The sequence below is a fragment of the Pseudolabrys sp. Root1462 genome (genome assembly GCF_001426945.1).
Taxonomy (GTDB): domain Bacteria; phylum Pseudomonadota; class Alphaproteobacteria; order Rhizobiales; family Xanthobacteraceae; genus Pseudolabrys.
In genome coordinates, this window is the sequence record NZ_LMFS01000001.1 from 1,933,408 (window position 1) to 1,974,532 (window position 41,125).

Consider the following 41,125-nt stretch of genomic DNA (forward strand, 5'->3'; position numbering starts at 1 on the left):
GCTGGGAATGCGAATTTGACAATGCGGCCGGCCCGGGGCCGACCAAACAATGCGGGCGATGACGCATGTCTGTCTCCTGCGTTTTGCCCTCCCTCTTGTGGGGAGGGCAAAGCAAGCGCGTCGCGACAGCCCGGGCGCACCACAATTGACAATGATCAATACCGGCCGATGCTCGCGCTCCATGCTGACACAAGTCCGGGAATGAAACGCCGTGCTGATTGCCTTCTTCGCCGACATCCATGCCAACCGGCAGGCTTTCGAGGCCTGCCTGGCGCATGCGCGCGACCAGGGCGCCGAGCGCACAGTGCTGCTCGGCGACTACGTCGGCTATGGCGCCGATCCCGACTGGGTGATGCAGCGGGTCATGGACCTGGCGGCGGACGGCGCTGCATTGGTACTCGGCAATCACGACGCCGCGGTCGGCGGCTCGACCAACGGCATGAACATCGAGGCCCGCGTCGCTATCGAATGGACGCGCACCGAACTCGGCAAGCCGGCCCGTGACTTCCTCGACGCTTTGCCGCTGTCACGGACCGACGGCGACCGCCTCTATGTGCATTCCGAGGCCAGCGATCCGAAGAAATGGATTTACGTGACCGGCACACTGGAGGCCGCCAACAGCCTGTCCGCGACGCCGGCACATCTCACCTTCTGCGGCCATGTGCACCGGCCGGCGCTGTACAGCCTGTCGGCCACTGCGAAGATGACGTCCTTCACGCCGACCGCCGGCGCGGCCGTGCCGTTGCTGCCGGGCCGGCGCTGGCTCGCCGTGTTGGGCGCCGTCGGCCAGCCGCGCGACGGCAATCCGGCGGCGGCCTATGCGCTGTATGACACCGGGCGGGGCGAACTGACCTATGTCCGCGTGCCGTACGACGTCGAGACCGCGGCCGCGCGCATCCGCAAACAGGGCCTGCCGGTCTGGCTCGCCGACCGTCTGTTCGTGGGGAAATAATGGTCAAGCCGCTGCACGAGACCGGCGTGGAGATTGACGGCTTCCGGCTCGAGGCGATGGTCCATCGCGGCGGCATGGCGATGCTCTGGCGCGTCAGCAAACCTGGGCTCGAGGGCCCGATGCTGATGAAGGTGCCGCGCATCGGCGAAGGCGCCGATCCGGCGGCGATCGTCGGCTTCGAGATGGAGCAGATGATCCTGCCGAAGCTCAACGGGCCGCATGTCCCGAAATTCATCGCCGCCGGCGATTTCGCGCGCCAACCCTATCTGGTCATGGAAGCGATCGACAGCCCGAGCCTGCTGAAGCGGCTGCCCCAGTTGCCTTTGCCCTATGACGAAGTGGCGCGTCTCGGTGTCCGCATCGCCGAGGCCCTCGACGATCTGCATCGCCAGCACGTCGTTCATCTCGACGTCAAACCGAGCAATATCCTGTTCCGCTCCGGCGGCGAGGCCGTGCTGATCGACTTCGGCCTGTCGCATCACGACCGCTTGCCCGACCTGATGCAGGAGGAATTCCGCGTGCCGTTCGGCACCGCGCCCTATATGTCGCCGGAGCAGTTGCGCGGCATTCGCAACGAACCGCGCAGCGACCTGTTTGCGCTCGGCGTGCTGCTTTATTTCTTCTCCACCGGCGTGCGGCCGTTCGGCGAAAGCGAAACCATGCGCGGCATGCGCCGCCGGCTGTGGCGCGATCCGATGCCGCCGCGTGCGCTGCGCCCCGATTATCCGCCCTGGCTGCAGGAGATCGTGCTGCGGTGCCTCGAGGTCGAGGCCGGGCGCCGCCATCCGACCGCGGCGCAACTCGCCTTCGATCTCAGCCATCCGGGCGAGGTCAAGCTGAGCTCGCGCTCCGAGAAACGCGAGCGCGACTCCTTCACCACGGTGATGCGCCGCCGCTTCAACACCGACCTCACCGCGCAGCGGCGCGCGCCGGTGACCGAGCAGCTCACCTCGGCGCCGATCGTTGCGGTCGCCGTCGATGTCGGCGCCGAAGCCGCGCCGGTCAACGCCGCGTTGCTCGACGTCACCGCGCGCATGCTGGCGACGCTGCCGGACGCCCGCCTCGCCTGCCTCAACGTGCTCAAGTCCAGCGCCATCGCCATCGACTCCACGCTCGACAAAGAAGGCCACAACAAGCAGATCGACCGCCTCGTCCGGCTGAAGGACTGGGCGGCGCCGCTCAAGCTCGACGAGCGCCGCCTCACCGCCCATGTGCTCGAGGGCACCGATCCGGCCGCCGCCATCCTCGATTTCGTCACCGCCAATCGCGTCGATCATGTGCTGATCGGGGCGCGCCGTGACTCGTTCCGCCGCCGCGTGCTCGGCAGCGTTTCCGCCAAAGTCGCCACCGAAGCGGCGTGCAGCGTCACCATCGTTCGGGCACCACGAGTTCCGCTCGGCGACGCGTGAGCTGAGTTCCCGCGGAACGCGCGGAACCTCGGCGCGTTGTACGAACTCATCAACCAAGGAGTTTCAACCATGCAGCGCGCGACCACCCTCGCCGCCACTTTGCTGGCGGCCACGTCGCTAACGATATTGTCGCTGCCGGCATCAGCCGCCGCTCTCGCCACGGCGACAACGTCATTGAACATCCGTACCGGCCCGGGCCCGCAATTCCCGGTCGTCGGCGCCATCCCCCAGCAAGGCAACGCTACGGTCACCGGCTGCATCCAGGGCAGCCTGTGGTGCCAGGTCACCTATAACGGCAAGCAGGGCTGGGCCTATTCGCAGTACATGATGGGCAACGTCGGCGGTCAGATGGTTGCGGTGACGCAGAACCGCGACGTGCCGGTCATCGTTTATGACGCGCCGCCGGCAACGGTCGGCACCGCGGTTGCGATGCCCGACATCAACGGCGAATTCATCGCTCCGGAGCCCAACGCCGCGCCGATACAGATCGCGCCGCCGCCGACAGTGCAGACCTATGTCGTGCAGCACCCGGTGAACCCGGTCTATCTCAACGGCGAAGTCGTCGAGGGCGCCGGCCTGCCGCAGGATGTCGTGCTGACGCCGGTACCGGACCAGGAGTACAGCTACGCCTATGTCAACGGCGTGCCGGTGCTGGTCGAGCCGACGACACGGCGCGTGCGATATATTTATCGATAGATCGCGACGATCCGTTCATTCCCGCGCAAGCGGGGATGAACGGGCGATCAGAGTTTCACCGTCTCAATGAACCGGATCAGCGCGGCGACCGCGAGTCCCATATCAACGGGGCTCGCATATTCCGCCGGGTTGTGACTGATGCCGCCCCGGCAGCGCACGAACAGCATCGCAATCGGACATAACCTGGCCATCGCCATGCCGTCATGGCCGGCGCCGGAGACGAGTTTGATCGCGTCGCCGCCGGTGGCGCGGATCGCGTCGGCAAGGCCCGCCTGCAGCGCCGGATCGCACGGCGTCGTCGGCACATTGCGGGTATCGGTCATGGTGACGCCGAGATGCCGGCGTTCGGCGAGCGCGCGGATTTCCGCCTTGAAGGCGCCGACGAACTTGTGCCGCGCCTCGTCTGAGCCGGAGCGGATGTCGACGATCAGCGCGACATTGCCGGGCACGACGTTTCCCGCAGCGTTCGGGATGCGCAGCACGCCGACGGTGGCAACGACCTCGCCTTGCGTATCCCGCGCCATCCTTTCGGCGAGCAACACGGTCTCGGCCGCACCGGCGAGCGCATCGCGCCGCAGCAGCATCGGCACGGTGCCGGCATGCCCGGCTTCCCCGAGGAATTCGACATTGACGTAGGTCTGCCCGGCAATCGCGGTGACGACACCGAGCGCCTGGTTGCGATGTTCGAGCACCGGTCCCTGCTCGATATGCACCTCGACATAGGCCGCGGCGACGTCGCGATCATAGGCCGCTGCCGGAATGTCATCGGCGTTCTTGCCATAAGCGGCGATGGCGTCGCGCAATGTCATGCCGTTCGCGTCGGCAAGGTCGAGGCGTTCCGCATCGAACGCACCGGCGACCGCCAGCGACGACGACAGGGTCTTGGAAAAGCGCGAGCCCTCCTCGTCACCGAAGGCGAGCACGTCGAGACCGAAGCCGAGCTTGCGCCCGGCCTTGGCGAAATGCTCGGCGGCGAGAATGCCGGCAATGACGCCGAGCGGGCCGTCGAACATGCCGGCCTCGATCACAGTGTCGATATGCGAGCCGATCAGCAGACGCTTCGGCCCGGTGCCCGGCCAGTGGCCGCGCACGGTGCCGAGCGCGTCCTCGCTGACCTGAAGCTTCGCCGCGCGCATCCACTGCCCGATCAGATCGGCAGCTGCACGGTGCTCGGGCGTCAGGAAGCCGCGGACCAGCCGGTTCGGCTCGGCCGAGATCGAGCCGAGCGCGCGGATCATCAGGTCGGCGCGCTGGCCGAGTGCGGCTGCGTCTGGTGCCGTCATTCAAAACGATCAGGGCAGCAGGATGATCGAGCCGGTGGTCTTGCGACCTTCGAGATCCATATGCGCCTGCTTGGCATCCTTCAGCGCATACTTATGGCTGACGGGAATCTTCACAGCGCCGGAGCCAACCGCCTTGAACAGATTGTTGGCGATCGAGACCAAATCCTCGCGCTTGGCGGCATAAGTGTTCAGCGTCGGCCGTGTGGCGAACAGCGAGCCCTTCTGCTGCAGGATGTTGATGTCGAACGCCTTGACCGGACCCGATGCTGAACCGAACGACACGAACATGCCGAGCGGACGAATGCAGTCCAGCGACTTCGGGAAGGTGTCGGCGCCGATGCCGTCATAGACGACGTCGCACAGCTTGCCGCCGGTGATTTCCTTCACCTTGGCAGCGAAGTCTTCGTCGCGATAGAGGATGGTGTGGTGCGCGCCATTGGCCTTCGCGATCTCGGCCTTGTCCTTGCTGCCGGCGGTGCCGATGACGGTCGCGCCGATGTGATTGGCCCATTGGCAAAGGATGCCGCCCATGCCGCCGGCGGCGGCGTGCACCAGAATGGTCGAGCCCTTCTCGACCTTGAAGGTACGGTGCAGCAGGTATTCGGCGGTCATGCCCTTGAGCATCATCGCCGCAGCCTGCTCGTAGCTGATGTTGTCCGGCATCTTCACCACGCGCTCGGCCGGCAGCAGGCGCTCCTGCGCGTAACCGCCAAGGGCGACAACGTAGGCGACGCGGTCGCCGACCTTGAGATCGCTGACGCCCGGGCCGACGGCGATGATTTCTCCGGCGCCTTCATTGCCCGCGACGAACGGCATGCCGGTCGGCGAAGGATAGAGACCGCTGCGGAAATAGGTGTCGATGAAGTTCACGCCGCAGGCGTGCTGCTTGATCTTGATCTGGCCCTGCCCCGGCGCCGGAATGTCGATATCCTCGAAGGTGAGAACCTCGGGACCGCCGGTTTTATGGACGCGGACTGCAGCAACCATCGTTTCACTCCCTGGGCAGAAAAAAGCTTGTTGTCGGAAGAACCTGTCGGGCGGGATCATAGGCGGCGCGGGGACGAGCGCAAGTTATGGCGGTCCGGCTCACAGCGTCGTGTTCAGCGGCCGCCGGAGATGCGCAGGTTAGAGCCGGTGACGTAGGACGCCTTGTCGGACAGCAGATACAGCACGCCGTCGGCAACCTCATCGGCGGAGCCGGCGCGGCCGATCGGCACGCCGCCCATGTGCTTCTCGATGCGGCCCGGCGGCTGGATATCGGTGTCGATCATGCCGGGGCTGACGCCGTTGACGCGGATGCCTTCACCCGCCAGTTCACGACCGGCGCCGATCACCATGGAGTCGACCGCGCCCTTGGCGGCGGCGTACCAGATGCATTCGGTGGCGCCGCCGATGACGGCCGCCATCGACGAGATCATCACGATCGAGCCGCCCTTGCCGCCGTGCCTGGTGGACATGCGCCGGATGCTGGCGCGCAGGCAGAGCAGCGCGCCGAAGGTATCGACATCGAGCGCGGCGCGGATGGTTTCGGTGGAGGCCTCGTCGAGCCGCGACATCGGGCCTATGATGCCGGACGAATGCACAAAATGCGTCAGCGTGCCGAACTTGTCGGTCTCGGCGAACACGCGTTCGATATCGGCTTCGCGGCCCATATCGCCCTGCAGCGCGATGGCGCGACCGCCGAATGCCTCGATGTCCTTGATGACGGCGGTGGCGGCGTTGGCGTTGGTGTGATAATTCACGGCGACGTCGTAGCCCGATTTGCCCGCAAGCTTCGCAACCGCGGCACCGATACCACGGCTGCCGCCGGCAACGAGAAGGACGGGTTTCGACATGCGCATCTCCCCAGAATTTCGTCTTTTTCAGCCGGCCCGGCGTAACAAACCAGCGGCCAGGAAGTAAAGCGCAATCACCGACAGCGCGGCAACGACAATGGGTCCGGGCTCGAGATTGGTGACGATCGCCAGCGCCGCCAGCAGGGCCCACAAGGCCATCAGAGCAATATTGAGGCCGCGCAGACGGCGCACGCGTAAGGGATGAACGAACATGATCGGCGCGAACGTCAGCGCGCAGAGCAGCACGATCACAATCAGTGCAATCCAAGGCCACTGCGGCAGAATGTAGAGATAGAAGGCGACAAGATTCCACACCGCCGGAAAACCGCGGAAGTAATTATCGTCGGCCTTCATTGTGCGGTCGGCAAAGTACAGCGCGCCGGTGATGACGATGAGTATGGCGGCCGGCACGCCGAAGCCTTCCGGCAAATATCCACTGGCGGCGATGGCGTAGGCCGGGACGAAGACATAGGTCGTGAAATCCACGACGAAATCGAGGCCGGCGCCGTCCCATCGCGGCAGCCGGTCCTTGACTTGGAAGATGCGCGCCAACGGACCGTCAATGCCGTCGACGATCAACGCCAGGCCGAGACAGAAGAACATCATCGCCCAGTGGCCGCCGGTCGCCAGGATCAGCGACAGCAGCGCGAAGCCCGCGCCGCTCGCAGTGAGGACGTGGATCGCGAAAGCGCCGCCGCGCCGGAAATCCATTATTTCTGATTGCCCCAGTCGAGCTTGACGATTTCGGCGGAGCGGCCGCCGAGGTTCCAGTTGCGACCGAAGCCGCGGAAACGCGACTTGTCGGACTTGGCCACCATCACGTCGGCGCCGATCCAATATTCGGAATTCCGGATCATGACGTTGTCATCGCGGTTGTTGCCGCGCACTGGAGTGATGGCGCCGCCGCCGTACTTGTCGAGGCTGACGACGCGGGTGTTGCCCTGCGTCTCGTAGCTGATCGGCACCTGATGGACGCCGAGGAACTGGCCGACCAGGATCGACAAGAGATGCGTGGTGCCGCCGACACGGCCGGTAAAGATGCGGGTCAGCCCCTTGACTGCCTGGATCGGCGCCTTGTCGTCGACAAACAGCGCCGCCGTCCAGTTGCCGCGCGCCATGATGCCCGGCAAGTCCATCATCAGGCCGACATTGATGCCCGACAGATCGACATTATCGAACTGGCCCTCGTCGATGCGCACGCCTGCCCAGGTCTGGCAGCGGCCTTCGGTCGGTGGATGTTCGCCCAGCGACAGCACGCAGGGACAGAAGACCGTGCAATTGCACGACAAGGTCATCTCGCCTTTGAGGGTCCAGGCTTCGGTCAAAGTTTCACTCCCCACGCTCTGCGTTTTTTATTGTTAGCTCAATTCGCGGTACCAGGTAAGTGCGCGAGGACCGCGAAGACGACGAAAGCCGATCCGGCGGCGATGGCGGCAACGCCGATGGCATAGGTCAGCCTGTTCGTCACCGTCATCTTCTCGATCGTCATGAGCACGCCAAGTGCCACCATCCACACCACGTTCATGATGCCTACGGCGAACATCACCAGCATCATGGCCCAGCAGCAGCCGAGGCAGAACAGCCCTTGCTTGATGCCGAGACGGAACACGCCGCGCGGCGTCGTCTGCCAGTTGGTGAAGAAGAACGGGAACGGCGAGCGGCACTGCCGCAGGCAGGCATGCTTGAGCGCCGAGAATTGGTAGACGCCGGCGACGAGGAACACCGCGCCGGAGAACAGACCGCTCGCCGACGCCATGCTCGGATTGAGCAGCGCGGCCCGTGTCAGCGCATATTGGGCCAGCGTCGCGGCGGCGGCGAAGCCGAACCAGACCGCGGCATAACCGGCGGTGAGCACGAAGGGCGATACCACCTTCTCGTGCTTCTGTGCCGCGGTGTCGGCAATCTCGGCGTAGGTGAAGATCATCGGTGCGGCGCTCGGCAGCATCATCGCCAGCGTCATCGCGCCCCACATCAACGCGACCAGTGCAAAGCCCGATGCACCCCACGCGCCTTCAGGCATCAGCGACACACCGAAAGTCGGGCTGCACAAGGCGGCCCATGCCCGCGGCAGATAATCGAGCACCGCCATACCGGGGCCGAAACCGCCAGCCGGCCCGCCCATTTCGCCGATCAGGAGACCGAGATACAGCCAGCCGAGCCCCGTGAGCAGAACGACGCAGATCACCGCCAACCGTTTCGGATGCGCGAAGACGGCGCCGAGCCGGCTCGCGGCGGGCGACAAATGGTCGAGGCGTTGGCGCGTGGCGTCTGTCATGGTCGAGCGGCTCCCTCAATAGCGCAACACCGGCATGGGCGATATACGGGCTGCCCCGCATGGTTTCCGGGCTATAGACGTGGTAATCCGCCGGAAATCGCAAAGAGGCGCATTGATGTCGGACAAAACCAAGACATCCGGGGCCCTGGTGGTCGGCGGCGGACCCGCCGCTTTAACGGCGGCGATCGCGCTGGCGCAGGCCGGTATGGCCACAGTGCTGGCCGGCAAACGGCCGCCGCGCGCCGACAACCGCACCACCGCCCTGCTCGCCGGTTCCATCGCCGCGCTTGAGAAGCTCGGCGTTTGGGAACTCTGCGTCGGCAAGGCCGCCCCGCTGGTGACCATGCGGCTCGTCGACGACACCGGCCGCCTGCTGCGCGCGCCGGAGGTCAAGTTCGAAGCACATGAGATCGACCTCGACGCCTTCGGCTACAACATCGAGAACCCGGTCCTCATCGACGCGCTGGAGGAGCGTGCCCGCGCGCTGCCAAACCTGCGGATGATTGACGACGTAGTCATCGCCGCCGAACCCGGCGTCGATGATGTGACCATCACGCTCAAGAGCGGCGCCCGCTTTGCAGCGCCTCTCACCATTGGCGCCGACGGCCGCAACTCGATGTGCCGGGCGGCGGCTGAGATCGAGAGCAGCGAACACCGCTACCATCAGGTCGCGCTCACGGTCTGCCTGAAGCACACGCGGCCGCATCACGATACTTCAACCGAGTTTCACACGACGACCGGACCCTTCACGTTGGTGCCGCTGCCGGGCAACCGCTCGAGCCTGGTCTGGGTGCTGCGGCCGCACGAGGCCGACGAACTCGCCGCTCTTGACGATGACGATCTTGCACTCGAGATCGAACGCGCCGCGCATTCGATCCTCGGCAAGATGACGCTTGAGCCGGGCCGCGCGCTGTTTCCACTCAGCACCCGGACGGCGGCGCGCTTCGGCGCGCATCGCATCGCCTTGGTCGGCGAAGCCGCGCATGTCATTCCGCCGATCGGCGCCCAGGGCCTCAATCTCGGCCTGCGCGATGCCGTCACCATCGCCGAGCTGGCCGGCCGCGCCCACGACGAAGGCCGCGACATCGGCGGCGACGACGTGCTGATCGGCTACGACCGGGCGCGGCGTGGCGATGTCGCCAGCCGCGGCCTCGTCATCGACATTGCCAACCGCACGCTGCTGTCGGACTTCCTGCCGCTGCAGGGCCTGCGCGGCCTCGGCCTCTATGCACTCGACAGGATTGGGCCGTTGCGCCGCGCCGTGATGCGCGAAGGCGTCGCGCCGCGCGCCAAACCGGAACTGAGGCGCGGCCGCGCCTAGGGCTTCCCGCGAAACTGCGGATCGATCGGCACCGGCAGCGCCATGATGTCCTTGCCGCCCGCCAGCGTCAGCCGGTGGTCAAACAGCCCGCGCGCGGCGAAATGCGGATCGCGCAATGCTTCCTCTAGCGGCGTGACAATCGTCACGCAGCAGTCGGCCTTGGCGAAAACCGGCGCCCATTCATCGCTGGTGCGCGTAGCGATGATCTTTGCCACCGCCTCGCGTGTCGCCTTCGGATCGCGCTTGTCGTCGACGAACTGTGGCGGCAGAGCGATCGCGAAGCAGAATGCCTCCCAGAATTTCTGCTCCAGCGCGCCGCAGGCGACCAACTTCCGGTCGCGTGTCGCGTAGAGGTGATAGCGCGGCAAGGCTCCGACTACCGACAGTTCGCCGGGCTTCGGAAAGCGCCCGGCGGCGGTGCCCAGCGCCAACGCATACCACCCGAACGTGAACATCGCATCGGTCATGGCGATGTCGATGAAGGCGCCCTCACCGCTTTGGTCGCGCGCGCGCAGCGCCAGCAGGATGTTGATCACCGCCGGAAACGTGCCTCCGGCAATGTCGGCGACCAGCGCTGGCGGCAGCACCGGCGCCTCCACCGGCCCGGGCTGCAGATCGAGCAGACCCGTGGCACCGATGTAATTGATGTCGTGTCCGGCCTCGTTGGCGCGCGGCCCGTTCTGGCCGTAGCCGGAGATCGCGCAGTAAATTATCCTGGGATTGATGGCGCACATGTCGTCATAGCCGAGCCCGAGCCGCGCCATCACACCGGGGCGGAATTGCTCGATGACGATGTCGGCCCGCGCAATCAGTGGCTTCAGCCTGTCGCGGTCAGCTTCGCTCTTGAGGTCGAGCGTCTGTTTCTCCTTGCCGCGGTTGAGCATGGCGTAGACCGCGCTCTCGCCGTCGACGATCGGCGGGAAGCGCGCCATGTCCTCGCCGCCGGGCCGCTCGATCTTGATCACCTCGGCGCCGGCTTCCGCCAGCATCAAGGCGGCAAGCGGCCCCGGCAGCAGCGTGGTGAAATCCAGAACCAGCAATCCCTTGAGCGGCTGCATGATGTATCCGCTTATCTGAACAACAGATGCGGCAGCGCGCCGCTCTTCACCATCCACATCACCGTGGTCAGCGTCACCACTGAGACGACGGTGCCGACCAGTACCGCGGTCGATGCCTGTTCGACCCAGGTGTCGTATTGCCGTGCGAACACGAAGACGTTGAGCGCCGGCGGCAGCGCCGCCATCAGCACCGCAGTATCGACCCACATCTGGTCGAACGGTCCGAACGCCGACAGCATCACGAACACCACGACCGGATGCATCACAAGCTTGACCGCGGTCAGGCCCGGCATCTCCCACGGAATCCGCTTCAACGGCCGCAGCGCCACCGTCACACCCAGAGTGAACAGCGCGCACGGCGCCGAGGCGTTCTTCAGAAACTCCATCAGCCGTCCGATCGCCATCGGCGGCTGGAAGTGGATGGCGGCCGAGGCGATGCCAAGGGCGCTCGCGATCACCAGCGGATTGGTGCCGATGCGCTTGGCCACCTCTAAGCCGATCGCGGCGATGCTGCGCTTCTGCGGACTCGCGATCGCCATCATGAACGGCACCAGCGAGAACAGCAGCAGCGTGTCGAAGCAGAAGATCAGCGCCACCGGCACCGCGGCCGAGGGCCCCAGCGTCGACAGCGCCAGCCCCGGACCCATATAGCCGATATTGCCGTAGCCACCGGCCAGCCCGGCAATGGTCGCCTGGTCGATGCGGCCCTTGTTGACGAAAATACCGATGGCGAAAGCGAGGGCGAACACCCAGAAGGTCGAGAGCGTCGTGGCGACAATGAAATCGACCTGCGCCAGTTGCTCGAGCGGCGTCTGCGCCAGGATTCGGTAAAACAGCGCCGGCAGCGACACGTAGACGATGAAGAAATTCATCCAGCCGAGCGCGGTATCCGGGATCTGCTTGATCTTGCCGCAGGCAAAACCAATGATGATCAGACCGAAAAAGGGCAGCGCAAGATTGAGGACGTCGATCATCGGCTCACTCCGGCGGCAGGCCCCGCCGCTTGGCGGCGGAGGCATAGCCCGGTTCGCTCCTCTTTCCAACTTGGCCTGGCCTTTGCTTTGCTCTAGACGGCAAAGTTCAAGACGGCACACCAGCTATTTGAAAGGGTCACTCCCGTGAAGCTGCCCCGCCAATTCTTCCAGCCTTTGGCCATCGGCGCTCCGAGCCCGCTGCGCGAACTCCCGGTGCGCCTCGAGCGCATGATCCACTTCGTGCCGCCGCACATGGAGAAAATGCGCGCCAAGGTACCGGAGCTGGCCAAGCAGGTCGACGTGGTACTCGGCAATCTCGAAGACGCGATTCCGGTCGAAGCCAAGGAAGCCGCGCGCCAGGGCTTCATCGACATGGGCAAGTCGGTCGATTTCGGTCCGACCGGTCTGTGGACCCGAATCAACGCGCTGAACTCGCCCTGGGCGCTCGACGACGTCATCGAAATCGTCGGCGCCATCGGCAACAAGCTCGACGTCATCATGCTGCCGAAGGTCGATGGGCCATGGGACATCCATTACCTCGACCAGCTGCTCGCGCAGCTCGAAGCCCGGCACAAGATCGGCAAACCGATCCTGATCCACGCAATTCTGGAAACTGCGCAGGGCGTCAACAATGTCGAGGCCATCGCCAGCGCCTCTCCGCGCATGCACGGCATGAGCCTCGGCCCCGCCGACCTTGCCGCATCCCGCGCGATGAAGACCACCCGGGTCGGCGGAGGTCATCCCGAATACAAGGTGCTCGCGGATGCGGCCGGTGATGCGCCGCGCGCGTCCTATCAACAGGATCTCTGGCACTATACCGTCGGCCGCATGGTCGATGCCTGCGCCGCTGCCGGCATCAAACCATTCTACGGACCGTTCGGTGATTTCTCCGATCCGGCGGCCTGCGAGACCCAGTTCCGCAACGCTTTCCTGATGGGCTGCCTGGGCGCCTGGTCGCTGCACCCCTCGCAAATTGCCATCGCCAAGATTGTATATTCGCCCGACCCCGGTGAGGTCGCCTTCGCCAAGAAGATCGTCGCGGCCATGCCGGACGGCGCCGGCGCCGTCATGATTGACGGCAAGATGCAGGACGACGCCACCTGGAAGCAGGCTAAAGTATTGATCGATCTGGCAAAACTGGTCGCTGCCAAAGACCCCGACATGGCGGCCGAATACGCCCTGTAACGACGAAACCGCGCGGATTTTGGGGCTAGCCAAGCCGGGCGCGAAGCACTAACTCGTCGATATGATGAAAATGCACGTTGCGAAATACAAGATCGGTCAGGTGGTCAAACACCGCCTGTTCCCGTTCCGTGGCGTGATCTTCGACATCGACCCCGAATTCAACAACACTGAGGAATGGTGGGAAGCGATCCCGGCCGACGTCCGGCCGCGCAAGGATCAACCATTCTATCACCTGTTCGCGGAGAACGCCGAGACTGAGTACATCGCTTATGTCTCGGAGCAGAATCTGCTGCCGGACACGTCCGGCGCGCCGATCCGCCACCCTCAGGTGGAAGAAGTGTTCGAATGGGACGATAACGGCAATTACAAGCCGCTCGACGACATGCTCAACTAACGCCGTCGCTGCGCGCAGCAAACGCATCCGACAACAAAAAAGGCGCGGCCGAGGCCGCGCCTTTTTATTTCCAATGTTCGCGCGAGCTTACTTCTTCGGCTGCGCCGCGGCCGCCGGTTGCTGCGCCTCGAGCTTCTTGCGCGCTTCCTCAGCCTTCTTCTGCATCTCTTCCTGGAGCTTGCGCTGCTGTTCTTCAACAACCTTCGGATCGGTCGCCGGACCGTCGTAAGCCTTGGCGAAATCGGCGAGTGAAACCGGGATGCTCAGCACCTGGCGGTTCATCAGGTAGGTCTGCACGACCAGTTGCTTGCCGGCTTTGAGTTTCTTCACCGTATCGGCGTTGATCTCGTAGTCCGACAGACAGCCGATCTGCGTGCAGACGACATACGGCGAGCTGCCCATATCCTGACCGTCAAGGACGAGATGCGTGCCTTCGGCCAGATGCACGATGATCGACATCGGCACGGTCACGCGCAGGCGCTCATTGGCACCCTCAACCTGAAGCAGTTCGGCCATGATGACCGGCATGCCGTTTTCCATGCGGCCGTCACGATGGACGACGCAGACTTTCTTGTTCTCGGTCTCCTGGCCCTGCTGGCACAGCTTGACCCACGACGAGTACATCAACGGCGGCAGTTGCGGCGCGCCCGCCTGCGGCGCGGCTGGCGCTGCCGGCGTCGCCGGAGCGGGAGCCGGTGTCTGCGCCTGCGCGGCCTTGGGCGCGGGCTTCTGCTGGGCGAAGGCTGGCTGGGCCACGACGCTCGCGCCGAGGAGGCCTGCGCCGATCGCCAAGGCCATCACGCGGGCCAGCGGCCGGGCAGGAGCAATCCGTTGATCCATTTGAAACTCGTCCCTTGTTATTCTGGCGGTCGATATTGGCCGGACGTCCGGCCGGCGCGTCCCGAACGCACCGCGCTGTCGCGAGCGGCTCTGTCGTTGCGAAATACGGCGGGAGCGTGACCTCCGACGCAGCCTGATAGCCGATATTGCCCTGACGATAAAGGCACCAATGGGCCCAAAATTGGCGGGCGGCGCATTCTTTGGCCCTGTGGTAAAAGGCCGCGAACCGTAGGACCCGAATCGCATCGCACATCGAGCGGACCAAGCCGTGAGACTGCCCCTCGCCGCCGGCATCCGCATGTCGCGGCGCGCCATGATGTTCGGCGCCCTTGCCGCCGGCGCGGGCCTTCCCCTTGGGCGAGTTCATGCGCAGGCAGCGCCGCAAACCACCGCCCACGCGCTGGCAATGCACGGGGCCCCTGCCTGGAGCGCCGACTTCGCCGCGCCGACCTACGCCGATCCGGCAGCACCAAAAGGCGGCCAGTTGACGCAGGGCGTGCTTGGCACCTTCGACAGCCTCAATCCGTTCATCGTCAAAGGCCTGCCGGCGGAGAAGATCCGCGGCTACGTCATCGAGAGCATGCTGGCGCGCGGTTACGACGAACCGTTCACGCTCTACGGACTGCTCGCCGACAGCATCACGACCGATGCGGCGCGCAGCTTCGTCACCTTCACCATCAACGACAAGGCCAAGTTCTCCGACGGCCACAAGGTTACCGCCGACGATGTCGTGTTCTCGTTCAACTTGTTGCGCGATCACGGCCGGCCGCTATTCGCCATCTATTATGGCAAGGTCGCAAAGGTCGAAGCGATCGACCAGCGTACCGTGCGTTTTGACCTCGCAGGCGCCGACGACCGCGAATTGCCGCTGATCATCGGCCTGATGCCGATCCTGGCAAAGCACAGCGTCGATCCCGCCAAGTTTGAGGACACGACGTTCGAGCCGCTGATCGGCAGCGGACCGTATCGCATCAGCGCGGTGCGCCCGGGCGACAGCGTCACCTTCACGCGCAACAAGGATTATTGGGGCCGCGAGCTGTCGATCAATCGCGGCCTGTGGAATTTCGACACCGTCAAATTCGACTATTTCCGCGACGGCAACACGCACTTCGAAGCGTTCAAGAAAGGCCTCTACGACCTGCGACTGGAAACCGATCCGGGCCGCTGGCAGACAGCCTACGACTTTCCCTCGTTGCGCGACGGCAATGTCGTCAAGGAGGACTTCTCCTACGGTCTGCCGAAAGGCATGGACGGCCTGGTGTTCAACACACGCCGCGGTATTTTCGCCGACATCCGGGTGCGTGAGGCATTGCTCACTCTCTTCGACTTCGAATGGATCAATCACACCTATTTCTTCGACCTGTACAAGCGCACGGCGTCGTATTTCGACGGCTGCGATCTGTCGGCGCACGGCGTTGCCGCCAATGCGCGAGAAAAGGAATTACTGGCGCCGTTTCCCGACGCGGTACGGCCCGACATCATGGCGGGCCAGTGGGCGCCGCCGGTCACCGATGGCTCCGGCCGCGACCGCACCGTCATGCGGCGCGCCCTGCAACTATTCGCCGAGGCCGGTTACGTCCTGCAGGGCGAGAAGCTTACCAACAAGGCGAGCGGCGCGCCGTTCGCCTTCGAGATCCTCTGCACCACGCGGGACCAGGAACGGCTCGCGCTCGCCTACAGCAACAGCCTCAAGCGCGTCGGTATCGCCGCGCTGGTGCGTACGGTGGACGCCACCCAGTTCGAGCGCCGGCGTATCGCCTTCGATTTCGATATGATGCAGTACCGCTGGGACCAATCGCTGTCGCCCGGCAACGAGCAGTTGTTCTACTGGAGCTCTGACGCGGCCGCGCAGAACGGCAGCCGCAACTACATGGGCGTGAAATCGAAGGCGGTCGACGCCATGATCGCCGCGATGCTGGCTGCGACCGAGCGCGACGACTTCGTCGCCGCGACCCGGGCGCTCGACCGGGTGCTGCTATCCGGCTTCTACGTGGTGCCGCTGTATTTCCCGCCGGTGCAATGGGTGGCGCGCTGGACCCGAATCGCGCATCCATCGCGGACCTCGTTGTACGGCTACCTGCCGGAGACCTGGTGGCACCGGGATGCCTCATAACGGACCCGGAAACCCATAGGGATTCCTGATGATCCTGCGCGGCACGCATTTGAGCGACATTGGCGGCTCGGAAGCGCTCGGGGTCGCCGCAGCGCCGTCGGGTCCGACGCTCGATGACCTGTTCCGCCGCGCCGCCGTGCACGATCCGTCGGCCATCGCGCTGTGCGATCCGCCGAACCGGACCGATTTTACCGACGGCACCCCGCGCCGCCTGAGCTATGCCGAAGCCGACCGCGCCATTTCGGTCCTGGCCGCGAGATTGTGCCGGGCCGGGCTGCAGGCCGACACGCTGGTCGCGATCCAGCTGCCGAACACGGTCGACGCCGTCATCACCCTGCTCGCGGTGTTGCGCGCGGGCATGATCGCGGTTCCGCTGCCGCTGCTTTGGCGGCGCAAGGAAATTGCCGGCGCATTGCGTCACCTGGGCGTGAAAGCGATCATCACCGCGTCGCGCGTCGGCGGCTGTGACCATGCCGAACTGGCGGCGGATGTCGGCGCCGAACTGTTTCCCGTTCGTCTGATCGGCGCCTTTGGCGACAAGCTGCCCGACGGCGTCGTGCCCCTCAGCGACGTCTATGACGTGACGACGCCGCCGACCGTGCCGCGCACCACGCGCGGCGGGCAGGCGTCCGAACATATCGCTGTCGTAACCTTTGATGTCGCAGCATCCGGCGTGACCCCGGTCGCGCGCAGCCACAGCGAACTGATCTCCGGTGGTCTGGCGCTGAGCTACGAGATCGGCGTCGGCCCGGACCTGTCGATCCTTGCAGCGATTCCGCCATCGTCTTTCACCGGGCTCGCCGTCACTTTGGTCCCGTGGCTGTTCGGCGGCGGCACGCTGTCGCTGCATCACGGCTTTGACGCCGCGACGTTCGCCCACCAGACCAGCAGCGGCATCAACACCGTTGTGTTGCCGGGCGCCGCCCTGACGCCGATCGCGAAGGCCGGGCATCTCGCCGACGTACGAACCGTCGCGGCGCTCTGGCGCTCGCCCGAGCAACTCGCGACATCACAGACCTGGACCCGCACGGCCAAGCTCGTCGACATCTCCGCTTTTGGCGAGCTCGGCGTCATTGTCGAAGCGCGGGCCGGCGATGGTGTTGCGGCGGGCTTGCCGCACGGTCATGTCGGCGCGCCGCATGATATCGAGACCGCTCGCGGCAAGTCCGGCACCCTGCTCGTACGCGGCGCCATGGTACCGCGAGCCGCGTTTCCGCCCGGTGCCGAACGCGGCCAGGCGCCCTATCTCGCCATCGATAAGGACGGCTTCGTCGACACCGGCTTTACCTGCAAGCTCGATGAAGCAACCAACCGCATCACGGTGACCGGCCCGCCGGGAAGCATCGCCGTCGTCGGCGGTTATCGCTTCCGCGTCAGCGACATGGAGGCGCAAGTCACGCAGGCCGATCCGACCGCGACTATCGTCGCCCTGCCCGGCGGCGTCCTGACGCAAAAGCTCGCCGGCAGCGCGCTGGACAACGCCACGGTCGCCGACCTCGTCAAACGTCAGGGCGGCAGCCCATTGGTAGCTGGCGCATTCCGGCCGTGCGGCGTCGCCGCCTGAATTTCTGAAATTTTGGTTCCGAGTGCCGGCCGCCTCAGCGGCGGGGGCGTTTGTTTATTTGTTTCTAATCGCTCTTCGTCGTTGACGCGGCGTTAACGGCCCGCGACTTAGTTTGCGAAGTGCCAACCGTGCGGCGAGCCGCCCGGATCCGTTTTGCGTAACCAGTAAACGCGTTGTGTGTCATGTCGCTGCAAGGTCCGCTGCTGGTGGTCGCCGATGCGCCGGCCACTGCTCCCATCGAAGCGCTCAGCGCCGCTGGCGCCTTTCCCATCGTTGAAACAACCTGGGCCGACGCGCCCACCGCCTTCGTGTCGGTGAAGCCCGCCGCCGTTGTCATTGCTGAGCCAGGCGCGCCGAAGAGCGAAGCCTCAGGCCGCATGCTGGCGCTGCAGATCGCCACCTCGCAAGGCGCCATCGTGCCCATCGTCGCCATGGCCGACGCCGAACACGGTGCCGCCATCCCCACCGCATTGACCGCCGATGCGGACCAGCCGATTGACCGTCTTGTCGGCCGCCTGCGCACGGCCTTGCGTGTGCGCGCGCTGCACTCGACCGTGCTACGCCGGATCGAAACTTTTGCTGCGCAAGGCGGCACCATGCCGGCGCTACCGGTCGGCGACCCGGTCGATGACGCCACCGTGCTCGTCGTCGGCCGCGGCCCGCTCTATCCGGCTCTCGCCGTTGCCATGGGCGAGCACGCCAAGATGGTCGGCGCGCTCAGCGTCGAGGCCGCCGCCAAGCATCTCGAAGAACGCGACATCGACGGCATCATCATTGGCGACGGATTCTCGCCGCGTATGATCGAAGCCTTCCTCGATGTGCTCGGCCACGAAAGCCGTTTCCACGAAATTCCGGTCGCCCTCATGGGCGAACTTCCGGATGGCTTCGCCGGCGATCTGCCCAACCTCGAATGCGTCAATGGCGCGCCGGATCGGCTGGTGTCGCGCATGGTGCCGCGGGTGCGGCTGCGCGCCCTTGAATCCCGCCTCAAGCGCATGCTGCACGCGCTCGACACCGACGGCATGTACGATCCGGAAACGGGCCTGCTGACACCGGAGGCCTTCTGGCGCGAGTTGAACAAAGCGGTCGCCGAGGCAACCGACCGCAGCCACGCACTGACGGTGGCACGCTTCTCTTTTGACGGCGCCAATGACGAGCGCTCGCGCCGCGACGGCGCCCGTCTCGCCGGCAAACTGATGCGCGCGATTGATTTTGCCTGCGGCGATGACGACGGAGCCCTGCTGGTCGCCTTCACCCAGACCGACCTGCGCAGCGCCCATATCGTGGCCCGCCGCGTCGCCGCCGCTGTCAAGAACATCATGCGCGCGCCGACCAACCCGAACGACCGCATTACCGCCAATGTAACGCTCGCGTCGTTCAAGAATGGCGATACGCTGGAGAGCCTGCTGCAGCGAGTTTTGGCCAGCCCGATGGTTGCGGCCGAGTAGCCGGGCGACTAGGTTATCTTCACATTTTCCGGTCATTCTGGACGGTCCGAAAGGAGCGCACCCGGAATCCAGATACGAATGTAGGCCTGTGGAGTGACCTCATGACTCAACCTGTCCGCATCGACGTCGTCTCCGACGTGGTCTGCCCGTGGTGCTTCATCGGCAAGCGCCGCCTGGAACAGGCGATCAACATGCGGCCGGACATCCCGGTCGAAGTGCACTTCCGTCCTTATTTCCTCAACGACTGGATCCCGCGCGAAGGCATCTCGCGCACGCAATACCTGACCACCAAGTTCGGCTCGCCGGAACGTTACGCCGAGATCGCCACGCGCGTGCGCGACGCCGCGGCGCAGGAGGGTCTTGTCTATGCCATGGACAAGATCAGCAACCAGCCCAACACCATCGACGCGCATCGCTTGATCCGCTGGGCCGAGGGCATCGGCAAATCAGCCGCGATGAAACAGCGCCTGATGGATCTCTATTTCACCGAAGGGGCCGATCTCACCAACAAGGCCGTTCTGGTGCAGGCGGCGACGGATATCGGTCTCGATCCTGAAGATGTGCGCGGCGCGCTCGACAGCGATCAGGACGTCGCCGAGGTCACGCAGGAAGCCGAGGCGGCCAAGGAAGCCGGTATCCAGGGCGTGCCGATGTTCATCTTTGGCGGCAAGTTCGCCGTGTCCGGCGCCCAGGCGCCTGAGTACCTCGCCGAGGCACTCGACCGCGCGGCGCAGGCGCAAGAAGCGGCCGAGTAATTTCAAGCAATACCCGAGAAGGTGTCACGGCCGGTGCGCGCGCCTACGCGGCCTTGGCGCGGTTGGCGATCGACGCCAGTCGCCGCACGATCACCAGGGCGCCCTTGAGACGTTCTTCCGGCTTGTCCCATTCGTCGAGGAACACGAGCTTCTGGCCGTTCTTGTCGTTGCGCAGCTTCACCGCCGAACCCTGCTCGCGGATGTAGGTGAACAGCCCATCCGGATTGGCGAAGTTGTTGTCGCGGAATGACAGCACCGCACCCTTGGGCCCGGCGTCGAGCTTGTCGATATTGGCCCTGCGGCAATAGGCCTTGACCTGCACGATCTGCATGAGGTGCCCGACCTCCTGCGGCAACGGGCCGAAGCGGTCGACCATCTCGGCGGCGAAAGAATCGATGTCGCGCTCCTCCTCCATGTCGGCAAGGCGCCGGTACAGCGCCAGGCGAACCGACAGGTCGGCGACGTAATCCTCCGGAATGAGGATCGGCATGCCGATGGTGATCTGCGGCGACCAGCGGTCGGCCACGACTTCGGTGATACCCGCCTTGGCGCTGACCACGGCCTCTTCCAGCATTTGCTGATAGAGTTCGAAACCGACTTCCTTGATGTGGCCCGATTGCTCCTCGCCGAGCAGGTTTCCTGCGCCGCGGATATCGAGGTCATGCGAGGCAAGCTGGAAGCCGGCGCCGAGGGTATCCAGCGATTGCAAAACCTTAAGGCGACGCTCGGCCTGCGGCGTGATGGTGCGGTTGTTCGGCAGCGTCAGCAGCGCATAGGCCCGCAGCTTGGAACGGCCGACCCGGCCGCGCAACTGATAGAGCTGCGCCAGACCGAACATGTCCGCGCGGTGCACGATCAGCGTGTTGGCGGTCGGGATATCGAGGCCGGATTCGACAATGGTGGTCGACAGCAGCACGTCGTATTTGCCGTCGTAGAACGCGGTCATGATATCGTCGAGCACAGTCGGCGGCATCTGGCCATGGGCGACGACGACACGCACTTCCGGCACGTGCTTGTCGAGGAAGTCCTTGGCGCCGGCGAGATCCTCGATGCGCGGACAGACATAGAAGGCCTGGCCGCCGCGATACTTCTCGCGCAGCAGTGCCTCGCGCACGACCAGCGGATCGAACGGCGTGACGAAAGTGCGCACGGCCAGCCGATCGACCGGAGGCGAGGCGATGATCGACAGATCGCGCACGCCGGTTAGCGCGAGTTGCAAGGTGCGGGGAATCGGGGTTGCGGTCAGCGTCAGCACGTGGACTTCGGCACGCAGCGTCTTCAGGCGCTCCTTGTGCGAGACGCCGAAATGCTGCTCCTCGTCCACCACGACGAGGCCGAGATCCTTGAACTTGATGGCCTTGCCGAGCACGGCGTGCGTGCCAACCACGATATCGACCGAACCGTCGGCCAGGCCCTTCTTGTTCGCGGTCATCTGCGCGGCCGGCACCAGCCGCGACAGTTGTGCCACATTGACCGGGAAGCCGCGGAAGCGCTCGGAGAAATTCTTGAAGTGCTGCCGCGCGAGCAGCGTCGTCGGCACCACAATCGCGACCTGCTTACCGTTCATCACGGCATCGAACGTGGCGCGCAGCGCGATCTCGGTCTTGCCGAAGCCGACATCGCCGCAAACCAGGCGATCCATCGGCCGGCCGGAGGCAAGATCCTTAAGCGTCGCGTCGATAGCGGTGAGTTGGTCCTCGGTTTCCTCATAGGGAAAGCCGGCGGCGAATTCGTCATAGGCGCCCGGCCCGACCGTCAGCTTCGGTGCTTCGCGCAGCTGCCGCTCGGCGGCGATCTTGATGAGCTCGCCCGCGATCTCGCGGATGCGGCTCTTCATCCGAGCCTTACGGGCTTGCCAGTTGCCGCTGCCGAGACGGTCGAGTTCGACATTGGTCTGTTCGGAGCCGTAGCGCGACAGGAGTTCGACGTTCTCGACCGGCAGGAACAGTTTGGCGCTGTCGGCGTAGTGGATCTCGAGGCAGTCATGCGGCGCGCCGGTTACGGTAATCGCCTGCAGGCCGACGAAACGGCCGATGCCGTGATCGACATGGACGACGAGGTCGCCGGCCGACAGCGAGGTCGCCTCCTGGATGAAGTTGTCGGCGCGGCGCGCGGCCTTGCGCGTACGCACGAGGCGGTCGCCGAGAATGTCCTGTTCGCTGATGACGGCGGCCTCGTCGGTAACAAAGCCGGAATCGATGCCGAGCACGGCGAGCGAGATGTTGTGCTTCGGCGCGATCGCGACCTGCTGCCAGGAGCCGACATTTTTGAGGTTGACGAGCTTGTGGTCGCCGAGGACGTGCGCCATGCGCTCGCGCGCGCCCTCGCTCCACAGCGCGATCACGACGCGCTTGCCGTCGCTCTGCAGCGCGTTGACATGCCGCGCCAATGCTTCGAATACATTGGCGCCAGGCTCGGCGCGTTCGGCAACGAAATTGTGGCCCGGCCGTGCGCCGATATCGATGACGTCGCTCGCGGGCGGCACATCGAAGGCGTTGAGCGTGGCGGTAGCGCGCTGGTCGAGGCGCTGCTTCCACTCGGCGCCGGCGAGATAGAGCTTATCCGGCGGCATCGGCTTGTAGGCCGGCGTTACGCCGTCCTTCAGCGCTTCGACCCGCGCGTCGTAGTAATCCTTGATCTGGGCGAAGCGCTGCTCGACGGCGTCGGCGGCCAAAGGCTCGAGCGCAACGGGCGATCCCGGCAGATAATCGAATAACGTATCCATGCTCTCATGGAACAACGGCAGCCAGTGCTCCATGCCGGGATGGCGGCGGCCTTCGCTAACCGCCTGGTAGAGCATGTCGTCTGGCGTGGCGACGCCGAACTGCGCGACGTAGCCTGTGCGGAAGCGACGGATGGTTTCGGTGATGAGCTGGAATTCTGCGACCGGCACGAGGTCGAGTTTCGACATCGGCAGCTCGCTGCGCTGGGTCTGCGGGTCGAAGGTCTTGATGCTCTCGACCGAGTCGCCGAAGTAATCGAAGCGCACCGGCATATCGAGACCCGGCGGAAACAAATCGAGGATGCCGCCGCGCACCGCGTATTCGCCTGGCTCGCGCACGGTAGACGCGCGCATGTAGCCGTTGAGCTCCAGCCATTCGACGACGCTTGCCATGCCGAGGACGTTGCCCGGCGCCACCGACAGCGCGTGGGTCGCGGTGAATTCCCGCGCCGGCACGCGCTGCGTCACAGCGTTGGCGGTGGTTAGAAGGATCGAGGGCTTATCGCGGCCCGTAACGCGCGTCAGCCGCGACAACGTGGTCATGCGCTGCGCGATGATCGTGGCGTTCGGCGATACGCGGTCATAGGGCTGACAGTCCCAGGCCGGAAACTCCATGACCTCAATGTCGGGACCGAAGAACGCCAGCGCGCGCGAGAGCTGCGCCATGCGCTGTCCGTCGCGGCAGACCACGGCGAGCGAAATCGCCGGAGCGTCGGCGCGGGCGGCGATGGCGCGCGCGAGATCGGCGAGGACGAGGCCTTCGGCGCCGTCGACCACCTGGGCCAGGGTCAATGGGCGGCCTGGTTTCAACGACTGAGCGGGAGATGCTGGCATTCAGGGTCTTCTTGGTGCTGACGGTTCAGGGGCGCGTGCCGTGGAAAGTGCGCAGTTTGCGGAACAGTGGCGTATCGAGTTCCGCCGGCGCCGGCTCCGAGCCGTTGACCCAGGCGAACATCTGCTGGTCCGGGACATCGAGCCACCTTTCGACCTCGGTGAGCTGATCGTTAGACAACGCCGAGAGCTCGGCATCGGCAAAACCGCCCATGACGAAATCCATCTCGCGAATGCCGCGGTGCCACAGCCGGAACTTGAGCTTGCGTCGGCGCAAGTCCATGCCTTCGCTCGAGATTTGGGTGCCACTCACGGGCCTTCTCCAACGCCAAAAACCCGGACGGAGCCGGGCGCGGGGTTATATAGGGCGCACGCCGCACAAAGTCACCGTCAGAAAGACGTGGATGCCCGACGCAAGGCCGGGCATGACGGCGGAGAGTTCAGAGCAAAAGGCATAAGCTCAACGTCAATGCGCCCGCCCGTTCTCAATCCCCTGTTCGCTGCGATCACCAGCCTGCCCGGCGTCGGGCCGAAGCTGGCGGTGCTCTATGGCAAGCTCCTGGGACGCGACGAGCCGCGTGTCATCGATCTTCTGCTGCACATGCCATCCGGCACCATCGACCGCCGCGCCCGGCCGAAGCTCAACGAGGTGGTGCCGGGTCAGGTCGTCACCGTATCGGTCACCGTGGAAGATCACCGCGGACCGCCGCCGAACCGGCCGCGCGCGCCCTATCGCGTCGTCACGTCGGATGACACCGGCACGCTGACGCTGACGTTCTTTCACGCCAAACGCGATTATCTCGAGAAGCTCCTGCCGATCGGCGAGAAGCGCTACGTCTCCGGCACCGCCGAGTTCTACGACGGCATGCTGCAGATGGTGCATCCGGATCGCGTCGTCGATGAGAAGGGCTTCGCGGATTTGCCGCTGGTCGAGCCGGTGTATCCGCTCACCGAAAACCTGAACCTCGGTCATGTCCGCAAGGCGATGGACGGGGCGCTCTCCCGCCTGCCCGACCTGCCGGAATGGCAGGACGAGGCCTGGGTGTCCCGCGAGCGCTTCCCGGGCTTTGCCGACGCGCTGCGCAGCCTGCACAAGCCGGCGGAGCCCCACGACATCGCACCGGAGAGCCCGGCGTGGACGCGGCTTGCCTTCGACGAAATGCTCGCCGGCCAGCTTGCTCTCGCCTTGATGCGCGCGCAAATGCGCCGCCAGGCCGGCCGCGGTACCTCGAGCGAAGGCCAGTTGCGCGCCAGGATCCTGAAGGCCCTGCCCTATACCCTGACCCATTCGCAGCAGCAGGCCGTCAACGACATCGTCAACGACCTGGCGCTGCCGCAGCGCATGTTGCGGCTGGTGCAGGGCGACGTCGGCTCGGGCAAAACCGTCGTGGCGCTGATCGCCGCAGCGACCGTGATTGAAGCCGGCCGGCAGGCGGCGCTGATGGCGCCGACCGAAATTCTGGCGCGCCAGCATTTCGCCACCATCGAGCCGCTCGCCAAGGCGGCCGGCATCAACGTCGCCCTTCTCACCGGCCGCGACCGCGGCGGCGAGCGCAAGGCGATCCTCGACCGGCTGGCGCTCGGCGAGATCGACCTGATCGTCGGCACCCACGCGCTGTTCCAGGACGAGGTGCTGTTTCACGACCTCGCGCTCGCCATCGTCGATGAGCAGCATCGCTTCGGCGTGCACCAGCGGCTGGCGCTGACGCAGAAGGGCGAGGCTGTCGACGTGCTGGTGCTGACGGCAACGCCGATCCCGCGCACCCTGGTGCTGACCTTCTTCGGCGATATGGATCTTTCCGAACTGCGCGAAAAGCCGCCCGGCCGCCAGCCGATCGACACCCGCACCATTCCGCTGGATCGCGTTGCCGAAGTGGAAGACGCCATCGGCCGCGCGATATCCGAAGGCAAACGCGCCTACTGGGTGTGTCCGCTGGTGGAGGAATCCGAGAAGGTCGACCTCGCGGCTGCCGAAGCGCGCTACGAGGATCTCCGCCAGCGCTTCGGCGCCAAGGTCGATCTGGTGCACGGCAAGATGAAGGCCGCCGACAAGGACGCCGCGATGGGGCGCTTCGCCTCCGGCAAAAGCCAGTTGCTGATCGCGACCACCGTGATCGAAGTCGGCGTCGATGTGCCGGAAGCCACCATCATGGTGATCGAGCACGCCGAGCGCTTCGGCCTTGCCCAGCTCCACCAGCTGCGCGGCCGCGTCGGCCGCGGCGCCGGCAAATCGACCTGCTTGCTGCTCTACAAGGGCCCGCTCGGCGAAACCGCCGAAGCGCGCCTGCGCATCTTACGCGAGAGCGAGGACGGCTTCCGCATCGCCGAGGAAGACCTGCGGCTGCGCGGCGAAGGCGATGTGCTCGGCACGCGGCAGAGCGGCGATCCCGGCTTCCACGTCGCGCGGCTGGAGACGCACGGCAAATATCTCGGCGCCGCGCGCGACGATGCCAAGCTGATGCTCGAACGCGATCCAAACCTGCAAAGCGAGCGCGGCGCGGCTTTGCGCCACCTGCTCTACCTGTTCGGCAAGGACGAAGCGATCAAGCTGATCCGCGCAGGTTGAGACGGCGATCAGAACGCCGCCAGCGGATCGGGACCGAAGCGGTTGGGCCCGTCGGTGCCTTTGAAGCAAGCCCAGACGATCAGGAGAATGGCGCCGACGCCGGTGAAGGCGAGCAGCACCCACCACCCGGTGCGGTCGATATCATGCAGACGGCGGACGCTCATGCCGATCGACGGCAACAGCAGGGCGAGCGCGACGATGGCTTCGACTACGTTGATGTCGAGCGCGCCATCGATCAGCGCACCGGCAACCTGCACGATGAACGAGAACAGCGCCCAATACCAATATTCGGAGCGCGCAGCGCGACCCGTGAAAGTCGCATAGTTATTGAACCCGGATTGAACGGCCTGCGTGAAATTCATGGCGTTGCCCCCTGTCATCCGATGTCGATCGGCGACATCCTAGACGGCCGCGCGCATAAATATCCGGCAAATAACCGGGTTATCAGGAGCTATTGCGCGTCGGCCGGCGCCCGCGCGATCTGCGCCGCCCGCGCCGTGGCTGCGAGATCCGCGAGTTTCTTCTGTGCGTCCTTGTCGGCACCCGGCTGCACCATGCCGGCCGACATGATCAACGTCATTCCGGTCTCGACGCCGATATCGAGCTCGATCAGCTTGTTGCGCGGCACGAAAAAGAAAAAGCCGGTGGTCGGGTTCGGCGTACACGGCAAGAACACAGAGACGTTGTCGGTCTCAGGCAGACGCTGCGCGATCGGCTCGGCCGGCGGCTGCGAGATGAAGACGATCGACCACATGCCGGGCGCCGGAAATTCCACCAGCGCCACCTTACGAAAGCTCGAGCCCGACTTCGAGAACAAGGTCTCGAAGATCTGTTTCATGGTTTTGTAGACCGGCCGCACGATGGGCATGCGGTTGAGCAGGCCTTCGCCGAGTTCGACCAGGGAGCGCCCGACCAAATTGGCGGTGAGAAAGCCGAGCAGCGTCAGGGCGATGATGGCGATGATCAGGCCGGTGCCGGGGATCGGCCACGGCAAATAGGTTTCCGGGCGATAGCTCGGCGGGATGAACGGCCGCACCCAGTCGTCGACCCAGGTGACAAAAGACCAGGTGAGATAGGTGGTGATCAGCAGCGGGCCGGCGACGACGAGGCCGGTGAGGAAGTAATTGCGCAGCCGCCCGGCAAAGCTGGTGTGCGATGCCGCCGCGAGGCGAGCGGTATCCTGGGCCAACTCCTCGCCCGGCTTGGTCTCGAATTCACTCATACGCGATTTCCGCCTCTACCCCTGCCCCGCGGCGGCAGAGCCGCCGCCGAAGCGAAGCCGCATCCTACTCCACCGTGACGGATTTCGCGAGGTTGCGAGGCTGGTCGACGTCGGTGCCGATGGCCGCCGCCGTGTGATAGGCGATGAGCTGCACCGGGATCGCGTAAACCAGCGGCGTCACCGTCGAGGCCATATCCGGCAGAATCAGGGTGTCGAGTGACTCGATGGTCGCCTCTTCGGCGCCGCGCGCGTCGGAGATGAGGATGATCTTGCCGCCGCGTGCCGCGACTTCCTGCATGTTCGATACGGTTTTTTCGAACACACGGTCATGCGGCGCGATGACGATCACCGGCATCGTTTCGTCGATCAGCGCGATGGGCCCGTGCTTGAGTTCGCCGGCGGCATAGCCCTCGGCGTGAATGTAGGAGATTTCCTTGAGCTTGAGCGCCCCCTCGAGGGCGATCGGGAACGAGGTGCCGCGGCCGAGATAGAGCACGTCGTGCACCTTGGCGAGGTCGTGCGACAGCTTCTCGATCTGCGGCTCCAGCTTCAGCGCCTGCGACATCAGACGCGGCACGGCGACCAGCGCCTGCACCAGTTTCTTCTCGTCATCCTCCGACAGGTGGCCGCGAGCCCGGCCGGCGGCGAGCGCGAGACAGGCCAGCACGCTGAGCTGGCAGGTGAAGGCCTTGGTTGAGGCGACGCCGATCTCGGGGCCCGCCAGCGTCGGCATTACAATGTCGCTCTCGCGGGCGATGGTCGAGGTCGGCACGTTGACCACGGACAGGACGTGCTGCTTCTGCTCCTTGGCGTAACGCAAGGTCGCCAGGGTATCGGCGGTCTCGCCCGACTGCGAAATGAAGATGGCAAGATCGCCCTCTTCCAGCGGCGCGCCGCGATAGCGGAATTCGGAGGCGATATCAATTTCGACAGGCAGCTTGGCGAAGCGCTCGAACCAGTATTTGGCGACGAGCCCGGCGTAGTAAGCGGTGCCGCAAGCCGAGATCGATAGCCTCTTCAACTTCGTCCACTCGAAGGGCAGCTTGCCCGGCAGCCGCACGCGCTCGCCGACCATGTCGATGTAATGCGCGAGCGTATGGCCGACCACTTCCGGCTGCTCGTGGATTTCCTTGGCCATGAAGTGCTTGTGGTTGCCCTTGTCGACGAGCTGGGCATTGACCGCCGACTTGATGACCATGCGCTTGACTTCATGGTCCTGCGCGTCGCGCACCGTCGCGCCCTTGCGCGTCAGCACCACCCAGTCGCCGTCTTCGAGATAGCTGATGGTGTCGGTGAAGGGTGACAGCGCGATGGCGTCGGAGCCGAGAAACATCTCGCCCTTGCCATAGCCGACCGCGAGCGGCGAACCGCGCCGCGCGCCGATCAGAAGATCGTCCTCGCCGGTGAACAGGAAAGCGAGAGCGAAGGCGCCGCGCAGCTCCTTGAGCGAAGCGCCGACGGCATCGACCGGGGACTTGCCCTTCTGCATGTAGTCGGTGACGAGATGCGCCACCACTTCGGTATCCGTCTCGCTCGCGAATTTGTGGCCGGCGGCCATCAGCCGCTCGCGCAGCTCCCGGAAATTCTCGATGATGCCGTTGTGCACGACCGCGACCTTGTCGGTCGCATGCGGATGCGCGTTGCTTTCAGTCGGCTTGCCATGTGTCGCCCAGCGCGTATGGCCAATGCCGATATTGCCGGGCAGCGGCTGCTCGCGCAGCTTGGTCTCGAGGCCTTTCAGTTTGCCCTCGGCGCGGCGGCGCCCCATGACGCCGTGATCGAGCGTGGCAATGCCGGCCGAGTCATAGCCGCGATATTCCAGTCGCTTCAATGAATCGACCAGCAGGTCGGCGACCGGTTCGGACCCGAGAATTCCGATAATTCCGCACATTGGCTAAGGACCGCTCCCGAATGATGAATTGATGCTGTAACGGCCGCCACGGCGGCGACGAAATCAAAACCTGTTTCGCCGTGTATCAGTGACGCTAACGGACAGGGCCGAGAAAATGATTAATCAGCCCCGGTCTTTCTTCTTCTTTTCGTTCATTTCGCGCAAACGCGCGGCGCCGCCTTCTTTATTAACCTGCCTGCCGCGCCCGATGGCCAGTGCATCCGCCGGCACGTCGTCGGTGATGACGGAGCCTGAGCCAATATAGGCGCCAGCGCCTATCGTGACCGGCGCGACCAGCGACGAATTGGTGCCGATGAAAGCGCCGGCGCCGATGTCGGTGTGGAATTTGTTGGTGCCATCGTAGTTGCACGTGATGGTGCCGGCGCCGACATTGGCCTTCGCGCCGACGCGGGCATCGCCGATATACGCCAGATGATTGGCCTTGGCGCCGTCCTCGATCACTGCGGCTTTGATTTCGACGAAGTTGCCGATGTGCACGTCCTCGCCCAGTTTGGCGCCGGGGCGCAGCCGCGCGAACGGCCCGACGCGCGCGCCCTTGCCCACCACCGCACCTTCGAGATGCGAGAATGAGCGGATCACCGCGCCGTCCTCGACCGTGACGCCGGGCCCGAAGACAACGTTCGGCTCGATGGTGATGTCCTTGCCGAATTTCGTGTCGGTCGACAGAAACACCGTCTCCGGCGCGACCATGGTGACGCCGGCTTCCATCGCCTGGGCACGCAGCCGCTGCTGCAGCACCGCCTCGGCCTCGGCTAGTTGCGCCTTGTTGTTGATGCCGCGCACGTCATCCTCGTCGGTTTCGATCACGGTCGCCTTCAGGCCCAGCTCACGGGCAATCGCCACCGCATCGGTGAGATAATATTCGCCCTTGGCATTGCTATTGCCAATGCGGTCAAGAATTTTCAGAGCCGAGGGACCCGCAAGCGCCATCAGCCCGCCGTTGCAGAGCCCAATCTTGCGCTCGTCGTCGCTGGCGTCCTTGTCCTCGCGGATGGCGATCAGTTCATCGCCCTTCATCACCAGACGGCCGTAGCCTGCCGGATCCTTCGGCCGGAAGCCGAGCGCCGTCACGGCCGCGCCGCCGGCAATGGCCGCACGCAGCCTGAGCAGCGTTTCCGGCCGCACCAGCGGCGTATCGGCAAACATGACGAGGATGTCGTCGGCGCCGGCTTCCAGCGCCTTCCGCGCCGCCAGCACCGCGTGCGCCGTGCCCAAGCGCTCGCGTTGCTCGAAGATGCTGGCCTGCGACGCCACTCTCTTCGCCTCGTTGGCGACATCGTCGCGGCCGGGGCCGACCACAACGGCGATCTGCGCTCCACCGGCCTGCATGGCGGCTGTGAGTACATGCGCGACCAGCGTCTTGTGACCGACCTGATGCAGCACTTTGGCGAGGCTGGAACGCATGCGCGTGCCTTCGCCAGCGGCGAGCACGATGGCGAGGCAGGAGCGGTCGTGGCCAATCGGCGGCGTCATGCGTTTGAACTCAAGGTGTTAGCGGACGATCGGCGGCAGGCCAGCGATCGGACGCAGCCAGCAATGCCGGATTCTGCTAATGTTTTCAATGACCTGATTCGCCGCTTTTGAGGGTGCCATGGCCGACGAGTTTGAACCGCCGGAACTCGGTCCGTTGCGTGATAACAGCGTGTTCTGGCGCGTCAGCATGTGGGGTGGTGCCGCCACCGTCGCCGTCGCCGCGGCCATCCTGATCACCCAGACCGATATCGGCACCGGCCGGCTGGTCGAGGCCCTGTCGCAGCCCAAGGCCGCCACCAGTCAGGTGGCGGGCAACGACGACCTGCTCAAGAAAGTCGAAGCGCAGCGGCTCGAAGAGACGCGCCGCCTCGAAGCCAGTGTCCGCGAGCTGACCGCCGACCGCGACCGGCTCAATCAACGGCTGGCTTCGCTCGAGCAGAACTTCACCGACATCACCGGCTCGATCAAACGCGACATGGCGCTCGTCGCAGCAACGGCGCCGACCGCCAGGCCGGTCCAGGACAGCCGCGCCGCGGCGCCGGCTCTATCGCCGCCAGCCACGGCAACGCCGGCCGAAACGCAGCTCACCGCGCCCAAGGCAGAAGCCAAGGTTGAGGCCAAGGTTGACGCCAAGCCGGAAACCAAACCGGAAGCCAAAGCCGAGGTTAAGCCCGAGGCGAAGGCCGAACCCGCGCCGGCCCCTAAAGCTGACAAGCCGGACGCCAGGGCGGAAGCGGCTCCGGCCGCGAAACCTGGAGCGTCCGCCAGCGCCGCGTCGGCCGATACCCCTGCGCAGGCGGTGCCGATGCCGCCAGCCCGCGTCGCCGGATTGGCGCCAACCGCCTCGGATGCGGCAACGGAGGCCAGCCGCAAAGGGCAACTCGCCGTCGAGATCGGCGGCGCGCGCACCATGGAAATCCTCAACGCGCGCTGGGCCGCCGTGAAGGCCAATTTCGGTCCGCTGATGGAAGGCCTGAGCCCCCTCGTCCGCCACGACAACCGGCCGGGGATCGTGCCGTACCGGCTGATCGTCGGTCCGGTGCCGAACGGCGCCGCTGCGGCCGAACTCTGCACCCGGCTGCACGCCTCAAAGGTCGCCTGCCGCACCACCACCTTCACGGGCGACAAATTCGCCCAGCAGTAGCGGTCGGCTTCAAAGCAATTTGCTAGGTGACCGGCACGGCGGCATAGTCCGTCGCGCAAGGACTGCGTGATGGAACCCAGATCGAACCGTCTTTTCCTCCCGAGCGCACGTGCCACCAACGTGCTGCTGGTCGTCGGCTTCGGCGCGCTCGGCTATGCGCTGTACGTGCGCTACCTCGGCATCGAGCAGTCGGCCATCGGGCTTGCCTGCAATGCCGGCCTCGACACCTGGATGTGCACGCAGCGCCGCGTCCTGGCGGCGCTGTTCGATCGCGCGATCATCGGCTGGGCCGCCGTCATCATCGCGGCGGTCAATCTGCTGCGGCCGACACTGGTCGTGTTCGGGCTCGGACTCGCCGTCGCCTGTGTCGGCGTCGTGCTCTACAACGTCATGCTGTCGGCGCTGGCGATCGGCCTGCTGCTGCTCAGCTTTGCGCGACGCGCACCCGAACCAGACTGATCGCCGACAACACCAGCAGCGCACCGAGCCAGAGCGCCTGCCAGTTGTGCACGGTCTCGTTCGGCACGATGTAAAGCGCCGATGCGGCGAGGATCAGCGCACCGCCGACTTCGGTCACGCCGCGCGGGCCGGTCGGCCGCGGCATGAAGACGCTGTGCACGAAGAACGGCACGATGGCCGCGGTCAGCGGCGCAAACGGGAAGTCGCGGTAGCGCGGATCGAATACGAGGCCAAGCGCCGTAACGATGCTGACCAGCAAGGTCAGGATGGCCAGGAGGGCGACCGCCGCGACGACCGGATCGCGCGTTCGCGCGCTCGCCGGACCAAGGAGCCGCGACAGCGGCGGCACCGCGACGCCGCGCATCATCGCTGCGGTCACGACCAGAGGCGCGCAGAACGCCGCAATCGCCAGCGCCAGCAGACGAACCCAGCCGCCGGCGCCGATGCTCTCGATCGGCACGTTGGCGATGGTCCAGCCGATCGTAATGCCGCCGGCCAGCGCATTCAGGGAGATGGCCGGCCAGAGCCACGACGGCGTGTCCCCGCGCCGGGTCCAAAAGGCGACGCCGAATACCAGAAGCGCGAACACCATCCCGCCCGCGGCCTGCCATTTCCATTCGGGATGATTGGACACGGGCGCGCCCCAGACGAATTTCATCTGGCGGTGGCCGGCATCGAACAGGCCCCAGTATCCGCCGACGACCCCCTCCTGCGCGCGCTTCCAGGTCGCGTCATAGGCCTCGATCACGTTGACCCGGTAGTTCTCGCGAGCAGCGAGCGCCAGCACGTCCTGGATGACCTCGGCCTGATTGGCCGGCGACGGCAGCGCGCCCTCGCGCATGCGCCCCTGGCTCGGCCAACCGACCTCGCCGATGACAACGTCCTTCGGCGCGAAGGCGGCGGCGATGCGTTTGCGGATGGCATCGACGTGTTCGGCCGCCTGCCGCGCCGGGATCGGGAAGTCCTCCCAGTAAGGCAGGATATGGATGGTGATGAAGTCGACGTTGGCCGCCACCTCAGGGCTGCGCAGCCAGAACTCCCAGACATCGGCATAGGTGACCGGCACCTTCGACTTGGCTTTCACGTCGCGGATCAGCGCGGCCAGATCGGGACCGGAGATGTCGCCTCTCAGCAACGCCTCGTTGCCGACGATGATGGCCCGCACGGTTTCCGGGTATCGCTCGGCGATTGCGAGGGCGGCATCGATCTGGATCCGGGTCTTGACCGGATCGTTCGACACCCAGGCGCCTTGCAGCACCTGCATCCCGTATCGCTTGGCGATCGGGACCACCTGATCGAGCCCCTGGTCGGTCGCGTAAACGCGCACGCAATCCGTGATTTTCGACATTTGCGCGATATCGGCCTCGATCTGCGCGGCCGGGATGACCGTCGCCGGATCGTACGGTGTCTGGCTGCCCTGATACGGCGCGTAGGACAGGCACCACAGCTTCTCGCCGGGCTTCAGCGGCGCATGCGGCATCGGGATCGGCGTGCCGAGCCAGACCCAGACCGCGGCAATCACGGCCAGGGTCACGGCGATACAGGCCAGAGCGAGACGCATGGAGATGTCCATCGGCGGGATGCAGGCGGCGTTACCGGCTTATAGCCCGTGGCGACTGCCTGCCAAGCCGCCCCGCGACCCGAAGTCGCGGAATCACTGGACAAATGTCCGGGTCTGAGGCCAAGTTTCGCCCGCACAAACTCCGCGGGCGTCCTCGATCCGGGGCGCGGGGCTTGTGGCTGGGGGATGAGGAACACTGGGCCGGGGGGCTCATGGGCTTCGGCTATTCAGCACGGGTTCAGCTTAGACGCCGCATAAGCGTCTCAATCCGCCTTCACAGGAAGCTGACCAGGGATTAGTGCGTTAACAATTTCGTCGGGAACATACGGTCCATGTCTTCGCTGCGTCTGCTTGCTGCCATGCTTTGCGTGGCTTCGATAAGCGCGTCCTCCTCCGCCCTGGCTCAAAGCGGTGGCGCCGCTAAGCCCGCAGAACCGCAGAAGCCGGCGGCAGCAGCCCCGGCGGACGCCACGGCCAAGGAAGGCCAGAAGAAGATCGACGAAATCGCCGAAGCCAGCCGGGTTCTCACCGGCCCCGCCGGCAATCCCGAATGCGTCTGGCTGGGCCGCCGGGTCGTCAGCCTGCTGTGGCGGGACGACCTCGACACCGCCTTCCGTCACCTCGACCTCTACGACCGCTTCGGCTGCCCGAGCGCCCACATCCAGGCGACGTTTCGGTGCATCGTCCGGCAGGGAAATATCGATCCCAAGGCGCCGGAAACACTCAACGGCCGCGTCCACGCCTGCTGGCTGAACCCCGGTTTGCCGCCCGCCCCGGCTGCCGCCTCGGCCGAACCAAATCCGGCAACTTCCGACGGAACGACCGTGCGCTGACGGCGTTTCCGCTGGGGTTAATTGAAAGAAGCGCCCCCGCCCAACATCGTCGCGCCATGCATCCGTCTTGGATTTGCCATGACCAGTATCTACTTGAAAACGCGTTCGAAGCTACGCTATGCTGCAGTACAGCATAAAAGGCCCCGGCCGAACTTAGGGGACGAGTTCGTCGGCCGGTCATCCAGCCCCACTTGGTTGTAAGTCTATGCGCACCGTCGCTGCTGTCGTCGCCCTCGTGGCGTGCGTGCATGCCGGCTTGTGGCTGCTTGGTCGTGAGAAGGTCAACGCTCCGAATTTTGACGGGCAGTTGGCGAGCGTTTCTTACGCGCCCTTTCAGGGCAACGTGAATCCGGAAGACGGCGGCAAGGCCGAAACGGCGAAAATCCGCCAAGACCTCACGCTGCTGTCGCCGATCGCAAAATCACTCCGCACCTATTCGTCGACCGCCGGCGTCGAACTGGTCCCCGGCATTGCCGCCGAGTTCGGCATGCGCGTGACGGTCGGCGCCTGGATCGACAAGGATCAGAAGCGCAACGAACGCGAAATGCGTTCGGTCGTCGATCTCGCCAAGCGCCACAGCAACGTCAACGGCATCTTCGTCGGCAACGAAACGATCTACCGCGGCGAACTCGAGCCGAAGGTTGGCGACAAGCTCGACCCCGAGGAAGCCGAACAGCTCAAGGCCGCCAAGACCAAGCAGCAGGACGCCAAGGTCCGCGAGGACATCGGCGTCGCCCGGCTCATCAAGATGATCCGCCAGGTCAAGCGGCAGGTGAACGTGCCGGTGACGACCGGCGAAATCTACAGCGTCTGGCTCGACCATCCCGAGCTCGTCTCATCGGTCGATTACATCGCCGCGCACATCCTGCCCTACTGGGAAGGCTTCTCCGACAAGCAGGTCGTCGATCAGGCGATCACGATCTACGACAAGCTGCGCCGCGCCTATCCCGGCAAGCGCGTGGTCATCGCCGAATTCGGCTGGCCGAGCGCGGGATATAACTTCCATAACGCCGAACCGGGCCGCATCGAACAGGCCGTGATCCTGCGCGACTTCGTCACGCGCGCCCAAGCCTATGGCATCGACTACAACATCGTCGAAGCGATCGACCAGCCCTGGAAGATCTTCGAAGGCGGCGTCGGTCCGTACTGGGGCATTTTCAACGCCGACCGTCAGGCCAAGTTTGCCTGGACCGGCCCGATCACCAATCCGGACTACTGGAAGCTGGGCGCCATCGCCCTGCTCGTCAGCATCCTTCTGTCGCTGCCGATCCTGACCGTCGCCTCCGTGTCGTTCTGGCAGACGACGACGCTCGCCGCCGCCGCCAACGTGGTCGGCGCCTGGTCGGCTGCTTTGTTCGGCTACTGGTACGGCCACTATTTCGTGCCCGGCGCTGCTTTCGCGCTCGCTCTCGGCACGGTGCTGCTGATCCCGCTGATCGTGATCGCGCTGGCGCGCGTCGAGGAAATCGCGGCCATCGCCTTCGGCCGCAAGCCGGCACGCCTGGTGCCGCTGGCACCGCCGCTCGCGCCCGATATGCCGACACCGAAGGTGTCGATCCATATCCCGGCCTATCGCGAGCCGCCGGAGATGCTAAAGCAGACGCTGGATGCAGTCGCGGCGCTCGACTACGCCAACTTCGAGTGCATCGTCGTCGTCAACAACACGCCCGACCCGGCGATGTGGATGCCGATCGAGGAGCACTGCAAGCAGCTCGGCGACCGTTTCAAGTTCGTGCTGGCCAACAATCTCAAGGGCTTCAAGGCCGGCGCGCTGCGGCTCGCCGATTCCCACACTGCTGAAGACGCTGAAGTCATCGGCATCATCGACGCCGACTATGTCGTGACCAACGACTGGCTGCGCGACCTGATGCCGCTGTTCAACGACCCGACCGTCGGCATGGTCCAGGCGCCGCAGGATCACCGCGACGGTCACCGCAGCCCGCTGCATGCCGCGATGAACGCCGAATATGCCGGCTTCTTCGACATCGGCATGGTGCAGCGGAACGAGCACAACGCCATCGTCACGCATGGCACCATGGTGCTGATGCGCCGCAAGGCCATCGAAGCGGTCGGCGGCTGGTCCAGCGACACGATCTGCGAGGACACCGATCTCGGCCTTTGCTTGCTCGAGCACGGCTGGCAGGCGCATTACACCAGCAAGCGTTACGGCTACGGCCTGCTGCCGGACACCTACGATGCGTTCAAGAAGCAGCGCGATCGCTGGGCCTATGGCGGCTTCCAGATCCTCAAGAAGCACTGGCGCCGCATGCTGTCGCGCGACACGCGCCTGACCGGCGACCAGAAGCGCGAATTCGCGCTCGGCTGGCTGAACTGGTTAGGGGCCGAAAGCGTCGGCGTCGTCGTCGCGATCCTGAATATCCTCTGGGTGCCGGTGATCGCCTTCCTCGACATTTCGGTGCCGGACCGCATCCTCACGGTGCCGATCGTCGCGAGCTTCATCGTCTCGCTCGTGCACTTCGTCGCGCTCTATCGGCTGCGGGTGAAGACCACGCGGGTGGAAATGGCCGCGGCCGCGATCGCCGCCATGTCCGTCCAGTGGACGGTCGCCCGCGCGGTGGCGATGGGTCTGATCAAGGATCACCTGCCCTTCGTTCGCACCGACAAGGGCGGCGGCCGGCGCAAGACGGACTTCCACGCGTTCTGGGAGTCGGTGATGGCGGCGCTACTGGTCGCCGGCGCGATCACGCTGATCGAGACCAACTACAAGGAAGTTCGCGAAATCTACATCTTCGCGTTCGTCCTGCTGGTGCAGGCCCTGCCGTTTGCCGCAGCGGTCGTCATCGCGCTGTGGGAGCGCTCGCGCATCAACGACTTCGCGGTGCTGGAAGGCTACCGCGCAACATTCGCGACGCTGGCGCGACGCGCCCGCTTGGCCAAGGTTACCCAGTCGGTGGCGCCGCAGCAGATTGCTGCCAAGCAGCCGGAACTGACCCAGTAACCGCTCGCATCGGCGGCACAAATAAAAAGGGCGCCGAGAGATCGGCGCCCTTTCGCATTTATTGGCCGCCCGGTCAGACGACGTTCAGCTTGAAGTCGATGTTGTTACGCGTGGCGTTGGAATACGGGCAGACCTGATGCGCCTTGGCGACCAGCGCTTCGGCTTCCGCCTTCGGCACGCCCGGCAGCGCGACCTCCAGTGAGATCTCCAGCCCGAAGCCGCCTTCCGAGCGCGGACCGATACCGACCGTGGCTGTCACCGTGGCATCCGCCGGCACCTTGGGGCCGCCTTGCGAGGCCACGAACTTCATGGCGCCAAGGAAGCAGGCCGAATAGCCCGTCGCAAACAGTTGTTCGGGATTGACGCCCTCGCCACCCGGGCCGCCGAGCTCCTTCGGCACAGTGAGCTTCACGTTGAAGGTCCCGTCGGTGGTCCCCGACTGCCCGTCGCGGCCGCCGGTTGCCCGCGCCGAAGTCCGATATTTGACGTCCACTGCCATGGTTCTTCTCCTGGTTTGAAGCCTGGCCGCCGGCATCAAGGCGGCGGCTGATTGATCGTTCGCGTTTATATCGCGCACGATCTTTCTAGGCCGACGAGACCGGGCGGTCAATAGCTTGCGATTAGATCGCGCACGATCTATATTCACGAAACCGTGTGGGGCGGGAATTCGCCCTGGGAGATCGCCATGCCGTCCACCGCGCCTAAAGCCGCCAGCCGGCCCGACGTCGCCGACCTGTTGTGCTTCGCCATCTATTCCACCGGACACGCCTTCAACCGTGTCTACAAGCCGCTGCTCGACGAGCTCGGCCTCACCTATCCGCAGTATCTGGTGATGGTGGCGCTATGGGCGGAGGACGACCAGACGGTCGGCCAGATCGGCGACAGACTGTTTCTGGAGTCGAGCACGCTGACGCCGCTGCTGAAGCGGCTGGAGACGCTGGGCTTCCTCACCCGCAGCCGCGATCCGGAGGACGAACGTCAAGTGCGGCTGCGGCTCACCGACAAGGGCTCCAGCCTGCGGAAGAAAGCGCGCGATGTCGGCGCCTGCATCGGTGAAGCCACCGGTCTGCAGATGGAAGCCGCGGTGAAATTGCGCAACGAGATCACCAAGCTGCGCGGCCACCTGATGAAAGCGGCGAAGTAGCGCTCGTCCCGGCTCACGCCGGCAGCGCGGTCTCGACCAGCTTGACCCAGTACGACGTGCCGAGCGGGATGGCGTCGTCGTTGAAGTTGTAGCGCGGGTGATGCAGCCCGGCGCTGTCGCCATTGCCGACCCAGATGAAGGCGCCGGGACGCTTCTGCAGCATGAAGGAAAAGTCCTCGCCGCCCATCATCGGTGGATGCGCCGTATCGACGCGATCCGCGCCGGCGATTTCCTTTGCCACCGCAGCGGCAAAAGCGGTTTCGCGGTCGTGGTTCACCAGCACCGGGTAATTGCGGTTATAGGTGAGCTTGGCCTTGGCGCCGAGCGCGGCCGCCGTGTTCTCGACGATGCGGTGCAGGTTTTTCTCGAGCATGTCCTGCACGTCCGCATCCAGCGATCGCGCGGTGCCCCGCATCCGCACCGTTTCCGGCAGCACGTTGTCCGCATTGCCGGCTTCGACCATGCAGATCGACACCACGGCGGCGTGCTGCGGGTCGACATTGCGCGATACGATCGACTGGATGTTGTTGATGATCTGCGCCGCGGTCAGCACGGCATCGACCGTCAGGTGCGGACGCGCGGCGTGGCCGCCGAGGCCTTCGACGTCGATCTGCAGCGTATCGGTGGCCGCCATGATGGCGCCGCTGTTGATGCCGAATTGGCCGACCGGCATGCCCGGGTAATTGTGCATGCCGTAGAACTCGTCGATGCCGAAGCGCGTGAGGATGCCGTCATCGAGCATGGCCTTGGCACCCGCACCGCCCTCTTCCGCCGGCTGGAAAATGACCACGGCGGTGCCGTCGAAATTGCGCGTCTCGGCGAGATAGCGCGCCGCGCCCAACAGCATCGCCGTATGGCCGTCATGGCCGCAGGCGTGCATCTTGCCGGGATTGGTCGATTTATACGGCAGGTCGTTCAGCTCGGTGATGGGCAGCGCGTCCATGTCGGCGCGCAGGCCGATCGTTTTGCCGGAGCCCTGCTTGCGGCCGCGGATGACGCCGACGACCCCCGTGAGCCCCAGGCCCGGCACAACCTCGTCGCAGCCGAAGGCCTTGAGCTTCTCGGCCACGGAGGCGGCGGTGCGATGGACGTCGTAGAGCAGTTCCGGATGGGCATGCAGGTCGCGCCGCCAGGCGGTGATCTCGGGATGCAGGTCGGCGACGCGGTTGACGATCGGCATGACGGAAGAGCTCCTGGCGGCGGGCTGAAAGGTCCGCCGATACGGTGAAGGCAGATTCTGTGCCCCGGAAGTGTAGCAAATGCTGGCTGCGGCGCGAGTTCAAGATATCGGCATAAATCTGCGACTTTTCAGCAGATTTCCCTCGTCAACAGGGCGGCAGACCGCCGTCCGGCCGGCTATTGACCCGGCCCGTCTGCCCCCCTAAACACCCGGTCGCGTATGATCCACTGGAGCTTGGACTTTGATTTGGTCCGGTTCGGGACCGACACCCGCGTTCGAATCCCGTCATGGCGGGCCAATCGGATGAGATCAGCGCATGGTGACGGGCGCGTAGCTCAGCGGTAGAGCACACGACTTTTAATCGCGAGGTCCTGGGTTCGAATCCCAGCGCGCTCACCACCCATTTTTTTTAGCGTTATTAATCAACGCATTGCGAGATGTGATTTGTCAAACCGTGAATGGTTTGACACTTGACCTTGGCAACCTAGCGTCTTTCTGCAACCGAAAATTGTTGCGGGGCAAGTGCCATTCGGTGCCGCGCTCCTCCTGCCAAGCCAGGATGGCGTTCGACGCGAGCTCATTTCCACTGTCGCTGACGATCATGCGTGGGCAACCTCGGCTCTCGATGATACGGCTGAGTTCGCGGACGACGTGGGGAGCGGTCAGCGAGGTGTCGGCCACCAGCCCCAGCCACTCCCGGGTTAGTCATCGACTATGGTGACGACGCGGAAGCGCCGCCCGCTCGCCCAGCGTGGCCATGACGAAGTCGTGCGACCAGCGCACATTGCGATCCTGCGGGATGGCCATCGGCGCCAGGTGCGCAGAGCCGCTTGCGGCCTCCGCGTTGACGCCGGATAGCCGCTCTTCCTTGTAGAAGCGATAGAGCTCTTGGGGTTGAACTTGATGCCCTCGCGAGCCAGCAGCAGCCCAAGGCAGTCGAACCGCCGCCACTGCGAGGCCAGCTCCCTCAGCTTGCTCCGAAGCCTTCATCGCCAGTCCTCTTGCCAGTATAGCGAC

The 41,125-nt window shown here is 65.1% G+C and carries 34 protein-coding genes, 1 tRNA gene and 2 pseudogenes; 17 read left to right on the forward strand and 20 right to left on the reverse strand.

Annotated features, from left to right (window positions below):
* Positions 1 to 211 precede the first annotated feature (211 nt).
* From ASD45_RS09535 to ASD45_RS09545, 3 genes are all read left to right on the forward strand, one after another.
* Positions 212 to 952, forward strand: coding sequence for a metallophosphoesterase family protein (locus tag ASD45_RS09535; protein WP_056911272.1), 741 nt, complete (start codon positions 212 to 214; stop codon positions 950 to 952).
* Positions 952 to 2,361 (forward strand): bifunctional serine/threonine-protein kinase/universal stress protein, encoded by a 1,410-nt coding sequence (locus ASD45_RS09540; RefSeq protein WP_056911273.1) that lies wholly within the window; start codon positions 952 to 954, stop codon positions 2,359 to 2,361. The genes ASD45_RS09535 and ASD45_RS09540 overlap by 1 nt, the downstream gene beginning before the upstream one ends.
* A 69-nt stretch (positions 2,362 to 2,430) precedes the next feature.
* Positions 2,431 to 3,057: a DUF1236 domain-containing protein gene (locus ASD45_RS09545; RefSeq protein WP_056911274.1), complete on the forward strand. Its 627-nt coding sequence runs from the start codon at positions 2,431 to 2,433 to the stop codon at positions 3,055 to 3,057.
* A 47-nt stretch (positions 3,058 to 3,104) separates the two neighbouring features.
* Here the strand turns inward: ASD45_RS09545 and ASD45_RS09550 are convergent, their stop codons facing one another.
* From ASD45_RS09550 to ASD45_RS09575, 6 genes are all read right to left on the reverse strand, one after another.
* Positions 3,105 to 4,340, reverse strand: a complete 1,236-nt coding sequence (locus tag ASD45_RS09550) for an allantoate amidohydrolase (RefSeq protein WP_056911275.1) — start codon at positions 4,338 to 4,340, stop codon at positions 3,105 to 3,107.
* A 9-nt stretch (positions 4,341 to 4,349) separates the two neighbouring features.
* Entirely contained in the window at positions 4,350 to 5,327 is a 978-nt protein-coding gene (locus tag ASD45_RS09555; protein WP_056911276.1) for a quinone oxidoreductase, read from the reverse strand.
* 113 nt (positions 5,328 to 5,440) lie between these two features.
* A complete protein-coding gene (locus ASD45_RS09560) occupies positions 5,441 to 6,175 on the reverse strand; it encodes an SDR family oxidoreductase (RefSeq protein WP_348271221.1) in 735 nt (244 codons plus the stop codon).
* A gap of 27 nt (positions 6,176 to 6,202) precedes the next feature.
* Entirely contained in the window at positions 6,203 to 6,886 is a 684-nt protein-coding gene (locus ASD45_RS09565) for a CDP-alcohol phosphatidyltransferase family protein (RefSeq protein WP_056911278.1), read from the reverse strand.
* Positions 6,886 to 7,500: a DUF1326 domain-containing protein gene (locus ASD45_RS09570; RefSeq protein ID WP_056911279.1), complete on the reverse strand. Its 615-nt coding sequence runs from the start codon at positions 7,498 to 7,500 to the stop codon at positions 6,886 to 6,888. The genes ASD45_RS09565 and ASD45_RS09570 overlap by 1 nt, the downstream gene beginning before the upstream one ends.
* A gap of 38 nt (positions 7,501 to 7,538) precedes the next feature.
* Positions 7,539 to 8,450 carry a DUF2182 domain-containing protein gene (locus ASD45_RS09575; protein WP_056911280.1) on the reverse strand — a complete coding sequence of 304 codons (912 nt, stop codon included), beginning with the start codon at positions 8,448 to 8,450 and terminating at the stop codon, positions 7,539 to 7,541.
* Between the two features lie 115 nt (positions 8,451 to 8,565).
* Here ASD45_RS09575 and ASD45_RS09580 point away from each other — a divergent pair, with 115 nt between their 5' ends.
* Complete coding sequence (locus ASD45_RS09580) at positions 8,566 to 9,771, forward strand: UbiH/UbiF family hydroxylase (protein WP_056911281.1); 1,206 nt, start codon at positions 8,566 to 8,568, stop codon at positions 9,769 to 9,771.
* Here ASD45_RS09580 and ASD45_RS09585 read toward each other — a convergent pair.
* Positions 9,768 to 10,829, reverse strand: a complete 1,062-nt coding sequence (locus ASD45_RS09585) for a CaiB/BaiF CoA-transferase family protein (RefSeq protein WP_056911282.1) — start codon at positions 10,827 to 10,829, stop codon at positions 9,768 to 9,770. The genes ASD45_RS09580 and ASD45_RS09585 overlap by 4 nt on opposite strands.
* 11 nt (positions 10,830 to 10,840) lie before the next feature.
* Positions 10,841 to 11,803: an AEC family transporter gene (locus ASD45_RS09590; protein ID WP_056911283.1), complete on the reverse strand. Its 963-nt coding sequence runs from the start codon at positions 11,801 to 11,803 to the stop codon at positions 10,841 to 10,843.
* Positions 11,804 to 11,947: 144 nt separating this feature from the next.
* On the opposite strand from ASD45_RS09590, the gene ASD45_RS09595 reads away from it, so the two are divergent.
* On the forward strand, positions 11,948 to 12,988 hold the full coding sequence (locus ASD45_RS09595) for a CoA ester lyase (protein ID WP_056911284.1): 1,041 nt from the start codon (positions 11,948 to 11,950) through the stop codon (positions 12,986 to 12,988).
* 61 nt (positions 12,989 to 13,049) lie between these two features.
* A complete protein-coding gene (gene hspQ / locus ASD45_RS09600) occupies positions 13,050 to 13,382 on the forward strand; it encodes a heat shock protein HspQ (RefSeq protein ID WP_056911285.1) in 333 nt (110 codons plus the stop codon).
* Between the two features lie 87 nt (positions 13,383 to 13,469).
* Here hspQ and ASD45_RS09605 read toward each other — a convergent pair whose 3' ends face one another.
* Complete coding sequence (locus tag ASD45_RS09605) at positions 13,470 to 14,222, reverse strand: invasion associated locus B family protein (RefSeq protein WP_056911286.1); 753 nt, start codon at positions 14,220 to 14,222, stop codon at positions 13,470 to 13,472.
* A 406-nt stretch (positions 14,223 to 14,628) separates the two neighbouring features.
* Here ASD45_RS09605 and ASD45_RS09610 point away from each other — a divergent pair, with 406 nt between their 5' ends.
* The 4 genes from ASD45_RS09610 (at position 14,629) to ASD45_RS09625 (ending at position 20,102) form a co-directional block, all read left to right on the forward strand.
* Positions 14,629 to 16,335, forward strand: a complete 1,707-nt coding sequence (locus tag ASD45_RS09610) for an extracellular solute-binding protein (RefSeq protein WP_200949723.1) — start codon at positions 14,629 to 14,631, stop codon at positions 16,333 to 16,335.
* Positions 16,336 to 16,363: 28 nt separating this feature from the next.
* Positions 16,364 to 17,899 (forward strand): class I adenylate-forming enzyme family protein, encoded by a 1,536-nt coding sequence (locus tag ASD45_RS09615; RefSeq protein ID WP_056911288.1) that lies wholly within the window; start codon positions 16,364 to 16,366, stop codon positions 17,897 to 17,899.
* A 182-nt stretch (positions 17,900 to 18,081) separates the two neighbouring features.
* Entirely contained in the window at positions 18,082 to 19,347 is a 1,266-nt protein-coding gene (locus ASD45_RS09620; RefSeq protein ID WP_056911289.1) for a hypothetical protein, read from the forward strand.
* Positions 19,348 to 19,448: 101 nt separating this feature from the next.
* A complete protein-coding gene (locus tag ASD45_RS09625) occupies positions 19,449 to 20,102 on the forward strand; it encodes a DsbA family oxidoreductase (protein WP_056911290.1) in 654 nt (217 codons plus the stop codon).
* A 43-nt stretch (positions 20,103 to 20,145) separates the two neighbouring features.
* Here the strand turns inward: ASD45_RS09625 and mfd are convergent, their stop codons facing one another.
* Positions 20,146 to 23,658, reverse strand: coding sequence for a transcription-repair coupling factor (gene mfd / locus ASD45_RS09630; protein ID WP_056911291.1), 3,513 nt, complete (start codon positions 23,656 to 23,658; stop codon positions 20,146 to 20,148).
* 25 nt (positions 23,659 to 23,683) lie between these two features.
* Entirely contained in the window at positions 23,684 to 23,968 is a 285-nt protein-coding gene (locus tag ASD45_RS09635) for a succinate dehydrogenase assembly factor 2 (protein ID WP_056911292.1), read from the reverse strand.
* Positions 23,969 to 24,124: 156 nt separating this feature from the next.
* Between ASD45_RS09635 and recG the strand changes: the two genes are divergently transcribed.
* Positions 24,125 to 26,221, forward strand: a complete 2,097-nt coding sequence (gene recG / locus ASD45_RS09640; protein WP_056911293.1) for an ATP-dependent DNA helicase RecG — start codon at positions 24,125 to 24,127, stop codon at positions 26,219 to 26,221.
* 8 nt (positions 26,222 to 26,229) lie between these two features.
* On the opposite strand, the gene ASD45_RS09645 is transcribed toward recG, so the two are convergent.
* From ASD45_RS09645 to glmU, 4 genes are all read right to left on the reverse strand, one after another.
* The gene (locus ASD45_RS09645) at positions 26,230 to 26,583 is read right to left on the reverse strand and encodes a DUF805 domain-containing protein (protein WP_056911294.1); all 354 of its coding nucleotides are present in this window, start codon (positions 26,581 to 26,583) and stop codon (positions 26,230 to 26,232) included.
* 89 nt (positions 26,584 to 26,672) lie between these two features.
* Positions 26,673 to 27,443 (reverse strand): DUF502 domain-containing protein, encoded by a 771-nt coding sequence (locus ASD45_RS09650; RefSeq protein ID WP_056911295.1) that lies wholly within the window; start codon positions 27,441 to 27,443, stop codon positions 26,673 to 26,675.
* 64 nt (positions 27,444 to 27,507) lie between these two features.
* On the reverse strand, positions 27,508 to 29,334 hold the full coding sequence (gene glmS, locus ASD45_RS09655) for a glutamine--fructose-6-phosphate transaminase (isomerizing) (RefSeq protein ID WP_056911296.1): 1,827 nt from the start codon (positions 29,332 to 29,334) through the stop codon (positions 27,508 to 27,510).
* 123 nt (positions 29,335 to 29,457) lie between these two features.
* Positions 29,458 to 30,828, reverse strand: coding sequence for a bifunctional UDP-N-acetylglucosamine diphosphorylase/glucosamine-1-phosphate N-acetyltransferase GlmU (gene glmU / locus ASD45_RS09660; RefSeq protein WP_056911297.1), 1,371 nt, complete (start codon positions 30,826 to 30,828; stop codon positions 29,458 to 29,460).
* A gap of 118 nt (positions 30,829 to 30,946) precedes the next feature.
* Here glmU and ASD45_RS09665 point away from each other — a divergent pair, with 118 nt between their 5' ends.
* Positions 30,947 to 31,972 carry a hypothetical protein gene (locus tag ASD45_RS09665; RefSeq protein ID WP_056911298.1) on the forward strand — a complete coding sequence of 342 codons (1,026 nt, stop codon included), beginning with the start codon at positions 30,947 to 30,949 and terminating at the stop codon, positions 31,970 to 31,972.
* A 69-nt stretch (positions 31,973 to 32,041) separates the two neighbouring features.
* Positions 32,042 to 32,431, forward strand: coding sequence for a hypothetical protein (locus tag ASD45_RS09670; RefSeq protein ID WP_056911299.1), 390 nt, complete (start codon positions 32,042 to 32,044; stop codon positions 32,429 to 32,431).
* Here the strand turns inward: ASD45_RS09670 and ASD45_RS09675 are convergent.
* Positions 32,397 to 33,992: a hypothetical protein gene (locus tag ASD45_RS09675; RefSeq protein WP_056912683.1), complete on the reverse strand. Its 1,596-nt coding sequence runs from the start codon at positions 33,990 to 33,992 to the stop codon at positions 32,397 to 32,399. The two genes, ASD45_RS09670 and ASD45_RS09675, sit on opposite strands and share 35 nt — an antisense overlap.
* A 332-nt stretch (positions 33,993 to 34,324) precedes the next feature.
* On the opposite strand from ASD45_RS09675, the gene ASD45_RS09680 reads away from it, so the two are divergent.
* Both ASD45_RS09680 and ASD45_RS09685 read left to right on the forward strand, forming a co-directional pair.
* Positions 34,325 to 34,825, forward strand: a complete 501-nt coding sequence (locus ASD45_RS09680; RefSeq protein WP_056911300.1) for a hypothetical protein — start codon at positions 34,325 to 34,327, stop codon at positions 34,823 to 34,825.
* Positions 34,826 to 35,030: 205 nt separating this feature from the next.
* The gene (locus ASD45_RS09685; RefSeq protein ID WP_056911301.1) at positions 35,031 to 37,784 is read left to right on the forward strand and encodes a glycosyltransferase; all 2,754 of its coding nucleotides are present in this window, start codon (positions 35,031 to 35,033) and stop codon (positions 37,782 to 37,784) included.
* Positions 37,785 to 37,857: 73 nt separating this feature from the next.
* On the opposite strand, the gene ASD45_RS09690 is transcribed toward ASD45_RS09685, so the two are convergent.
* Positions 37,858 to 38,283: an organic hydroperoxide resistance protein gene (locus ASD45_RS09690; RefSeq protein WP_056911302.1), complete on the reverse strand. Its 426-nt coding sequence runs from the start codon at positions 38,281 to 38,283 to the stop codon at positions 37,858 to 37,860.
* A gap of 186 nt (positions 38,284 to 38,469) precedes the next feature.
* Here ASD45_RS09690 and ASD45_RS09695 point away from each other — a divergent pair, with 186 nt between their 5' ends.
* Positions 38,470 to 38,928, forward strand: coding sequence for a MarR family transcriptional regulator (locus tag ASD45_RS09695; RefSeq protein WP_056911303.1), 459 nt, complete (start codon positions 38,470 to 38,472; stop codon positions 38,926 to 38,928).
* A 13-nt stretch (positions 38,929 to 38,941) separates the two neighbouring features.
* Here ASD45_RS09695 and ASD45_RS09700 read toward each other — a convergent pair whose 3' ends face one another.
* On the reverse strand, positions 38,942 to 40,108 hold the full coding sequence (locus ASD45_RS09700) for a M20 aminoacylase family protein (RefSeq protein ID WP_056911304.1): 1,167 nt from the start codon (positions 40,106 to 40,108) through the stop codon (positions 38,942 to 38,944).
* A 324-nt stretch (positions 40,109 to 40,432) separates the two neighbouring features.
* Between ASD45_RS09700 and ASD45_RS09705 the strand changes: the two genes are divergently transcribed.
* Positions 40,433 to 40,507, forward strand: a tRNA-Lys gene (locus tag ASD45_RS09705).
* Positions 40,508 to 40,657: 150 nt separating this feature from the next.
* On the opposite strand, the pseudogene ASD45_RS23995 reads toward ASD45_RS09705, so the two are convergent.
* Together ASD45_RS23995 and ASD45_RS23685 are read right to left on the reverse strand one after the other, a co-directional pair.
* Positions 40,658 to 40,848 (reverse strand): annotated as a pseudogene (locus tag ASD45_RS23995) (DDE-type integrase/transposase/recombinase); the annotation flags it as partial.
* Positions 40,814 to 41,125: pseudogene (locus tag ASD45_RS23685) on the reverse strand (hypothetical protein); the annotation flags it as partial. The pseudogenes ASD45_RS23995 and ASD45_RS23685, both read right to left, overlap by 35 nt.

Coding starts and splice junctions, on each gene's coding strand:
- ASD45_RS09695 (WP_056911303.1), top strand. CDS start 38,470: ATGCCGTCCACCGCGCCTAAAGCCGCCAGCCGGCCCGACGTCGCCGAC.
- ASD45_RS09550 (WP_056911275.1), bottom strand. CDS start 4,340: ATGACGGCACCAGACGCAGCCGCACTCGGCCAGCGCGCCGACCTGATG.
- ASD45_RS09555 (WP_056911276.1), bottom strand. CDS start 5,327: ATGGTTGCTGCAGTCCGCGTCCATAAAACCGGCGGTCCCGAGGTTCTC.
- ASD45_RS09580 (WP_056911281.1), top strand. CDS start 8,566: ATGTCGGACAAAACCAAGACATCCGGGGCCCTGGTGGTCGGCGGCGGA.
- ASD45_RS09665 (WP_056911298.1), top strand. CDS start 30,947: ATGGCCGACGAGTTTGAACCGCCGGAACTCGGTCCGTTGCGTGATAAC.
- ASD45_RS09690 (WP_056911302.1), bottom strand. CDS start 38,283: ATGGCAGTGGACGTCAAATATCGGACTTCGGCGCGGGCAACCGGCGGC.
- ASD45_RS09615 (WP_056911288.1), top strand. CDS start 16,364: ATGATCCTGCGCGGCACGCATTTGAGCGACATTGGCGGCTCGGAAGCG.
- glmU (WP_056911297.1), bottom strand. CDS start 30,828: ATGACGCCGCCGATTGGCCACGACCGCTCCTGCCTCGCCATCGTGCTC.
- ASD45_RS09575 (WP_056911280.1), bottom strand. CDS start 8,450: ATGACAGACGCCACGCGCCAACGCCTCGACCATTTGTCGCCCGCCGCG.
- ASD45_RS09610 (WP_200949723.1), top strand. CDS start 14,629: ATGCACGGGGCCCCTGCCTGGAGCGCCGACTTCGCCGCGCCGACCTAC.
- glmS (WP_056911296.1), bottom strand. CDS start 29,334: ATGTGCGGAATTATCGGAATTCTCGGGTCCGAACCGGTCGCCGACCTG.
- ASD45_RS09675 (WP_056912683.1), bottom strand. CDS start 33,992: ATGCGTCTCGCTCTGGCCTGTATCGCCGTGACCCTGGCCGTGATTGCC.
- mfd (WP_056911291.1), bottom strand. CDS start 23,658: ATGCCAGCATCTCCCGCTCAGTCGTTGAAACCAGGCCGCCCATTGACC.
- ASD45_RS09560 (WP_348271221.1), bottom strand. CDS start 6,175: ATGTCGAAACCCGTCCTTCTCGTTGCCGGCGGCAGCCGTGGTATCGGT.
- ASD45_RS09700 (WP_056911304.1), bottom strand. CDS start 40,108: ATGCCGATCGTCAACCGCGTCGCCGACCTGCATCCCGAGATCACCGCC.
- ASD45_RS09680 (WP_056911300.1), top strand. CDS start 34,325: ATGTCTTCGCTGCGTCTGCTTGCTGCCATGCTTTGCGTGGCTTCGATA.
- hspQ (WP_056911285.1), top strand. CDS start 13,050: ATGATGAAAATGCACGTTGCGAAATACAAGATCGGTCAGGTGGTCAAA.
- ASD45_RS09670 (WP_056911299.1), top strand. CDS start 32,042: ATGGAACCCAGATCGAACCGTCTTTTCCTCCCGAGCGCACGTGCCACC.
- recG (WP_056911293.1), top strand. CDS start 24,125: ATGCGCCCGCCCGTTCTCAATCCCCTGTTCGCTGCGATCACCAGCCTG.
- ASD45_RS09565 (WP_056911278.1), bottom strand. CDS start 6,886: ATGGATTTCCGGCGCGGCGGCGCTTTCGCGATCCACGTCCTCACTGCG.
- ASD45_RS09625 (WP_056911290.1), top strand. CDS start 19,449: ATGACTCAACCTGTCCGCATCGACGTCGTCTCCGACGTGGTCTGCCCG.
- ASD45_RS09645 (WP_056911294.1), bottom strand. CDS start 26,583: ATGAATTTCACGCAGGCCGTTCAATCCGGGTTCAATAACTATGCGACT.
- ASD45_RS09545 (WP_056911274.1), top strand. CDS start 2,431: ATGCAGCGCGCGACCACCCTCGCCGCCACTTTGCTGGCGGCCACGTCG.
- ASD45_RS09620 (WP_056911289.1), top strand. CDS start 18,082: ATGTCGCTGCAAGGTCCGCTGCTGGTGGTCGCCGATGCGCCGGCCACT.
- ASD45_RS09685 (WP_056911301.1), top strand. CDS start 35,031: ATGCGCACCGTCGCTGCTGTCGTCGCCCTCGTGGCGTGCGTGCATGCC.
- ASD45_RS09650 (WP_056911295.1), bottom strand. CDS start 27,443: ATGAGTGAATTCGAGACCAAGCCGGGCGAGGAGTTGGCCCAGGATACC.
- ASD45_RS09590 (WP_056911283.1), bottom strand. CDS start 11,803: ATGATCGACGTCCTCAATCTTGCGCTGCCCTTTTTCGGTCTGATCATC.
- ASD45_RS09605 (WP_056911286.1), bottom strand. CDS start 14,222: ATGGATCAACGGATTGCTCCTGCCCGGCCGCTGGCCCGCGTGATGGCC.
- ASD45_RS09585 (WP_056911282.1), bottom strand. CDS start 10,829: ATGCAGCCGCTCAAGGGATTGCTGGTTCTGGATTTCACCACGCTGCTG.
- ASD45_RS09540 (WP_056911273.1), top strand. CDS start 952: ATGGTCAAGCCGCTGCACGAGACCGGCGTGGAGATTGACGGCTTCCGG.